This window comes from Parabacteroides sp. AF19-14 (assembly GCF_003635485.1).
Taxonomy (GTDB): Bacteria; Bacteroidota; Bacteroidia; order Bacteroidales; family Tannerellaceae; genus Parabacteroides; species Parabacteroides distasonis.
The window spans coordinates 57,672-115,342 of the sequence record NZ_QTMJ01000016.1 but is presented as its reverse complement, the minus strand read 5'-3'; the positions used below and the strand labels follow the sequence as shown (position 1 = coordinate 115,342).

General features: G+C 44.6%; 42 protein-coding genes and 1 pseudogene (2 of these 43 cut by a window edge). 16 read left to right on the top strand and 27 right to left on the bottom strand.

What is annotated here, in order from left to right:
* The 4 genes from topB to DWX33_RS15890 all read right to left on the bottom strand — a co-directional run.
* Nucleotides 1-244, bottom strand: partial view of a type IA DNA topoisomerase gene (gene topB, locus DWX33_RS15905; RefSeq protein ID WP_002561001.1) — the beginning only. Its footprint begins 1,844 nt before the window's first position; only the first 244 of its 2,088 coding nucleotides appear in the window; its start codon is at nt 242-244; the stop codon falls past the left edge of the window.
* Nucleotides 245-305: 61 nt separating this feature from the next.
* Nucleotides 306-1,874, bottom strand: coding sequence for a DUF3945 domain-containing protein (locus DWX33_RS15900; protein WP_002561002.1), 1,569 nt, complete (start codon nt 1,872-1,874; stop codon nt 306-308).
* Between the two features lie 20 nt (nt 1,875-1,894).
* Nucleotides 1,895-2,245 carry a helix-turn-helix domain-containing protein gene (locus DWX33_RS15895; RefSeq protein WP_004291454.1) on the bottom strand — a complete coding sequence of 117 codons (351 nt, stop codon included), beginning with the start codon at nt 2,243-2,245 and terminating at the stop codon, nt 1,895-1,897.
* Between the two features lie 3 nt (nt 2,246-2,248).
* Nucleotides 2,249-2,605: a helix-turn-helix domain-containing protein gene (locus DWX33_RS15890; protein WP_002561004.1), complete on the bottom strand. Its 357-nt coding sequence runs from the start codon at nt 2,603-2,605 to the stop codon at nt 2,249-2,251.
* Between the two features lie 280 nt (nt 2,606-2,885).
* Here DWX33_RS15890 and DWX33_RS15880 point away from each other — a divergent pair, with 280 nt between their 5' ends.
* The 5 genes from DWX33_RS15880 to DWX33_RS15860 all read left to right on the top strand — a co-directional run bounded on the left by DWX33_RS15880 (nt 2,886) and on the right by DWX33_RS15860 (nt 7,017).
* The gene (locus DWX33_RS15880) at nt 2,886-3,185 is read left to right on the top strand and encodes a helix-turn-helix domain-containing protein (RefSeq protein WP_019131010.1); all 300 of its coding nucleotides are present in this window, start codon (nt 2,886-2,888) and stop codon (nt 3,183-3,185) included.
* 31 nt (nt 3,186-3,216) lie between these two features.
* Complete coding sequence (locus DWX33_RS15875) at nt 3,217-3,522, top strand: helix-turn-helix domain-containing protein (RefSeq protein ID WP_002561005.1); 306 nt, start codon at nt 3,217-3,219, stop codon at nt 3,520-3,522.
* A gap of 190 nt (nt 3,523-3,712) precedes the next feature.
* A complete protein-coding gene (locus tag DWX33_RS15870; protein WP_002561006.1) occupies nt 3,713-3,916 on the top strand; it encodes a helix-turn-helix transcriptional regulator in 204 nt (67 codons plus the stop codon).
* Nucleotides 3,917-3,968: 52 nt separating this feature from the next.
* Complete coding sequence (locus DWX33_RS15865; protein ID WP_002561007.1) at nt 3,969-4,910, top strand: DUF1837 domain-containing protein; 942 nt, start codon at nt 3,969-3,971, stop codon at nt 4,908-4,910.
* A complete protein-coding gene (locus DWX33_RS15860; RefSeq protein ID WP_004355287.1) occupies nt 4,894-7,017 on the top strand; it encodes a DEAD/DEAH box helicase in 2,124 nt (707 codons plus the stop codon). Before DWX33_RS15865 ends, DWX33_RS15860 begins: the two co-directional genes overlap by 17 nt.
* Before the next feature lie 102 nt (nt 7,018-7,119).
* Here DWX33_RS15860 and DWX33_RS15855 read toward each other — a convergent pair whose 3' ends face one another.
* A complete protein-coding gene (locus DWX33_RS15855; RefSeq protein WP_002561010.1) occupies nt 7,120-7,482 on the bottom strand; it encodes a hypothetical protein in 363 nt (120 codons plus the stop codon).
* A gap of 12 nt (nt 7,483-7,494) precedes the next feature.
* On the bottom strand, nt 7,495-8,730 hold the full coding sequence (locus tag DWX33_RS15850) for a site-specific integrase (RefSeq protein ID WP_002561011.1): 1,236 nt from the start codon (nt 8,728-8,730) through the stop codon (nt 7,495-7,497).
* A 357-nt stretch (nt 8,731-9,087) separates the two neighbouring features.
* Between DWX33_RS15850 and DWX33_RS15845 the strand changes: the two genes are divergently transcribed.
* The gene (locus DWX33_RS15845) at nt 9,088-11,280 is read left to right on the top strand and encodes a glutamine synthetase III (RefSeq protein WP_048928163.1); all 2,193 of its coding nucleotides are present in this window, start codon (nt 9,088-9,090) and stop codon (nt 11,278-11,280) included.
* Nucleotides 11,281-11,387: 107 nt separating this feature from the next.
* Here DWX33_RS15845 and DWX33_RS15840 read toward each other — a convergent pair whose 3' ends face one another.
* Nucleotides 11,388-12,275 (bottom strand): TIM barrel protein, encoded by an 888-nt coding sequence (locus DWX33_RS15840; RefSeq protein ID WP_233570193.1) that lies wholly within the window; start codon nt 12,273-12,275, stop codon nt 11,388-11,390.
* Nucleotides 12,276-12,349: 74 nt separating this feature from the next.
* On the opposite strand from DWX33_RS15840, the gene DWX33_RS15835 reads away from it, so the two are divergent.
* The gene (locus tag DWX33_RS15835) at nt 12,350-13,678 is read left to right on the top strand and encodes an MATE family efflux transporter (protein WP_005868477.1); all 1,329 of its coding nucleotides are present in this window, start codon (nt 12,350-12,352) and stop codon (nt 13,676-13,678) included.
* A gap of 69 nt (nt 13,679-13,747) precedes the next feature.
* Nucleotides 13,748-15,028, top strand: a complete 1,281-nt coding sequence (locus tag DWX33_RS15830; RefSeq protein WP_008779363.1) for an O-acetylhomoserine aminocarboxypropyltransferase/cysteine synthase family protein — start codon at nt 13,748-13,750, stop codon at nt 15,026-15,028.
* A 103-nt stretch (nt 15,029-15,131) separates the two neighbouring features.
* On the opposite strand, the gene DWX33_RS15825 is transcribed toward DWX33_RS15830, so the two are convergent.
* The 15 genes and pseudogenes from DWX33_RS15825 to DWX33_RS15755 all read right to left on the bottom strand — a co-directional run bounded on the left by DWX33_RS15825 (nt 15,132) and on the right by DWX33_RS15755 (nt 39,630).
* Entirely contained in the window at nt 15,132-16,286 is a 1,155-nt protein-coding gene (locus DWX33_RS15825; RefSeq protein ID WP_005868473.1) for a glycosyltransferase family protein, read from the bottom strand.
* Nucleotides 16,283-17,053: a UDP-2,3-diacylglucosamine diphosphatase gene (locus tag DWX33_RS15820; RefSeq protein ID WP_005868472.1), complete on the bottom strand. Its 771-nt coding sequence runs from the start codon at nt 17,051-17,053 to the stop codon at nt 16,283-16,285. Before DWX33_RS15820 ends, DWX33_RS15825 begins: the two co-directional genes overlap by 4 nt.
* 159 nt (nt 17,054-17,212) lie before the next feature.
* On the bottom strand, nt 17,213-19,369 hold the full coding sequence (locus tag DWX33_RS15815) for a translation factor GTPase family protein (RefSeq protein WP_005868471.1): 2,157 nt from the start codon (nt 19,367-19,369) through the stop codon (nt 17,213-17,215).
* A 143-nt stretch (nt 19,370-19,512) separates the two neighbouring features.
* Nucleotides 19,513-21,882, bottom strand: a complete 2,370-nt coding sequence (locus tag DWX33_RS15810; RefSeq protein ID WP_122380659.1) for a GH92 family glycosyl hydrolase — start codon at nt 21,880-21,882, stop codon at nt 19,513-19,515.
* A gap of 5 nt (nt 21,883-21,887) precedes the next feature.
* Nucleotides 21,888-24,569 carry a glycosyl hydrolase-related protein gene (locus DWX33_RS15805; RefSeq protein WP_233570192.1) on the bottom strand — a complete coding sequence of 894 codons (2,682 nt, stop codon included), beginning with the start codon at nt 24,567-24,569 and terminating at the stop codon, nt 21,888-21,890.
* A gap of 75 nt (nt 24,570-24,644) precedes the next feature.
* Entirely contained in the window at nt 24,645-26,207 is a 1,563-nt protein-coding gene (locus tag DWX33_RS15800) for a RagB/SusD family nutrient uptake outer membrane protein (protein ID WP_122143994.1), read from the bottom strand.
* Nucleotides 26,208-26,234: 27 nt separating this feature from the next.
* Nucleotides 26,235-29,345: a TonB-dependent receptor gene (locus DWX33_RS15795; protein ID WP_122143995.1), complete on the bottom strand. Its 3,111-nt coding sequence runs from the start codon at nt 29,343-29,345 to the stop codon at nt 26,235-26,237.
* A 63-nt stretch (nt 29,346-29,408) separates the two neighbouring features.
* A complete protein-coding gene (locus tag DWX33_RS15790) occupies nt 29,409-31,007 on the bottom strand; it encodes a GTP-binding protein (protein ID WP_233570191.1) in 1,599 nt (532 codons plus the stop codon).
* Nucleotides 31,008-31,023: 16 nt separating this feature from the next.
* Entirely contained in the window at nt 31,024-31,431 is a 408-nt protein-coding gene (locus DWX33_RS15785) for a hypothetical protein (protein ID WP_122143996.1), read from the bottom strand.
* Nucleotides 31,428-32,438: a uroporphyrinogen decarboxylase family protein gene (locus tag DWX33_RS15780; protein ID WP_122380657.1), complete on the bottom strand. Its 1,011-nt coding sequence runs from the start codon at nt 32,436-32,438 to the stop codon at nt 31,428-31,430. Before DWX33_RS15780 ends, DWX33_RS15785 begins: the two co-directional genes overlap by 4 nt.
* A 12-nt stretch (nt 32,439-32,450) precedes the next feature.
* Nucleotides 32,451-33,080, bottom strand: a pseudogene (locus DWX33_RS15775) (corrinoid protein); the annotation flags it as partial.
* A 17-nt stretch (nt 33,081-33,097) separates the two neighbouring features.
* Entirely contained in the window at nt 33,098-34,168 is a 1,071-nt protein-coding gene (locus DWX33_RS15770; protein WP_122143998.1) for a uroporphyrinogen decarboxylase family protein, read from the bottom strand.
* A gap of 22 nt (nt 34,169-34,190) precedes the next feature.
* Complete coding sequence (locus DWX33_RS15765; protein ID WP_122143999.1) at nt 34,191-35,339, bottom strand: sugar MFS transporter; 1,149 nt, start codon at nt 35,337-35,339, stop codon at nt 34,191-34,193.
* Between the two features lie 12 nt (nt 35,340-35,351).
* On the bottom strand, nt 35,352-38,207 hold the full coding sequence (locus tag DWX33_RS15760; RefSeq protein ID WP_122144000.1) for a glycosyl hydrolase-related protein: 2,856 nt from the start codon (nt 38,205-38,207) through the stop codon (nt 35,352-35,354).
* 424 nt (nt 38,208-38,631) lie between these two features.
* Nucleotides 38,632-39,630 (bottom strand): LacI family DNA-binding transcriptional regulator, encoded by a 999-nt coding sequence (locus tag DWX33_RS15755; protein ID WP_122380656.1) that lies wholly within the window; start codon nt 39,628-39,630, stop codon nt 38,632-38,634.
* Nucleotides 39,631-39,839: 209 nt separating this feature from the next.
* Between DWX33_RS15755 and hemW the strand changes: the two genes are divergently transcribed.
* The 3 genes from hemW to DWX33_RS22610 all read left to right on the top strand — a co-directional run bounded on the left by hemW (nt 39,840) and on the right by DWX33_RS22610 (nt 41,844).
* Nucleotides 39,840-40,967, top strand: a complete 1,128-nt coding sequence (hemW, locus tag DWX33_RS15750; RefSeq protein ID WP_122380655.1) for a radical SAM family heme chaperone HemW — start codon at nt 39,840-39,842, stop codon at nt 40,965-40,967.
* A 117-nt stretch (nt 40,968-41,084) separates the two neighbouring features.
* A complete protein-coding gene (locus DWX33_RS15745; protein ID WP_005858862.1) occupies nt 41,085-41,684 on the top strand; it encodes a zeta toxin family protein in 600 nt (199 codons plus the stop codon).
* Nucleotides 41,677-41,844: a hypothetical protein gene (locus tag DWX33_RS22610; RefSeq protein WP_005858864.1), complete on the top strand. Its 168-nt coding sequence runs from the start codon at nt 41,677-41,679 to the stop codon at nt 41,842-41,844. Before DWX33_RS15745 ends, DWX33_RS22610 begins: the two co-directional genes overlap by 8 nt.
* A gap of 139 nt (nt 41,845-41,983) precedes the next feature.
* On the opposite strand, the gene DWX33_RS15740 is transcribed toward DWX33_RS22610, so the two are convergent.
* From DWX33_RS15740 to DWX33_RS15730, 3 genes are read right to left on the bottom strand one after another with little or no spacing between them, the layout of a single operon-like run.
* Nucleotides 41,984-44,143: a S46 family peptidase gene (locus DWX33_RS15740; RefSeq protein WP_122380654.1), complete on the bottom strand. Its 2,160-nt coding sequence runs from the start codon at nt 44,141-44,143 to the stop codon at nt 41,984-41,986.
* On the bottom strand, nt 44,140-44,613 hold the full coding sequence (locus tag DWX33_RS15735) for a CYTH domain-containing protein (RefSeq protein ID WP_005858868.1): 474 nt from the start codon (nt 44,611-44,613) through the stop codon (nt 44,140-44,142). The genes DWX33_RS15740 and DWX33_RS15735 overlap by 4 nt, the downstream gene beginning before the upstream one ends.
* Nucleotides 44,603-45,685 (bottom strand): DUF2027 domain-containing protein, encoded by a 1,083-nt coding sequence (locus DWX33_RS15730; RefSeq protein WP_044545983.1) that lies wholly within the window; start codon nt 45,683-45,685, stop codon nt 44,603-44,605. The genes DWX33_RS15735 and DWX33_RS15730 overlap by 11 nt, the downstream gene beginning before the upstream one ends.
* Nucleotides 45,686-45,809: 124 nt before the next feature.
* Between DWX33_RS15730 and DWX33_RS15725 the strand changes: the two genes are divergently transcribed.
* Nucleotides 45,810-47,024 carry an S-adenosylmethionine:tRNA ribosyltransferase-isomerase gene (locus tag DWX33_RS15725; RefSeq protein ID WP_044545984.1) on the top strand — a complete coding sequence of 405 codons (1,215 nt, stop codon included), beginning with the start codon at nt 45,810-45,812 and terminating at the stop codon, nt 47,022-47,024.
* 60 nt (nt 47,025-47,084) lie between these two features.
* Nucleotides 47,085-49,061, top strand: a complete 1,977-nt coding sequence (locus DWX33_RS15720; RefSeq protein ID WP_005868464.1) for an OmpA family protein — start codon at nt 47,085-47,087, stop codon at nt 49,059-49,061.
* On the opposite strand, the gene DWX33_RS15715 is transcribed toward DWX33_RS15720, so the two are convergent.
* Nucleotides 49,053-49,421 carry a hypothetical protein gene (locus tag DWX33_RS15715; RefSeq protein WP_036618242.1) on the bottom strand — a complete coding sequence of 123 codons (369 nt, stop codon included), beginning with the start codon at nt 49,419-49,421 and terminating at the stop codon, nt 49,053-49,055. The two genes, DWX33_RS15720 and DWX33_RS15715, sit on opposite strands and share 9 nt — an antisense overlap.
* Nucleotides 49,422-49,959: 538 nt before the next feature.
* Nucleotides 49,960-51,108, bottom strand: a complete 1,149-nt coding sequence (locus tag DWX33_RS15710) for an aldose epimerase family protein (protein ID WP_122380653.1) — start codon at nt 51,106-51,108, stop codon at nt 49,960-49,962.
* Between the two features lie 393 nt (nt 51,109-51,501).
* On the opposite strand from DWX33_RS15710, the gene DWX33_RS15705 reads away from it, so the two are divergent.
* From DWX33_RS15705 to DWX33_RS15695, 3 genes are all read left to right on the top strand, one after another.
* Nucleotides 51,502-52,296, top strand: a complete 795-nt coding sequence (locus DWX33_RS15705) for a thymidylate synthase (protein WP_005858887.1) — start codon at nt 51,502-51,504, stop codon at nt 52,294-52,296.
* 75 nt (nt 52,297-52,371) lie between these two features.
* On the top strand, nt 52,372-52,869 hold the full coding sequence (locus DWX33_RS15700; protein WP_057326591.1) for a dihydrofolate reductase: 498 nt from the start codon (nt 52,372-52,374) through the stop codon (nt 52,867-52,869).
* A gap of 87 nt (nt 52,870-52,956) precedes the next feature.
* Nucleotides 52,957-57,671: the 5' portion of an alpha-2-macroglobulin gene (locus tag DWX33_RS15695; protein WP_122380652.1), read on the top strand. It continues 967 nt past the right edge of the window; the window shows 4,715 of its 5,682 coding nt (coding positions 1-4,715); the start codon lies at nt 52,957-52,959; the stop codon falls past the right edge of the window.

Here is a 57,671-nt window from a genome sequence, read left to right as displayed (position 1 = left end):
AACCTTTCTCCGTCCTGACCTGACGGGGGACGAGCGTGAATGTGTCGGGAATAATCGGGAGGTTGTCACGGACAAATCCGCGCACGCCGTAGCCGTCGGGCATGGCAAGCTGAACGAGGTGTCCGAATGCCCATGTCACGGCATAGCCGCCTCCTTCGAAATATCCTTCCTCTCTCTTTGTCGCGCCCACGATGCGGGCGATTTCACGTGCCACGGAGGGCTTTTCTGCAATGATTGTCTTCATGTTTTCTTGCTTTTTTGTTGATACTTTGGATTTTATTTTGGATTCAGTGGCGGACACGGGATTACATTTTCATGCCTTTGTTGTTCTTCTTTTTCGGCTTCTCCTGCTGCTGTTGCTGGCGGTCGTCCTTTGGGGCGGTCTGACCTTTCTGCAAAGGCTCTTTCAGGTTCTTTGTCGCCTCGTTGGTTTTGCCCTCGTTGTTCACCGCCACCTGTGTGCGGCTCTCGTTGGACGGGGCGACCTGCTGGGCGTTGTCGGGGTTCGTTTCGTAGCGGTACGGGCGGCCCTTCTCCGGGTTGAACTTGATATACATCGTGGCATGGAAGCCCTGCTTGTCGGTCACGTTCTCCAGTTTCACGGCTTTACCCGCCACGTAGTCGGCTTTCTGCTTGTCGGTGAAGTTCACGCCGCTCCATTTGCTGATGGGGCGGATGCTGCCGTCCTCGTTCATCCACGTGTTGCGGCGTTGCTCCTTCTTGGTCTGTGCGGCATTTTCCCCGCCTTGCGCCTGACTTTTCGAGGTGTCACCTTTGGCTTCCTGCGTCTGTGCGGTACGGGGCGACCTTCCGGTTCCCGGCACGAACTCCACGCCGCGCTGCTCCACGTTCACTTGAAGGGTGGTGACGAACTTCCTGCCGTCGTTGCGCTCGATGAGCTTGTCGCGCACGGGCAGTCCGGCGCGGAGCATGTCCTGCTCCTGTTTGGTGATTTCCGTCTTGCCGATGCGCTCCGGGATGCGCACCTTGTTTGCCGGAATGTCCGTGATTTCATTCGTCTTGCGGTCGATGCTGATGTAGGAGGGGATGATTTCGCCCGTTTCCCTGTCCACAATGTCCACGACCCTGCCGAGGTTGCCCGTTTCGCGCAGGTTCTTCCGGTCATCGTCGGAGAATTTGTGTTCCTTGTACTCATCTAACTTCTGCTCCTTGCGGATGAAGTGCGGCACGAGGCTGACATTTCCCTCGCCGTCCTTCTTGAAGGAGAGGCGGGCGTCCAGCTCGAATGATTCGCCGCCGAAGGTGGGCTTGACCTTTACCAAGTCGGACTTGCCGTAGTGGAGCATCTTCGTAAGGTCTCCGGACTTTTCAAGGTCGTCACGCTTCACGCCCCATCTGTCCTCCAGCTCCTGCCAGTTGATTTTGCTCTCGTTGATGGGTTGGTAGCCCTGTCTGCCCTGCGTCTGTTGCGGGCTTTCCTGCTGTTCTTTCTGTTGTTCCATGTTTTCCTGTTTTTGAGGTTCTTGTTTCTCTGTCTTTTGTGCCGCCATCTCTTCCTGCACCTGCTGTTGATAAGGGAAGGTGTCGATTTTGTGCGGTGCAAGGATTTGTTTGTTCTGGTACGGATGCTGAAGCAGGTCTTTCATCACGCCAAGCATGGAATCCACTTGGTCTGCCGCGATGCGGTAGAAACCGAAGCGGCTGGGTTCCTTGCACTGCCGGAAGAAGTTCTTGAAGAAGTTGTCCAGCACGTCGCCGTGTCGGTCGAATTGCAGGAAACTCTGCGCGTTCTCAGCTTTCGCAGGGGTACGCTTGGGTGTGTCGTCTGCATTCAGCCCGGCTACCACGCTGATCTCGCCCGTCTTCTCGTCACGGACTACCAGCACGTCCTTTTCGTCTTTTTTCTTTGCCATTTGAAAAATGTTTTAATGGGTTATTTATGAAAGAAATTATGGATACGAGCCTTGTAGAAGGCTATATCTTCTTTTTTGAAGTCCTTGATATGGTTGGAAAGGAATGTCAGCACATCCTCCTCGCTGTAATAGGTTTTCTTGCCCAGTGTCTTGTAGGGCAATGCGCCGACACTGCGGTAGCGTTGCAGTGTGCGCTTGCTTATCTGGAGCAGCATGCACAAATCCTGATTGTCGAAAAGGCGGATGCTTTCCGTGATAGTAGGCTGTTTCCCCTCAGCCTTCATCGCCAGCAGCAGTTCGTCCTGACGGTCGAGCCGTTCCATCAGCTTCTGCATCCAGCCCTCGAAGTTGTTTCGTGTGAGCAGTTCCATGACCTATGTCCTCCTTCCTTTTGGTTTGCCGCCAGTGCGCAGCGTGTGGTTGCGTTTCAATTCCTGCGGTGTCGCCGCGTCCTCGTTGACGGCACACGCTTCAAGCAGGCGGTCTATTTCCGACTGCCGGTAGCGGCATTTACCGCGAAGCACGACATAACCGATGCGTTGCTCGCTGCGCATACGCTGGAGGGTGCGGGTACTCACGTTAAGCAGGTGCGCCGCCTCGCGTGTGGTGAGCAACCTGTCGGGCGATGCCGCTTTCTTGTCGCCGGAGGCGGCACGGACGTGTGCCGCAATCTCCGCTATCTGTTCCGTCAATGACCGGAAGGCAGAACTTTCCATCGTTATCACTTTCATATTCAGTCCTTTATTTTTGTTTATTTTCATGAACATAGGCTGCGCCTCGGCATACCGTTCAAGCAAGTTTGACGCTCTACACTCGGCTTGCTCTATGTTTCTGCGACAAAATTCGGCAATAAACAAAAGGGGCTTTAACAACTCACTACGTGACTCACGTAAGATTTTTACGGAAGATGGCTCCGTAACCCGGTCAAACGGTGCAACAGGCAGCCTTTCAGCGGAAAACGGTACGTGTTAAGGGCTGCATCGTTACCTTTGCGGGCAAACCGATAATTGCATGAATATGGAAATAGTATCTATCGAGAAAAAGACTTTCGAGATGATGGTGGCGGCATTCGGCGCACTCTCGGAGAAGGTCGCCGCCCTAAGGCGCAAAAGCGACACGGGGCGCATGGAAAGATGGCTCACGGGCGAGGAGGTCTGCGGGCAGTTGAGAATAAGCCCGCGCACGTTGCAGACGCTGCGCGACAGGCGGCTTATCGGCTACTCGCAGATAAACCGCAGGTTCTATTACAAGCCGGAGGAGGTTAAGAGGTTGATACCGCTTATCGGCACGCTCTATTCGCACGGCAGATGATTTGATTTATTCACCCACTGAATCCGAAGTTATGATGAACGAGACCAACGATGTTTTTACGATGGAAGACGAGCCGATAGCCTCTGTGATGCAGGATATGCGCAAAGGCTCGAAATGGCTGTCTGTATTTCTGGAAAGTTACCGCCCTCCGCTGGACGGGGAACGTTACCTGACTGACGGTGAGGTGGCGGAACTGCTCCGTGTCAGCCGACGCACCTTGCAGGAATACCGCAACAACCGCGTGTTGTCCTTCATACTTTTGGGAGGGAAGGTGCTTTACCCGGAAACGGGGCTGCGCGAGGTGCTGGAAGCGAACTACCGCAAGCCGCTGGAGTGAGGCGGCCAACATGAAAAAGGAAACGGGCGACATTTTGTGGTGCTGCCCGTTTACTTTTTATATACTTGGGTGTTTTAATGACCTTAAAACCAGTTTTTTGATTGATCCAACCAATTTCTATCGTTAGAAATTCATATAGTTAATAAAAAGTTGTAACTTTGCATTTAACGCAATCTAAAAATTAATTGTAATGGCAATTTTAAACAACATTAAAAATGTACTATCAGAAAAAGGAGTTATGAGCAAATGGTTGGCAAAACAATTACAGAAAGATCCTGCAACAGTATCTAAATGGTGTAATAATCATTCTCAACCTGATTTGTACACATTTGTTCGTATTGCAAATTTGCTTGATGTTGATGTTCATGAACTTATTTGTCATACAAAAAAATAGTATCTAAAGGAATATAGATGTTTCACCATTTTTAAGCATGTAAATAAAGTGTATGAGCAATAAAATTTGGAATTTTGATATATTAGTTGATGATTGTTTTGTTAATTTTAATACAAAAAAGCAAGAAATAAATCCAGATCATAATGACAGGTTATTATCAGTTGCTAATGGCTTTGAAGATGGCAGTTGGAGATATCGTCAATTCAAAGAATTTGTTTTCAGTAATATTGCAGAAACAGCTTTGTCTGCACAAGAACGAGAGAAATTAATAGATAATGATTACGGTAGGCTTATTGAGGCTGCCAAACATTTACGACTTGTTGACAAAGAGCAGAATGGAAAGGGAAGTGAAATAGCGGAAATTATTCTATATGGCATAATGAAGAACCATTATAAAGCCTTATCTGCAATACCTAAAATTTTTTATAAACAGAATGATAATGATAATGCAAAGGGCTCTGATTCTGTACACATTGTAATTGACCCAAATGGAGGCTTTCAACTTTGGTTAGGAGAAGCTAAATTTTATAATTCTCTTGAGGATGCGCGATTATACGAACCAATAAATTCTGTTGAACAAATGTTGCGCAAACCTATTATGAAAAAGGAATGCGGAATAATGACCAATCTCAATGAACTTGATAAACAAATTGAAAACCAAACATTACTTAAAAAGATAAAAGAATGTTTCGATGAGAATACTTCCATTGACGAAATAAAACCCAAACTACATATACCTATTCTTTTATTACATGAATGCCAGATAACAGCAAGTACTACTGAAATGAGTGATGAGTATAAAAATAGTATTATTTCTTTTCATAGAGATCGTGCTCATTCGTTTTTTAAGAAGCAGATCAACAAGCTTAGTTCTGTTCATAAGTATTCGGAAATAAACTTTCATTTGATTCTTTTTCCTGTTCCTGATAAAACAAAAATAGTAAACTGGTTTATTTCACAAGCAAAAAATCTCAAAAATGATGCAGACGAATGATATATATAATACATGTTTAGATATAAGTAATGTTCTAAATGCTGGTGATATAAGTAATGCAAGATCCAAAGTAATTACATTACTTCATGAGATTAATGGTACTAACAATAATTCATATATGGAATTAGTCAACCATCTTATTCGTGAAGTGGGGCTTTTACCGTATATTGATACATATACTGCATCTTGGGAAGATCGGTTTGTATGTGAAGTTTTTAAAGTTAATATTGGAGAAAGAAAACCTTGTGTCTTACATACTGCTCAATCACAGGTATTAAAGAAGTTATTAGAAGGGAAAAGCGTTGCGGTGAGTGCTCCTACAAGTTTTGGTAAAAGTTTTGTTATTGATGCATTTATTGCGATTAAACAACCAATTAATGTTGTAATATTAGTACCTACGGTTGCTCTTGCAGATGAAACAAGAAGACGAATTTGCCGAAAATTCTCTCATCAATATAAAATAATTACAACAACAGATGTAGAACTTGCGGAGAAAAACATATTGGTATTTCCGCAAGAAAGAGCTTTTGCCTATATAGATAAACTTCCTTCAATTGATATTCTAATCGTTGATGAGTTTTATAAGGCAAGTACAAATTTTGATCTTGAAAGAAGCTCCACTTTACTCAGTTCAATGGTAGAACTCGGAAAGAAAGCTAAACAAAGATATTATCTTGCCCCAAATATCCATGAAATAGAAGAAAATGTATTCACTGAAGGGATGACATTTCTGCGTATGGATTTTAAGACCGTTGTAACGCATGCATGGCGGTTATATAAAAGCAGACCAAAGAATGAAGATAAACAGAGTTTTAAGACACGTAAACTTATTGAATTAATAAATACAGGTATAGGTAAAGCTTTGATATATACCGGCACATATAAGGGAATTGAAGAAGTAACAACAATTCTTAACAGAAATTTATATAATAAAGACTCTGAACTGCTTGCTAATTTTTCTGATTGGCTGGAATGCAATTATGGAGAAAAGTATATTCTTAAAGATTTAGTCAAACATGGTATTGGTATTCATAATGGTCAGCTACATCGTTCTCTTAGTCAAATTCAAATAAAACTATTTGAAGAACAGAATGGGTTAGATTATTTGGTATCGACCTCGTCTATAATTGAAGGAGTAAATACTCAAGCAGAGAGTGTCGTTTTATGGTCAAATAAGAACGGGGCTCATAAGATTGATTATTTTACCTTTCGCAACATCATTGGACGCGCAGGCAGAATGTTTCGTTATTTTGTAGGTCGTGTCTATATGCTTGAAGAGCCACCAAGTCAAGAAAATACTAAATTGAGATTAGAGTTTCCTGATGATGTAGTAAAAAAACTTGATGGAAATGACCCCGGTATAAAATTGAATAATGAACAATATGTAAAAATTCAACGATATCAAGATGAAATGATAGAACTTCTTGGAACGGATATTTGGCATAGAATTGAAAGAATACCACAAATCAGAAGTTGTAAACCATCAATGTTAAAGATAATTGCGGAAAAATTGAAAACTGATTCCAATTGGCCAACAAATTGCGATGCTTTACAAAACAATAATACATGGGAATGGAGGGATGCTTTAGGAGATATCATAGAAATTTTGGAATATCATCGAAAAGGACATTTACGGTATTATGCATGTGCATGTAGTAATGGATGGAAAATGACTATAAAAGAGCTATATAACACAGTAAAAGATTATGGTATTACATATGAGGATATATTTACATTTGAAAGATATGTATCCTTTAATCTCTCATCTATTATTGCGGTAATTAATATTATACGTCAAGAACTTTATCCTAATTCCTCAAATATCGCCAATTTTGTATATAAAGCATCAAATGCCTTTTTACCTAAAATTGTATTTCAACTTGAAGAATACGGATTACCGAGGATGATTAGTAAAAAGATACAAAATGCAGGTCTTATAAATCTTGAAGACGATTCTAAAGAGATTACAATCGTTATACAGGAATTTAACACGATAGGAATTGAATACCTTGAACAAAAAATACCTAATCTCCATTCATTTGACAAATATATATTAAAACATTTTATGAACGGAATTCGTTGCATAACGACAAATCAAAAGAATTAAATAATAGCCATATTATTACCTCTATATTTTTTGAGATATGATATGGCTATTTAGATAAGGATCCATATAGAAATTCTTTCGTATAATTTTCATTTGATATCTTCAACAGTACGCAGTTTTTCCGTTCTGTATAAACATCACGTATGTTTGCCGCTTCTCTTGTGAGAGAACCTTTCCTACCAGCCACATGCGGAACAGGTAGGTGTTGTAGGTGTTCAGCCGAAAAGCAATCAGAATAATGATTTCAGGCGCGTACACGTCCGCGTACAGCCCGTTTTCAAGCTGCATGTAGCGGCACACCTTGTAGTCGTTCAGCACGTCAGACTTGCGGACGGCTTTGATGACGGCGTTCACTGCCGGGACGGTCGTATGGAACAGTCCGGCTATTTCGGTGGCGGTCATCCACACATCGTTACCGGTTACGCTGACCGCCTTGTCCTCTATGATGATTATGTCACGTTTCATGGCTCCTCTTTTTTAGATGGTGCAACCTGCAAATTCCTCGACGTTGTTTAACCTTGCGGCAAGGTTTTCCATATCCTGATTGAGTTTTTCTTTGGTTATCTTCGCGTAAATCTGCGTCGTCTTTATGCTCTTGTGTCCAAGCATGGAGCTGACCGTTTCGATGGGTACGCCGTTGGAAAGGAAAACTGTCGTGGCTGCCGTGTGGCGGCTTTGATGCCACGTGATATGCTTGGTGATGCCGCAACGCTTGGCGACGGCACGGATACCGGCAAGGCACGTGTTATAATGCGGAACGGGGAATATCCTGCCGTTCTCGCATAGCCCACGGTATTTGCCGATTATGCGGTTGGCGATGTCAAGCAGGCGGATGTTGGACACCACGCCCGTTTTCTTGCGGTTGATGTTTATCCACTCGTGTTCGTCGAAATAGGTACGGATATTCTCTTCCGTGAGGTTGCGCATATCCGCGAACGACAATCCGGTGAACGCACAGAACAGGTAGAGGTCGCGGTACAGTTCCTGTTTGGCGTTTTTCAGTTTCCCCTCCATCAGCAGGCGTATTTCGTCTTTGGTCAGGAAACTGCGTGTCGTTTCCTCCTTCTTGATTTCATACTCGCGGAACGGGTCGCGTGTCAGCCACTCGTTGTTGATGGCTATGAACACCATTGTCCGTAGCGGGCAGACGTACAGCCACACGGTATTGGTGCAGCAGTGCTTGTCCGTGCGCAGGAACATCTCGAAGTCGGAGATGAAAGCGGGAGTAAGCTCTTTTAGGGCGATGTCCTTCACATGGTAGCGGATGTCGAGGAACTCTTGCAGGTGCTTGTAAACGACACGGTACTTTTCCAGTGTACCTTTTGCTTTCATGCCTGCTTCCACCTGTTTCTCATAGTTCTCGTTGTGCCGACGGAACACCTGCATCAGCGTGTGGTAGCGGTGTTCCAGTCCGAGAAAGGCGTTCTTTACCTTCTCCGCCGTGACGAAGTTGTCACGCTCCATGATTTCCTGATAGTGTCTGTTGATGCGCACCCGCATCTTGTCAAGCATACGGTTCGTTTCGAGTGCCGCCGCGCTTCTGCCCGTGACACGTCCCCCTTTGGTGTCCCACAGCTTCGGATCGACACTCAACTTGCAACTGAACTGCGTCTGGCTGCCGTCCACCGTGATGCGTCCCATGACGGGAACCGTCCCGTCCTTTTTCACTACCTGACGCTTGAGGTAGTAGATTACTGAAAATGTACTCTTCATCGTTCTTAATTTTTGGATTTCAAAATTAGTTGGTGAAGAGTCCGGTGTCGGTACGCAAAACGGGGAGGAACGGCGCAATCTTTTTTCCGTAACCGTATTTGTTACGTGAGTTGTGGGTAACTCACTATAACATAGTGTCTTGTTTCGCCATTCGTACCCGTTTGTCGCATTTTCGGACATGGTTACGAACAAGTAACGTTGCGGCGTCAAGATTTGGCTTCGGCAAGGATTGTAATGGCTTCACGAATTATCGCCACTTTAACTAAAACCCTTGTAACTCAATTCTATCACTATATCTTTCCGCATTTCACTTTTTTGTAGTAACTTTGCACCTGAAAAACATAAAACAATTCAACAATGTCAATCTCACGCTTTAATGCTGTGGAGAAGGCATCCAACCGAAAGGCCGTGGAAGCCGTTACTCCCGAACACAAAGTATCTGAGTACTATGGCGAGAATGTCTTCAACCGGAAGGCGATGCAAAAATATCTCTCCAAGGAAACGTACAAAGCCTTGACCCACGCCATTGACAATGGCACACCTATCGACCGGGAAATCGCCAATCATGTGGCAGCCGGCATGCGTATGTGGGCACTGGAAAAAGGAGTCACTCATTACACCCACTGGTTTCAACCGCTTACCGATGGCACCGCCGAGAAGCACGACGCTTTTGTAGAACACGATGGCAACGGCGGCATGATCGAGGAGTTCAGCGGCAAGTTGCTCGTCCAGCAAGAACCGGACGCTTCCAGTTTCCCGAACGGTGGACTTCGCAATACCTTCGAGGCCCGCGGCTACTCCGCTTGGGACCCTTCCTCTCCCGCTTTTATCGTAGATGACACACTTTGTATCCCAACCGTATTTATCGCTTATACCGGTGAAGCGCTGGATTATAAGACCCCGCTGATCCGCTCTATCGAAGTATTGGGAGAAGCCGCCAAAGACGTATATCAGTATTTCGATGAGGATGTCAATAAGATAATTACTTACCTTGGTTGGGAACAGGAATATTTCCTTGTTGACGAGGACTTGTATTCCGCCCGTCCGGACCTCTCACTGACCGAGCGTACCTTGCTCGGACATGAGAGCGCGAAGAACCAACAATTAGACGACCATTATTTTGGCGCTATCCCCTCTCGTGTACAAGAATTCATGAAAGACTTGGAAACCGAATGCTATAAACTAGGTATCCCGGTAAAGACCCGCCATAACGAGGTAGCCCCCAATCAGTTCGAGCTAGCTCCTATTTACGAGGAATGCAACCTTGCCAACGACCATAACCAATTATTGATGTCGGTCATGAAACGTGTCTCCCGCCGTCATAATTTCCGTGTATTATTGCACGAGAAGCCATTTAACGGGGTAAACGGTTCCGGTAAACACTGTAACTGGTCTATGGGAACAGACAAGGGGGTAAACTTATTCTCTCCGGGTAAAGACCGTGAGGACAACCTGCGCTTCATCACCTTCGTGGTGAACACCATCATGGCCGTTTATAAATACAACGCTTTATTAAAAGCGAGTATCGCTTCCGCCACGAACGCACACCGCCTAGGCGCGAACGAGGCACCTCCCGCTATCATCTCCACTTTCCTCGGAACGCAAATCAGTGATATCTTGGATAAGTTCGAGAATAGCTCTATCGAGGACGCTATCGAGGTAGACGATAAAAAGGGCTTGCATCTTGGCTTCGGGCAGATCCCCGAACTGCTGTTGGACAATACGGATCGTAACCGTACCTCTCCTTTCGCCTTCACCGGAAACCGTTTTGAGTTCCGCGCCCCGGGCTCTTCCGTGAACTGCGGATCGGCCATGTTAGCGTTGAACTCCGCCGTAGCCTATCAATTGCAACAATTCAAGAAGGACGTAGAGGCTTTGCAAGCGGAAGGAAAAAGCAAGGAAGTAGCGATATTCAAGGTGCTGAAAGCCTATATCAAGGAATCTAAGCCGATCCGCTTCGATGGAAACGGTTATTCGGACGAATGGAAAGAGGAAGCCGCCAAGCGAGGTCTGGATTGCCAAAATAGTGTTCCATTGCAATATGACGCTTATCTTAAACCGGAGTCGATCGAGATGTTCACGTCTACCGGCGTACTTACCCAGAAAGAATTGGAAGCGCGTAATGAGGTAAAATGGGAAGTCTATATCAAAAAGGTACAGATCGAGGCTCGGGTATTAGGGGATTTATCCTTGAACCATATCATCCCGGTAGCCGTTCGCTACCAGAGCGTATTGCTGGATAATATAGCGAAGTTGAAAGAGACATTCGGCGATGACCCGGAATTCCGCGATATGTCGGAAGAACCCCGTCGCTTGGTTCGTAAGATAGCCGGGCATATCTGTGCCGTGACCAAGAAAGTGGATGAGATGGTAGAGGCCCGCAAGAAAGCGAACCGCTTGACCGATATGCGGGAAAAGGCGATCGCTTACCACGACTCGGTAGCCCCTTATTTGGATGAGATCCGTGACCATATCGACGATCTGGAGCTGATGGTGGACAACCAGATGTGGCCGTTGCCAAAGTATAGGGAACTCCTGTTTATCCGATAAAAAACACCAGTACTGGCGTTGCCTTGCGCCAGTATCGGCATAGCCTCACACTGATATAGGCGCAGCCTTATACCGATACTGGCATAAGGCTACGCCTATACTCCCGTTTACCACTTCACATAAGAAGCATTCATCAAGAAGTCATAATCATGTTTCATCGCTTGCAGCGGTGTCATATTATAACGCTCTTGCTCAATGAAGTAATCCTCTAATCCGGCTTTCTCCGCCACAGCGAATAAGGATTTGAAGTCTACGATTCCGGCGCCCATCTCCGTGCTGCCCTTTCCATCCGCGTTCGCGTCTTTCAAGTGCCAGTTGGCGAAACGACCGGGATAACGGTTCACGTAATCATGACATTTAAAACCGCCATACACTAATTGAGCCGTATCGATCTGGTAAGTAACCAGCCCTTTGTCCGTATTCTCGATCATCACGTCGAACGGGATCTTCCCTTCCAGCTCATGGAATTCATCCACATGGTTATGGAAAGCGAAACGCAACCCATTCGCCTTCGCGATCTCACCACATTTATTAAATTGATCCGCTAAACGCTTCACGTCCGAAAGGCTCTTGATATCTTTGGAGGGATAACCCGCCTGAACAATCCATTTACAGCCTACCTCTGCCGTATCGGCGGCATTCTTTTTCCAGAAGTCCCATCCCTTGGTATCACCCTCCGCCAGCAAACCGCTTCCGGTATGGGAACCTACCATACGGGCACCCAGATCCGCCAGATATTTCTTCATCTCGGCCGGGGATTTCCCATAGAATTTGCCATCCCGGTAACCGGCGGCTTCCATCCGTTTATAACCGATATCCACCAAAGCCTTCATCGTACCGTCAAAATCCGTCTTCAAGTCGTCCCGGACACTATACAACTGTACACCTATCGCTTTCTCTTTCTTAGCCAAGATAGAGGCAAAGCCATTCGGTACTACACTCAGCGCAGCCACAGCGGCACCCGCTTTCAAAAAATTCCGTCTCGTTATCATCATACTATTCTTTAAGATTAACGTCGCTAAAGGTAGCAAAATTATTTCTACTTTCGCGCACATTTAAACAAACGATCATGCAAGGAACAAAGAATCTGACCGAAGGGGTCATCTCCCGGCAACTATTCAATCTGGCGATGCCGATCATGGGTACCTCATTTATCCAAATGGCCTATAGCATCACCGACATGGCTTGGGTAGGCCGGTTGGGAAGCGAGGCCGTAGCCGCTATCGGCGCCGTTGGTATCCTTACTTGGATGACGAACTCGATCTCTTACTTGAATAAAGTAGGCTCGGAGGTGAGTGTCGGGCAAAGTATCGGGGCGCAAAACGTGGAAGATGCCCGAGGATTCGCTTCCCATAACCTAACGATCGCCTTGATCCTCTCGCTTTGTTGGGGATTCTTGCTATTCGTCCTCGCTCATCCGATTATCGGTTTCTACAAACTGGAGGAACCGATCGCGTTGAACGCCGTGGAATATTTGAGAATCGTCGCTTCCGCATTCCCATTTATCTTCCTCTCGGCGGCGTTTACCGGGATTCATAATGCGGCAGGATTGAGTAAGATTCCATTTTATATCAGCGGAACAGGTCTTTTACTGAATATGGTGCTAGATCCTTTATTTATACTCGGCTTCCATTTGGGCACGGCGGGCGCGGCTTGGGCTACGTGGATCTCCCAAGCGGTGGTTTGCGGACTATTCGTCTATCAGCTGAAATGCCGCAATAAATTGTTCGGGGGATTCCCTTTCTTTGTCCGTTTAAAGGAACGCTACACCAAGCGGATCTTCCAATTGGGCCTGCCGGTAGCGTTATTAAATACGTTCTTCGCGATCATCAATCTTTTTATGGCCCGTACAGCTTCCACCTACGGAGGGCATATCGGTTTGATGACGCTTACGGCAGGCGGACAAATGGAGGCGATCGCATGGAACACCTCACAAGGCTTCAGTACGGCCCTCTCCGCTTTCACCGCACAGAACTACGCCGCACGCAAGAAAGAACGTATCTTGACCGCTTATCATACGACGCTTAAAATGACTTCGATCATCGGCGTACTCTGCACGTTGTTATTCGTCTTTTACGGTAGCGAGGTCTTCTCGCTGATCGTGCCGGAGCAAGCCGCTTATGAGGCCGGTGGTATATTTCTCCGGATCGACGGATATTCGATGATCTTCATGATGCTGGAGATTACCACGCAAGGCATGTTCTACGGTACCGGCCGAACGGTTCCGCCGGCGATCATCAGCATCTCGTGTAACACCTTACGCATACCTTTGGCCATCGGGCTAGCGGCAGCGGGACTGGGTATTACGGGTGTTTGGTGGGCGATCAGCCTTTCCAGCATGCTAAAAGGTGTCGTCGCTTTCATTTGGTTCAGTATCTTACAGAAGAAGATCTTGTAAGCGGAACAATTCTTACCGATTTTCCGTACATTTGCAATTAAAATGACATTCAATTAAAAAACAACCTATATGGATAACAAATTCAAACCGGAAACCCTGTGCGTACAGGCCGGTTGGCAACCCAAGAAAGGAGAACCCCGTGTCCTCCCGATCTATCAAAGCACGACATTCAAGTATGAGACGAGCGAGCAGATGGCTAAATTGTTCGATTTGGAGGAAAGCGGCTATTTCTATACCCGCCTTCAAAACCCGACAAACGAGGCTGTAGCCGCCAAGATCGCGGCGTTGGAAGGTGGCGTGGCCGCCATGCTGACCTCATCCGGACAGGCCGCTAGCTTTTTCGCTTTCTTCAATATTTGCGAGGCTGGCGATCATATCGTAAGCGCTACCAGCATTTATGGAGGTACTTATAATCTACTGGCCGTTACCTTGAAGAAGCTGGGAATCGAATGCACGTTCGTAGATCAAGACGCGAGCGAGGAAGAGATCTCCAAGGCTTTCCGCCCGAATACGAAGGCGATGTTCGGCGAGATGATCTCCAATCCGGGCGTTATGGTATTGGATGTGGAGAAGTTTGCCCGCATCGCCCATAATCATGGCGTACCCTTGATCGTCGATAATACGTTCGCCACGCCGATCAATTGCCGTCCGTTCGAATGGGGAGCGGATATCGTTACGCACTCCACGACTAAATATATGGATGGCCATGCCACGAGCGTGGGTGGTTGTATCGTGGACAGCGGCAATTTCGATTGGGAAGCGCATGCCGAGAAGTTCCCGGGACTTTGCCAACCGGACCCTTCTTACCACGGATTGACCTATACCAAGGCATTCGGGAAATTAGCGTTCATCACGAAAGCGACTAGCCAACTGATGCGTGACCTCGGAGCGATCCAATCCCCGCAAAACGCATTCCTATTGAATCTGGGATTGGAGACCTTGCATCTTCGTGTACCGCAGCATTGCAAAAACGCCTTGGCGGTAGCGCAGTGGCTACAGAAATGTGATAAGGTAGCTTGGGTGCATTATCCGGAATTAGAAGGCAACCCGTACCATGAGCTCGCCAAGAAGTATCTACCGAATGGCTCTTGCGGTGTATTATCCTTCGGATTGAAAGGTGGACGTGAGGTGGCGATCAAGTTTATGGATAGCTTGAAACTCGCCGCTATCGTAACTCACGTAGCGGATGCCCGTACTTGCGTGCTTCACCCGGCCAGTCATACGCACCGCCAATTGAGCGACGAGCAATTGATAGAGGCTGGCGTGGCTCCGGACTTGATCCGCTTCTCTGTAGGTATCGAGAACGCCGATGATATCATCGCCGATATTGAGCAAGCGCTCAATAAATAAGACATCTGTGCCATGCTGATGAAACGCTTGTGCCATCAGTGTGGCACGCCTGTGCCATCAGCATGGCACACCTGCATCTACAGCACGGTACTGCTATAAGTTCCTAGATAGGCAGGAATCTCCCCAGACGCGCCACCCAATTTGTCGTAATCCTCCCTAGGCTCGTTACCGGATGTTCCTCACGCAACAAATCCTCACGGAACTCACGAAGAATAAGCCAATCCGCCTGTTTCACCCAATGCCGGAAGACCGGATTCTCCACATGACTTTCCGAAATGGATAATAACACGTCCAGATCAAAACAATCAGCGACAACGCCTGCGCCAGACAAAGAGGCATCGTAAGCATTGCAAGCTTGCTCAATATGTGTAGGAACCATCAATACAGGTTTATTCAGATACATCGCCTCACATACGGATTCGAACCCGGCGGTCGTAGCATAAGCCTTCGCCCCCGACATATAACGTAGAAACAACGTATCATCCAGCTGATGGAAAGAAAGGCAATCGTCTATTTTCACCTCGGCTCGCTGATCTTTCTTATCCCAAAAGAAATGCATCGGAACCGAAGGATGACGGGAATGCCAAGAACGGATCTCCTCACTAAACCCGCTATTCAACAAATAACCATGCAAATAACTGCCGTTCGAGGGAACCGCATCCAAGACTTCTTGCCTTAATAAAGGAGGAACCACGACTATTCCTCCCAACGGCGCCTCGCGCATCTTCCGGAAAGACAAGGCTAATTTTTTGACGGAGCCTATCGCCGTTAATCTCGTAAAAAATCGTAGCGATGCCAACGACAATGTGCTCTGCTTCGGGAAAACGAAGTCCGGATGCAAGAATAGATATTGATGGGCGATACATACCATCGTTGCTTTCGGACGGAGAATCAAGTAAGTCAGCCCCGTCAATAGCTCGTAGAAGTTCACGACAACATCCGCATCCGTCTGCCGAATCATCCGGTCGATATAACGGATACTTCCCATGTATTTATGCAGACGCAATACATTATATAATACGCTACGCATCAAACTCACTTGTTTATTCTTAGCCGTCGGTAAAAAATTCGGACTCTCAAACGGATATACCGGCGATTGTATCTTATTCAAGAAGAAATCCGGCAAACGGCGGGCCGGGCTTTTTCCTACCAACACACCAACGATCTCATGTCCTTCGGCCATCAATTTCTGGCGTAAGGATAACGCTTGGGTCAAGTGCCCACGTCCCTCACCTTGTATGATAAACAGGATTTTCATACGGCATCCGCATATAGTTGTACATTATTATATGTAACAATATCCCACTCTCCTTGTTCATCCTCCACGAGAGCGGTCATGCTTTCCACCCAATCGCCGGAATTTAGATAATGCACATTACCATACCATACGCTCGCCGCTTGATGAATATGGCCGCAAATAATCCCATCCAAATGCTTGGCCTCCGCTAAACGTACCAGCTCTTTCTCAAACTCCGAGATATAAGAGACCGCACTTTTCACCCGGTGTTTCACCTCTTGGGATAAAGAGAAATAAGGTTTTCCTTGCCGCTCTCTACGATGATTGTAAACCTTATTCAACCACAATAAAAAAGTATATCCCACATCCCCGAGCATGGCAAGCCAACGCATATGGGTCGTAACCGTATCGAAAATATCGCCATGTGTCACGAAATAGCGTTTTCCTTGTCTCGTCTTCAGTAAATAATCCTTTACGATCGATATATTGGAGAACTTAAAAGGAGCCAAGCTATCGAGAAAATCATCATGGTTCCCCACTACATAGATAATCTCCGTACCCCTTTTCTCCATCATCTTCATCAATACCTTAAAGAAATCGGTATGCTTTTGTTTCCAGCGTTTACCGGATTTCTTCAATTGCCAGCCATCGATGATATCACCATTCAAAATCAATCGATCGCAATCTACGTGCTTGAGAAAACGGGTGACCTCCTCCGTCCGGGAATGTTCCGATCCCAAATGGATGTCTGAGAGGACAATAGTCGGATAGTACTTTCTTAATATCATCTTTTCCTTGTTTAAGATGATACAAAAGAACACTTTCGGTATTACAAGCTCACGACAGCCTAATGAAAAAGACATAACAAAAAGGCCAGCTCTTCACAAAGCCGGCCTTTTCTCGTTTAACTTTAAATATTAAAAAATTATGATGACATTTTACTTTACCTATTCTTCTGATTGAGTAGCCTCGTAAGCCTTTAACAACTTCTCTTGTACATCGGCAGGAACTAACTCGTAACTAGCGAACTTCATCGTAAAGGAAGCACGCCCGCCCGTAATGGAGCTTAGTGAAGTAGAATAGTTAGACATCTCTTTCAAAGGAACTTTCGCCAATAGTTTCTCAAATCCCTTCTCGCTATTCATACCCATAATCAAGGCGCGGCGTCCTTGCAAGTCACTCATCACATCTCCCAGATAATCGGCAGGAACGGAAACCTCGACATCGTAAACAGGCTCCAAGATCTTAGGGCCAGCCTCCTTGAAAGCGGTACTGAACGCATTGCGTCCGGCAAGCATGAAAGAGATTTCATTACTGTCTACCGGGTGCATCTTACCATCGTATACGCAAATACGCACATCGCGAGCATACGAACCCGTCAACGGCCCTTGCTCCATACGAGCCATGATACCTTTTAGGATAGCCGGCAAGAAACGAGCGTCGATAGCACCACCAACGATACAGTTTACGAACACGACTTTACCACCCCAATCCAAATCGATTATCTGAGTATCACGAACATTCATCTTATACTCCTGTCCGCCGAAACGGTAGGTATCCGGAGCAGGCATACCTTCATAATAAGGCTCGATAATCAAGTGAACTTCACCGAACTGGCCTGCGCCACCAGATTGTTTCTTATGGCGGTAATCCGCACGGGCCGCTTTCGTAATCGTCTCACGATACGGGATCTTCGGCTCCAGATATTCGATCGGCAATTTATCATTATTCTCGATTCTCCATTTCAATGTACGAAGATGGAACTCACCTTGACCGGAAACGATTGTCTGCTTCAATTCCTTGGACTGCTCGATTACCCATGTCGGGTCTTCCTCACGCATACGTATCAAGATTTCCATCATCTTCTCGGCGTCAGCCTCATTCACCGGCTTGATAGCACGACGATATTTCGGATCCGGATATTTAATGAAGTCGAAACGATAATCACAACCCTTTCCGTTCAATGTATTACCACGGCGAACATCCTTTAACTTAACGGTCGCTCCAATATCACCCGCCACCATTTCCGTAACCGGGGTACGAGTTTGTCCGGCTACCGCAAATAACTGTGCGATACGCTCCTTGGAACCACGATCGGCATTCATCAAATCGTCACCTTCTTTTACTTTTCCTGATATCACTTTAAAATAGGAAACCTGACCAATATGAGGTTCCACGGTAGTCTTGAAGAAGAACAAGCTAGTAGGACCATTCGAGTCCGGAGTCACCTCTACGCCTTCCGTAGTAATCAGACGAGGCATCTTGTCGGTACAAGGAACCACGTTACCCAAGAACTCCAACGTACGACGAACACACATATCACGACCGGCACATACGCAGAATACCGGGAACATACCGCGAGTAACCAAGCCCGCACGGATACCGGCACGCATATCATCCTCGCTCAAGGCACCTTCCTCAAAGAATTTCTCCATCAAAGTATCATCGTTCTCAGCGGCGGCTTCCACCAAGGCTTGATGCAACTCCATCGCCTTATCCATTTCCTCGGCGGGGATTTCCAATACATCAGGAACTCCACCTTCCGGTTTCCAACGATACATCTTCATTTTTAATACATCCACCACGGCATTGAAAGAAGAGCCGCAGCTAATCGGATATTGGATCGGAACGATCTTACTGCCCCAACGGTCTTTCAACTGGGCGATAGTTCCCTCATAGTCGGCTTTATCATTATCAAGCTGATTGACAACGAAAATCACCGGTTTATGAAATTGTTCAGTATACCGGAACTGGTTAATGGTTCCAACCTCAACACCGTACTGGGCATTCAATACCATCAGTGCCGTATCCGTGACATTCAGAGCGGAAACAGCTCCTCCCACGAAATCATCCGAACCCGGACAATCGATGAAATTCAGCTTCCGATCCTGCCACTCAACACTGAAAACGGTTGAGAAAACTGAGTATCCATACTCTTTCTCAACCGGGAAATAATCGGACACCGTATTTCCTGCCTCAACGGAGCCGCGGCGTTTTATAACTCCACCCTCGTAAAGCATAGCTTCAGCGAGAGTGGTTTTCCCAGAGCCCGAACTTCCCAAGATAGAGATGTTCTTAATTTCATTTGTTTGGTATACTTTCATGATATCAGGATTTATTTGAGTTTAACAATACGTTTATTTGGCGTGAATCACTTTCACGAGGGCGCAAATTAGAGATTGTAAAGGAAAAAAGCAATTATCGCCCGGTGTTTGAGAACTATGTTGTGCAGCAGGGCTGCCAAAGATCAATATTGATCTTTGGCAGTCTCAGCCATATCTAACTCTAATACACCACCTTCTACGACATTCTTAAAAGGGATAAAAGGTTCCTGTAAAGACTCGCCATTTAAGCGATATTCCTGTACATAGACATTTGTCTTATTATTATTCTTGGTTTTAATCACAAATGTATCTCCCGGATAATACCGCTTATTCAATTTGATCGTCACTTTATCAAATAGAGGACTTCCTAACGCTAAAGTCGGGTTTTCACTTGCCAAGCCAACTATATCAAACAATCCTATCGAGGATATCACATACCAAGCACCAAGTTGACCTTGATCCTCATCCTGCCCATAGCCATAACCGTGAATACCTTCTGTCCCATAAAACTCATCCAGAATCGCACGTACCCACTTTTGGCTTAACGAAGGTTTGCCCGCTTGATTAAACAACCAAGAAATATGTAAGCAAGGTTGATTCCCTTGATTATAATAAGTTTGTAAACCAGCGAAAGCATCAATAGTCGTTCCACCGCTAAATGTCTTGTCCTGTGAAAGAATAAATATACTATCCAGACGTTGTGTAAATTCCCTAGCTCCCATTTTAGCGATCAGCGATTTTGCGTCATGAGGTACATAAAATGTATATTGGTATGCATTCCCTTCTTGGAATCCACGCCATACTTGCATGGGATCAAAATTACTGATAAACCGTCCATCCGCATATTTGGGCTGAATCAAGTTCGATTCCGCATTATAAATACGTTCCCAACCTTTTGACAAATCCATCAATACATTATAATCATCCGTTTTGCCCAAGGCTTTCGCCATCTGCCCTACGGCATAAGCTCCAAACGAATATTCCAAGGTATGAGAGGCCGAAAACATCCATGCCTCATCAGCGCCTTCACCTTTGTCCATATGAGGAACATAACCATATTCCACAAACTTATCCGTATCCAGCTTACCCGCTCCCATCGGCCGGTTCTCTCCCTCTAACTCATTCTTTCGTGCCGCCGCATAAGCATTCTCTACGTCAAAATCACGGATGCCGCATAGATAAGCCGCAGCAATCACATTACCTAACTGATTCGTTCCAACACCGGAGACAAACCGGCTACAAGCTATACCATCTCCTAACCATCCGGTATCTTTATAAACTTGTACATGCGTACTTACATAATCCGATAAATACTCCGGATAAGCCAATGCCCATACTTGAATCAAGTTCCATTGCCCTCCCCAAATACCATCCGTATTATAAAAAGAGAAAGCCGGTTTTCCGTCTTTTAAGGGCAACTGTCCAATAGTCCCATCATTTTTAGGATATGCGCCGTTCACATCGCTAGCCAAACCTCTGCCCAATAGGGCATGATAAAGTCCGGTATAGAATTTGATTTTATCTTCTTTCACCGGGGTTTCCACACGTATACGTCCTAAATACTCTTCCCATGTAGATCTCGAGATTTCGCGAGCCTCATCAAAGTCCATTTGATCTTGGCGAGTCTCTGTCTCTCTATTTAATCGAGCATTATCTACAGAGGTATAAGAAAGACCTACTTTTGCTGTTATCAATTCGTTGTCTTGAGTATTATAGGTCAAATAGGCACCAGCCCCAATCCCCTCAATCTCTCGGTTATTCTTCTGTACAGTCTCTTTCACAAAGGTTCCGAAAGAATCCGCAGGCTTATCCAAACGAGCCGAGAAATACATGGTTATCGTAGCTCCCGACTGATACTTATTACTATAAGTAGGTAAAGTCGTAACCCAACCTTCTACTAAATCATTTTCTTTTATCCGGACGAAAGCATCCACAGCTGGTCCACTTTCGCCTTGACGATTTCCTATATCAAATAAAATATGACTCGCATCGCTCTTGTGAAAAGTGAATCGTTGAAAAGCAACTCGAGGAGTTGCGGTCAACTCCGCTTTCACATTATAATCTTTAAGCATGACCGAATAATACCCGGCCGTAGCGATTTCATCCTTATGATCAAAAGAGGAGCGATATCCCTGCCCGATAGAATTTAAAGGTCCCGGAATTGTTTTCAAATCTCCCTCTGTAGGCATCAAAACAATACCTCCAACCTGAAACTCATGTAGACAAGGGAATCCCTCTATAGAAGTATCCCGATAATCATATCCCGTAGCTTCCCATCCTGATTTATTCCCTAGGCTAGCATTGGTAGCTGCTGCTGGTTTCGCTAATCCAAATGGCATCGCACCCGGAGCAAAATGAAACCAACGGCAATGAGCGGTACCAATGAGAGGTTCCACGTATTGGGTTAATGACTCCATTGTTTCTTCCGTATTCTTCGGAGTCGTTGTACAAGCCATCCCTACCAGCGCCAAGGACAAGATGAGTGATACTTTTTTCAATGAATTAATTCTCACCATATTCAGAACTTGATTTTATATGTTTCTATAGCATATTTACCCAAAATAATCTCTTGAACAGAAGAAAGTTCTTCCTCTATCAAGTTTGTGTGAATAATCTCTTTTGGCTCTACAAACATCCGCAGATGTACTGTTTCTTCCTTATTTGAGCAATTATACATTCTTACAATCAAACTATTATCATCTTCGCATTTCTTTATCGCCGTCACCTTAACATTGGGGTTATCTACAGACACAAACGACACCTCTTCCGGCAAAAAAGCCTTTCCATATTGAATCGGATTATACACCGCAACCAACGGCTCATTGGAAGATGTACCGAACTCCTCCCTAAGCGGGCTATTAACCTCATGAGAAGTCAAAGAGAAATGATAGGAATGATCTCCGGGTTGAATAAAATCATTACCTAACGGATGACAACTTTTACGAGACGCTAATAAAATAGGTTGTAAAATCGTATAATCTACCGGTTGGTCTGTCGGATCAATATAATCAGCAACCGCAACAGAAGAAGACAAGGTTACGGCACATTTTTCTCCGGCCGCACTTAACCAGTTCCCGATACCGCGAGGACGCTGCTTACTATTTTCAACATAATAACGCTCACCCGCCGCTCCCGGCATCTCATCTTTTCCAACCGTCAATGCCCCGAAAGGAACCTCATAAGATACTGATGAACGCTGGAACGCAAGAGGCCACATTAAACGATACTCACGATAAAGTACGGCATCCCAATTCAATAAGTCAACATCCATATCTATTTTTTTAACCTGATGATATACACGTAAAGTCTGTTCTATAACTGCGTTTCGGATAGGTGTACGCATCTTATAGGATGTATATACAGGCCCATCTTCTTCTACTTTCCAAGGGACCGCATGATTCGAGGTTTTATCAAAACCTTCCATATCCGGCTGTTGCACCGCATCAAACTCGCCAGCCCCATTCCCCACAGAGCGCATAGAGATGACTTCTCCTCCTAAAAATTTTTCAGTATTCAACAATGGACAGCCCATTGATTTATCATATATTTGTTTGATACCACCATTTACCAGTTCGATCCTATAGTGGCTATTCTCTATCAAATCAACGGCCGGCCCAGATTTATCCTCTTGCTTTTGAGTTGGATTTAGATAATAAGTTTTTAGTCCCATAGCAGGCATATTATCTGCCGTAAAATGTAGATTAGCCTTTTCTATAGACCCATCTTGATAATAAACAATTTCAGATAACTGGGAATTAACCGCTTTTCCTTGATAATCTTTAATTTGTAAATCGTAGGCATACCCTTGCTCAAAAGCCACTTCTACAACAGCAGGAACAGTTCTTGAAAAAGACAAATTATTAAATAGTATAATCGAACGTCCTTTTTGCCCGGAGGTCTTAATCGAAGACGCTAAAAATCCAGCTTGCCGATCAACGATTTGTCTTGCTTTTGATAACGCAAACTCATATTTCCGGCGAAATGCATTATCCGTCATGATACCACCATTGCCCCCCCATCCGTGGTCTGGATAGATTTTAGCTTCCCACGCCTCATTCAAATCATCAGTAGGATACATCTCAAACGATTGGCGAACCATGGCACTAAAAGAAGATATTTTCTCCGCTGCAGGTAACCAAACATCTCCCTCACGACTGGCAGTAAGAGCCTTCTCATGCGAAGGACCATGAATATACAGCCACACATTCGGACGTTCTCCATGTGTTATAGGTAGTGCTGAAGTAGAATGATCTAATTTCTCAAAAAAGTCATCGGCAGTCGCAAATTTAAACTGGGGTAACGACACTTTTACTCTCTCACCTGTCTTCCCATTCATTATATAACGAACATTATTCCATTTTTCAATAAATACAGGACAATTTCGAACCGGCTTCATATCCCACGACAACTCATAATTAAGCATCGCAGGCATTACAGTCTTAGATTTCTTGACATCATTGTATTTTGTATACCATAAAATAGCCTCTTTAGCCATCTCTTTGACCGCTGTCGTATCATCCTTTCCTAATACATTATAAAAATAGATATAATGTCCCGGAGTATAAGTACGAACTTTTGAACCATCCGGAGATTCCCAATAGAACAGCCCTCTTTCGTGACGACTGATAACCAAGTTCTCAATTCCCGCCTTACTCATGATTTGAGGCATTTGTAAAGTACGTCCCGGCACGTCTACATTAAAATAAGAGGAGGTTTGGTAACCATTAAAGTTTTTCTTCAACCATCTAGTTCCCAAATAAAATTGGCGAGCTAATGATTCTCCTGAATACATCTCCTCGTACGGCTGTATAAAAGTTCCTCCCACACAAATACGTCCTTCTTTCATATATTTAACAAACAATGGATACGTATCCGGATGACGATGGATGTATTCCTTCAATATAGAAGTTTGTTCAATATCCATCTTGAATGTTGGATCTTCACCCAAACGTTTCAAGAATGGTGTCAACCAAAGTGTATCCCGGTCGGCGATACAAGCATCGATATGATTCAGCCACGCTAAATCTTGATGAGTTGTAGTAAACACATAAATATCCCCATCTTTCAAAGAGGAATTTGATAAATCTTTCAAAAGATGGAAAGACTCTTGATCACAGATATATGTATTTCCTGCAAATTGGGCTTTTAATATAAAGTTCGGAAATACACATAAGATCATTAAAATGAATATTTTCTTCATATGACTTTTTGTTTGAGAGGATGCACCAAGATAGCACATCCCCCTTATATAAATAAAATTGTAAATATCTTCCCGTTAGTTATAACCCGGATTTTGAGTCAAATTAGGATTACGTTGCATCTCATTTACAGATATCGGCCATAGTAAATCTGATTCTTTAAAAGTTGCGCCTGCCGCATTTTGAGCACCCAATAAAGTCACATAACGAACCTTTCCCTTATCCGTCTCCGATATTACAGGGAACATCCCTGTCCGAGTACAATCATCCCATATTTTATACTCTAAAGGGAATTCACGTAAACGTTCAGTCCAACATGCCTCAATAAATGCTTGTTTCGATAACTTCATCAACTCTGAAGAAATCTCTTCTACGCTTTTACCATCCATATTTGAACGAGCTTGCACTTGGGCTAAATAACCTGCAGCCTCTGAAGTCACACCCTCACTTTGGGCAATAGATTCAGCACCAGCCAATAAAGCTTCCGCATAGCGATAGATATTCCAGTCTTTTGTACCCTTTCCCGTATTTAACAGAGCCTCCTCATCAAAATAATACCAACATCCTGCTGTACTTGAAGACCATTTTTTTCCTGTATTAGGATTTGTATATTCCCAGTGGAAAAACTGATTCGGTTGAATACGCAAGTCATTTGGGGAATATACATTTAAAAATCGATCTGTCGGTCCATAAACACGTTCCATAATGGAATACGTACCAAATACAGTCGTCGCATTTGAACTACAAGAATAACTAGGAAGCCAATCACTCGTATTGATGCTATTATCATATTCTTGCGCATAAATTACCTCGTCTAAATCATCAATCGAACGCAATTTATTGAAAGCACTATTCATCGCTAAATCTTCATTCATAACTAATTTATGAGGAGAATTAATCACTATTCGTGCATATTTAGTGGCTTCCGCATATTTACCCTGTTGCATATAAACATTTGTCAACAACATAGCTGCTGCGTATTTTGTAATACGATGAGCATTTGCCGCAAACTTACTTGCAGGAAGAATCTCTACCGCATCTTTTAAATCAGACTCTATTTGAGCATAGACCACCTCTACACCAGTACGCTCTAATTCCATATCTACGGCAACTTCATAGGGTTCGGTATAGAATGGGATAGCACCAAATGTTTTCACCAAATAAAAATAATTGAACGCCCTAAAAAACTTAGCCTCTGCTACATATTTAGAAATAGAAGAATCTTCCATTGGAATACTAGGAATGTACTTAATCGCCGAATTAGCGACATTTATCGCATTATAACACGCATCCCACACTCCATCCACAGTTCCTGATATTTGCATCGTATATTTCTGGCGGCTTAATTCCCTAGAATATTTACAAACAACCTCTTGTCCTTCATAACTATTTGAGAAATAGCCAGTCAGCATACCTGTTACAGTAGCGAAACTACCTAAATAAGCACTGGGAGCTGAAGCTATTTGGCGTATTGCACCTGTGCGATATAAATAATTCACATTAGCCACAGCTTGAGCTTCCGTTGTATAATATCCAACATTCGTTAGTTGTGACTTAGGTTCTTCTTTTAAGAAATCGTCACATGCGCTAAAGCTCATCATATTAGCACAAACGATAATTATTATCAATAGCTTTTTCATATTCGATTATTTGCTTTATTAAGTTGACTAAAATGTTACGTTAACCCCTAATGTAAATGTCCGAGCTCTGGGATAAGAGAAAAAAGTCATATTTTGTCCAAATTTACCACTTGTCTCGGAAGAAGATTCTGGATCATATCCTAAGAAGTCCTTTGAAACGATTTGAAATAGATTATTTCCACTAGCATATAATCTTAAACCCGACAATCCTATTTTTTTTATCAATTGCGAGTTAAATGTATATCCTAGCTGTACCATATTACAACGTAGATAAGAACCATTTGCAACCCATCCGGAGTCGCTCGTTATATCTTGGCCAGCATGTTCTTCTCCAAAATGAGCACCGCTAGCTAAATATATCATTGGCTGCATTGTTTCTGGATTTGTTCCATCATAAGCATCATATAAAACCCCTTTCAAACCATTTGTAATGCCAAAGCGATCATTCGTTGTACACATAAAACGTTGTAAAGTCTCGACCCCCCAAACAAATTGCAAGTCAACTGTCAAATCAAAATTCTTATAAGAGAAATTATTAATCCAACTACCAGTCCAGTCAGGTAATCCTTTACCTATTATAGTTTTCTCATCAGAACGTTTCGCCCGACCAATCTGAGTCTTCTCGCAAGCCCCAGCCTTATAATCTTCAAGCGTATAAACACCCTTACGCTCTAATCCCCAGAAACTACCCATACTTTCACCAACACGAAGGACACTACCTCCACCAACCCAATCATACAAATAGACATCTGCATTCGTATCACTTAATGCTAAGATTTCGTTCTTATTATAATTTAGGTTTAGTGTGGAAGACCAAGTAAAATCATCACCTTGAATAGGGGCCCCATTCACCATAATATCTACACCCTGATTACGAACAGAGCCTATATTCTTAAAAATAGAAGTAAAACCCGTAGAATGGGGTACAGGACAATCTAACAATAAATCAGTTGTCTTTTTATTATAATAAGCAATATCAAAATTTAGGCGATTATTGAATAGCCCTAAATTAAAACCAACATCAAATTGCCCGGTCTTCTCCCATTTCAAATCTGGGTTAGACATTGTCTTGATATAAGAATAAGCTGAACGTTTCGCATCAATATAATAAGTGCCCGCATCTACTTTCCCTAAAGAGTTATAAGGATCGATCTCTGAATTTCCAGTTAAGCCATAACTTGTATGTAATTTTAAATTACTTATTAATGCGTTATCTTTCAAAAAATCTTCTTGAGAAATATTCCAAGCCAAACCAGCAGAAGGGAAAAATGCGTACTTATTATTCTTTCCAAACTTTGAAGACCCATCGACACGCCCTGTCACAGTCGCAGAATAACGATCTTTATAGGTATAAGCAAAACGCAAAAAATAAGAGTTCATGGCCCATCGAGTCCAACTTGATTCAGGTGCGTTTGGAAGAGTTCCCACCGACATATTATTATTTTCATAAAAATCGTCGGAGAAACCCTGAGTATAAGATTTATCCCAACGTTGCGTACGTTCTTGCCAAGATAGACCTGCCATAGCATTCAACCTGTGATCACCAAAAACCTTATTATAGGTTAGATAAGTCTCTTCTTGCCAATAAAATGTATTCCAATTCTGGTATTCCGCCCAGCCATTCGGCATAGAAATGTTATTCAACTCAATCGAAGAATACCCTCTATAAGTCGTATTATGGCTATCAACACCAAATTGTGTTTTTAAATCTAAGCCATCTGCCAAATGAAATGTTAGCGCCGCATTTCCAAAAATTTGTGTATTATAACGCATTCGCTTCTGCAGATCTAAGATCATTACAGGATTTGACATTCCTTCTAGACCAAAATAACTGTTCTCACTTTGGGAAGTAAGATTTGTCGTATATTTACCATATTTATCTCTTACAGGCAACCATGGGACCATTTCGATCATCGTACGGCGAGCCTCTTGCCCACCTCCATCTTCCGGTGTATAACGTCCCCATGTATGATTAACCAGTACATTGACAGCGGTAGATAACCATTTAGTAGGATGAGCGTCATAAGCGATCTTTGCGTTCAATCGTTTATTATATGTATTCATCACGATACCTTGTTGATCCGTAAAATTCAAAAATGCTCCCATTGATGACTTTTGACCAGCTTGTTGGATATTTAGCTGATGGTTGTGAGATACAGCAGTACGTGTGGCCTCATCTTGCCAATTCGTATCATATATTGGATTTCCGTTCGCATCAAAATAGTCGCGGTCATGGAACCAATAAGTCCGATCCAAAGACCAATTCTTATCATAATATGTATTCTCGTTCTCTAGGCCTTTCATAAAAGCATCGCACCATTCTTGAGCGTTCATCGTATCCATTTTACGAGCTATGCTACTAATACTTACCGAACCCTGATAAGATACTTGTACCCCCTCACGTCCTTTCAGACCTCGTTTTGTTGTTACCATGATAACGCCATTCGCACCACGAGCGCCATAAATAGCCGCCGCAGAGGCATCCTTTAAAACCTCCATCGATTCAATATCATTAGGATTTACCAACGAGAAGTCTTCCATGGCAACCCCATCAACAATATACAAAGGTTCCGATGAAGAATTTATAGTAGCCATACCACGTATCACGACACGATTCGCATACGCTCCGGGCTGACTTGAATTAGAAAAAATATTTACGCCCGAAACTTTACCTCGTAAATTCTCTAAAGCACTAAAATTCTGATTCTTCGTCAAGTCCTCTCCTTTAGCGACTCCAATCGAGCCAGTCACATCCGATTTACGCATTGTACCATAACCAACCACCACCACTTCTTCCAAAGCTTGAGAGTCTTCTTCTAAAACCACTCTCACATTTTCTCGTACAGGAATTTCTACTGTCTTATAACCAATATACGAAATAACCAACATCGACTGTGAAGACACATTTAAATTGAATTTTCCATCCAAATCGGTAATCGTACCTTCCGTGGTACCTTTAACGCTAACATTTACACCGATCAAAGGTAGCCCGGCAGCATCAACTACAACTCCTGTTACTAATTTTTTAATCTGTTGAGAAATATTGACCGTATTAGGACTTTCCGCTCTCAAGTCCGTTGACAACGGCAAAAAAGAAATTAAAGCGATGGGCAATACCATCATTTTTGTAAACTCCATAATATACTATATTTAGGTTGAATAATTAATAAATACTATAAACACCATTAAAATTACCCACTATTATACCAACTGCCTCACCTCCTTTCTCTTAAAGCAATCCTTCTTCCTACAGATCGCACAGCCATAAGGCTTTTTCTCGACATTTTTACCTATTCCAACCAAAGCACTGACCGATTTTATAGGAAGCATCAAGCATGAATCGGTGAGTGAAATACCACAAAACTTATCCGGTAAAAGCGAAAAAAACAACCGTTGTTCCGCAACATCCCAACCGCAATATCCCGGACTGTATGAGTTACTAATCTTAAATTCCAGTTTTCCCATCTTAGCTGCCAATCGAGAAAGTCCCCAAGAGACAATAGCTTCTACGATAGTCGACCCCAAGGCGTCAGCGACAAAAGCCTCCATCACATCGCCTCCGGATCTTTTTTCGGTTATCCATTTATCAAGCTCCGCTCCTACCGAGGCTACGATAGTCGCAAAGAAATCGCTGTCCCGCAAATAACGGACAATGATTCCATCCGGGGTAAATGTCTGTCCGGATAATACAACAGACCTTTTATCTTTGGCCTCACCGGGAAGTAAGCGATATCCAAATCGAGGAACACAAATGGATAAGGCTTCTTGCTTCAAACGCTGTATGAAGTCTAGCAGATACGCATCCGGTCTTGAAATATCAAAACCTAAGTAACGATATAATTCAGTATCGTCAATATCCAAATCCTCTATCGAACAAGTTTCTTCTGTCGCATTAACAAAGGTGGCCAGCCAATCTGCCACGTATGCTTGCGATTTATCATACCAAACCGATAGGAATGATTTATCACTCCCTTCTTCCGATAATACAAATTCCTCCCATGTGGCTTTTCCATTCACATAATCCAGTTTTTGCCACTTGCCGGAATCCGGAATTACCCCCTTGGCTCTTATGATCGCTTTCGGGATTAAGTTATTTATCCGGTTAAATAACTGTTCAAAAAAACAAGAGTCAAATGGAGATGTAACCGAAATCGTTTGAACCCCGTATGAAATCTCGGACACTTTCGCATACATTACACCACCAGCATCCCATCTATTATGACAACTATACGCCCAAAGCTCATCCCAGTCGTTCTTGCATAAGGATCTGTAGTCCGAAACGATTTTCGATTGATTTTGAATGCCTAAAAGAGCTTCCCGTACGGCCTCCACCTCATCCGCTTCTACCCGTTCCGTCTTTGTCAACACGATAACAGGCGACAAGGCAAATTGCCGTTGATAAAAAGTCGGATTCAGCCGCCTTAAAAGCGGATACATACCCACATCAACCAACGATATGAATCCGTTTATCGCCAACTCCGGCATCCGTATCAAATCTTCCAAGGAAGCTAAACCGGAAGGCTCCACCAATACAAGATCTGGATGAACAGATTCTTTGATCTCTTTGATAACACGAGGAAGCTCATGGCGAAGCGTACAGCATACGCAACCGGAGGTAATATCCCATACATGATAATCCTTGCTACGTAGCAATAAACTATCCACGGAAGTCGTTCCAGATTCATTCTCAATGATAACCACCCTTTTATCCACCCAATAAGTAGATAATAAATGATTAATCAACGTAGTTTTGCCACTACCCAAAAATCCCCATATTATGTAAACTCTCATTTCCTCCATTTCCATAATCTTTATCTTACAGCAACGACTTGTTTATCATCGCATATAAATCGTTTCGCTCTTGTTGGCTCAGCTTTAAGTATTCACAATCGTTTTTATGCGTATCAGACTTCTCTACAATGATGATCTCCACATCCAGATCCATCGCTATATCATGCCATGTACCTGCCGGAATATTATAAGTAACCCCTTTTCGCATTTTTTCACAATGAAACGTGGTATTGTCTCCATTTACGACAGCCTCAACCAATACCGCATTTCCCTTGAACAAAATAAAGACCTCATCCGTGGACTTATGAACCTCGATCCGCTCAATATCATCAAGACCATGACCGGAAACATGATTCAATTGCGCCACCTGCCATCCTTCTCGTATCAAGAACGGATTATATCCCTCACCTTTATGAAAATAGCTTTCTATCATTTTCCAATCTTATTAAAATCGCCAATAGCCTTATAAAACATCTCTATATTCTCAAACGGAATCTCCGGAGGCGTATCACATCCCGTAGACAACACGAAATTCGGATATTTGGCAGTCTTAGTCAACAGCTCCATCGTTGTCTCGTACAACTCTTTTCCGGAAGCCATCTTAAACACGGATACAGGATCTATATTTCCCATGACCAATACATCCTTCGGGCATTGCTCAAGTGCCAAGAGCATATCGATGCCATTTCCGAAATGATAGCCCATAGCTCCAGTGCGCACCATCGCATCCGTACACTGTCCGGTATTTCCGCAATTATGCAAGAAAACGGCGAATGAGTCGTCTTGGACTTCCTGAATAATATCACGAATGTAGGTTGAGGAGAACTCATAACAAGCCTCGTTCGAGAGCAAGCCCGCTGCCGGTTCTGCCATCAAGACCCCATTGGCTCCGGATTCTTTCAATGCCAAGCAATAACGTTTGATAAATTCCGAACACTTAGACAGCAATAGCTTAATACAATCCGGCTCGATATACATAGCCATCATAATCTCAGACATATCATACAAACGACCTGCCAACGAATAAGGACTTATACAACCGGATATTACCGGTTTTGAAGCTTCCCGTGACATCTTTCGATTCGCTTTTAGATATTCAGGCAGCCTTCCCTTATTCAAAGAAGGTACTTCCAGTTTCTCCACTTCTTCCTGATTTGATACCAAACGCCCGATAACGCTAGGAACCTCATTGGGTGAAAAATGAATCTCAGCCCCAAAAGCTTCCGCTTCTACGGTCAGATCCATGATCACGGTAGAGGCTGCGGAAGGATATTTATCCGCCAGCAATTTCACCGCTTGATAATGAATATCCCCATTCGTTACCGCATCATATACGGTGTGTCCCAGTAACTCAATTCCCGAATGGGTCATAACCGGAATAGCCACTCGCTCTTTTGATGATAATAGGGATGTGATCCATTCTTTCATATTAACCTTCATAACCGAGCTTATTTATGCGATACATAATAATTCTTTGGCCTTGATAACCGCCGCATTGGCATTACCACTATATCCATCCGCTCCTATCTGGTTAGCGAACAACTCATTGACCGGAGCCCCGCCTACCATGACCTTTACTTGATCGCGAAGTCCCTCTTTCTCCAATGCCCCAATGATAACTTTCATATAATTCATCGTAGTTGTTAGTAGGGCGGATAGGCAAAGAATATCCGGTTTTTCTCTTTTAACCGTTTCAATAAATTTATCCGAAGAAACATTTACTCCCATATTAACAACCTCAAAACCACATCCCTCAAACATGGAAGCGACTAGATTTTTCCCGATATCATGCAAATCACCGAATACGGTGCCAATCACGATCTTTCCGATTGTCTCCGTTTTATCCCCTTTCAAATGAGGTTTCAACAGATCCAGCGATCCTTTCATCGCACGTGCAGCCATCAATAGTTCAGGCACATAAGCTTGTTGTTTCTCAAAGCGACCTCCAATCTCCTCCATCGCCTTAATCATATAATTATTGATAACGGACTGTATATCCAACTTTTCCTCTATAACCTGATGGGTAACCTCTACCGCCGGTTCGAGCTTCCCGGCAACAATTGAATCGAATAACTTATTTAAATCTGCCATATATTCCATTATTTTATATTTTGTAATTCTAAAATATTCTCATAGGAACCATACTTACGAGCCGCAGCGATAAATGCCTTAAAATTCTCCGGAGGCGTATTCCTTCCCATCGCACAACCGGAACTGATAATATGTCTCCTGCCACCCGTAGCCTCGATCACATTTTTCACGGCAGCCTCTACATCCGAGGAGGTACCGATAACCAACGGGAAGCTAGGGTCTATGTTTCCCATCAAAACCGTATCTTCCGGAACTAGCTTACGTGCCTCTTTGATGTCCAACATCCAATCAATTTCCAATATACGCGCGCCAGTCATACCCATATCTTGTATGATACCATTCGTATTACCACATATATGAATAGAAAAAGGAATGCCATAATCTTGTACCTCTTGAGTCAATTTCTTCTCCGGCTCCAAAGCGAATTGGCGATACAAGTCCGGAGAGATCAAGTTAGGCCCCGCAAATGCATCTCCTATGGAAGTCGCATGCGCACCGGCATCCTTCTGGGCCTTAGCAAAAACAGCGCTGATCGTACGGCAATACTCCAAAACATCTTCTATTAACTTTTGATCCTCCGTCAGCAAATCCATCATAAACTGTGTAGTACCCCGTAACAAACAAGCGATACTGAAAGGCCCTTGATCCGCACGCCCCATAACAAACACATGGTCGCCAATCGCATCCACCAAAGTACGTGTAGCCTCCAGCCACTCGCATAAACGCCCGCTACTCAAAGGATCGGGAATAGGCATATCATACACGTCTCTCAAATCCTTTAATACCGGACAAGACTCATCTACCGTAGCCGGCTCATCCTCACGGAATATCACCTTAGCACCCACGGCTTCGGCTATCGTAGCGTCATCAAAATCGATAACACATCCGTCATAGCCATATTTTTCTTGCGATATTATATGGGCTTGAGCCATTTTTTTTCCATTCTTATTTACATCTCCAATTTTCATTCCTGCTGTTTCCACCGCAAACATGAAACTTTGTGGAATCACCGGAAGCATATCCGGAATCTCTCCGTTCAAGATCGCCAGACAACGCTGTAAAGAAGTCATATCTTTCATATAATTGTTTTTTAATGATGAATTATCGCATTTTTACCGACACGCCCAATATATACACCAACGCCAACAAAGGCACAAAGAGGCTGACAAACTGATTGCTGACATCCGCTATACCTCCCATAAAAACAGGCAAGATAGCTCCACCAGCGACACCCATGATCATCAATGCCGAAATCTCATCCGCTTTAGAAGGCTCAGATTGGATGGCCGAAGAAAATATGATCGGGAAAACATTCGCGCAAAACAGCCCCACCAAGAACAACCCTGCCAAGACAATTGTCGAATTTGACGAGACCATGAACAATCCGAATGCCAGCAAAGCCAATACCATATTTATGATCAGAAAACGACTGGAAGAATAACGTGACAAAATAATCGATCCGATAAATGTACCCAAAGTACGAGCCGCAAAGTAAAGGCTACATCCCAACCCCCCTTGCTCTATCGGAATTTGGCAACGCTCCAGCAAATACTTAGGGACGGCTGTCATCAATCCGATCTCAAAGCCGACAATCAGCAATATAACAGAGAATGCCACCATCAACTTCCTGTTCTTGAACAATTTCCAAATAGATCCACCGACATAAGCCACCTCTTCCCGTTTCTCTTGGATAGGAGTGCAAACCAGCCATATCCATGAAAGTGACGTACAAACCGCATACACCCAAAAGACTAAATGCCAGTCTCCCCAGACTCCCATGGCAACACTCAAGATAACCGGGCCCAAGGTAGAGGATATAGCCTTGATGAAATACCCAAAGGTAAGCAAACTCGTCACCTTCTCTTTCGCCACCACATCCATCAAAAGAGGATTCAAGGAAACCTGCAACACCGTATTACCTATACCCAGCAACGCAAAGGCCAAAAGTACGGAGAAAAACGAATAGTAAACCAACGGCAAGACCATAGCCACGATCGTTATCAATGAACTTAGCAAGACCGTATTCTTCCTCCCTATACGTTTCATCAGCAAACCTGTAGGCAAAGAACAAACCGCAAACCACAAGAATACCAACATCGGCAATAAGTTGGCCAACGTATCATTCAGCCCGAAATCACTTTTTACGTAACTTGTAGAAACGCCTACCACATCCACAAATCCCATCACAAAAAAGGCGAATAAGACCGGTGGTAGTTTCCAAAATGTGTTTTTTTTCACTTGTATTTCCATGGTAACTCCTCTCTATATCACAAGTTTAAATGTCTCAATCGCATGGTGTCCCAATCTCAAGGTGATCGTACTGCCCGATACCGGAATAACCTCCTGCTCGTCCTCGATCAAATTCGTCCGGATTACCTTTTTAGCCTCCACAGGCAAAGTCACCCGTACCTCTTTATCCCTGCCCTCCATCTCTGTCAGGCGGATAATCAAGCTATTATCATTATCGGCCTTCTTTATAAGAGACATTGCTACGAATGGATCGGATACCGACAAAAAGCTCTTCACCGCAGGCAATACGCCTCCTTTGTTTTCTTTCTTTCTCGCATAAAAAGGACGATTCGCCTCAACTCCAAACCGATACCCCTCAGTCCATCCCTCCTTATGAGATGACAAAGAGAAATTAAAATGGTGCGTACCCGTTTGATGATACCAATTACCCTCACCATGGCAACTTTTATGAGAAGACAACAAGATACCCTGCAAGACCGGATATACCGCTTGCTCCCTAGAGGGATCCACCCAATCGCCTACCGCCACACAAGAAGACATCGTTAGTCCGAATCCATTACCATGAGCCGAGATAAAATTCTGTATCTCACGCGGATGGGTATCCTCCGGATGATGTACATACGTTCCTCCCCAAGCCCAACCACCCGGTTGCTGCTTCATCTCATCCCTGCCCACTTGGGCAACTCCCATAGGAACCTCGTAATTGATGGTACGATCTCCCATTATGTTTACCGGGAAGGCGATCCGATACTGCCGATTGTGCTCGCCATCAAAATCACGTAAGGTCACATCAAAATCGATCTGTTTCTTAACGTGAGAGAATGTAATGGTCTGGACGATCGTTGTATGCTTGGTAGGCTGGATATTCTCAAAACGAGTATAAAGTGGCCCGGACTCCGTTACTCTCCAATGAGCGTCAAATAAGCTAAGCGGAGTAATATCCCCCGGGGTCACGTCGGTAACACGCGTGAACTCACCCGCTCCATTGCCGTTATAACCCAACTCTACGATATCGCCACACGCAAATTTCGAAGTATGGATGATCTCTCGTCCCAACTCCTTGTCATACAAAGAGACAATGCCTCCATTCCCTAACAAGGCCTTATAGTAGACGTTTTCCAGGCTATTATCCGAAACCACGAACTGTTTTTCTTCCTTCGGAGCGTTTTTCCCCTCCTCTATCTTATACGAACGAAATCCCATCGATGGAACTTTTTGAGCCATGAACACGACGTAATTCTGCTCTCCTACCGTCTTGATTTGCGAAGGAACCACATTCCCCGCCTCGTCTCTCACAACTGCTTTATGCTTAGAGATGGCAATCTCGACCAAACGATCACGCTCCCACGTAAGATCATTAAAAACCACCCATTGCCCCGTCCGCACATCTACCTCTTCAACAATCCGCTCCAAGGCAGACCCCAGTAAGGATTCTCCCAGATCTCTCGCACACTTCAAGCTATCCTTGAAAATAGCGTCCGTTATCTCCCCGTTCTTTCCTCCCAATCCATGGTCCGGATAGATCGAAGCCATCCAAGCCCTATCAAAAGCATCGTGCGGATACTTATCCAAATCATTATCAATCAAGCCAGAGAACGTGGTAAACGACTCGGCTGCTGGCAATAATACAGCCGCATCACGTTTATATTTAGTATCTTCATAATGCGCAGGACCATGGATATAAAGCCATAAGTCCGGCCGCTCACCTTCAACTTTCTCAAAGCGGGTATTCTTTCCACGAACCCGATCAAAATAAGCCTCAGCGGTAGAAACCGTTAAACGAGGAAGCGCCACCGACGCTTGAGAAGCGATCGAGTTCCACTCGTCAACCACCTTCTGATAATCCACAGGTTTCGTTGCGTCGCAACTTATCAAAATCGCATAATGCGGAGGAATATTACGCTCTTTGAAGTAATCGCTCCATATTAAGGAACGGTGATGCAACTTGTGGAAAGCCGTCACCCCGTCCTTATCAAAAAATTTCCAGATCATAGAAGCCCATCCATAATTACCGGGGGTGAATGTCAAGACTTTTGATCCGTCCGGGCTATACCAGTCATACAGTCCCTCCTTCATTCGGCTGATAAACAAGTTTGGAATCCCGCTCTTGGCCAATATCTGAGGCATCTGCCAAGTCCGTCCCGGCACATCCATATTATTAGCTACCCGGTCATCGCACCCAGGCAGATTTTCCCGTATCCATTTTCGGCCGTAATAAGCCTGACGAACCAATTGCTCACCACTAGACAACCCCTCATAGGGCTGATTATAGGTAGCTCCCCAGTTAAATCTTCCTTCCTTATATAAGTCGATTAACTCTCCCTTTTTTTCCGGATATTTCTCCAAGAACTCCATCAAGTTAAGTGTTTGCTCCATCTCAAACTTGAAATCCTTATTCTCTTTCATCAAGCTCAACGCTGGCATGATAATACCCTCTATACGATCTTCCCGACAATAATCAGGCGTATCCATCCAAGCGATGTCCTGATGCGAAGATTGTATCAAATGGATCGTTCCATTCTGGAAATAGCCCCAATCCGAAGGAATGACAGGGCGATACATCTGGTCAACCACGCACTTTTTCCCGGAAAAAACTTTCAAGCGAACCTCTTCACCAATCATAGGCAACCAAACCAATAAGCTATCCGGATTGTCCGTACGAAGCAGATCTTGCTTCACTCCACCAACCTCAGCACTTAGACCGGACTCTCCCAGATGACTTTGCTTGATATAAGATAAAATCTTAAAATTCCCGTTTTCATTTTCATACCGCACAGGTTCTACGGGGTTAACAACAGCGCTCTCACGTTGCGCTACGGCCTCCAAAGACATGCAAATTGTACATAATAAGACTGTTTTTCGTATCATAGGTATTACAATTATAAAGGCACAACAAATTAATATATTTAAACTAAAACAACATATACACATATAAATATTATTCGTATATTATTATTTAACCGTTTAAATATGCGCAAATATAATGATTCAATTCAATACAGCAACAATTTAAGCATATATTTAAGCCATATTAACATATAATACAGGATATATTTCACATGGATTAACGATTGATGAAAATTAACTACAACAAGCCTAAACATAATCAGCAAAACGCAACTATCTAATATCAAACATATTACAAAACCCAATCGTTCCCTTATAAAAACACGCACGTGTTTTTGAAAAAAGACGTACGTGTTTTGCGGAAAACATGTACGTCTTTTTTCAAAAATATTATCAAGTAAAAAAACACCCCCTCAGAAATTACAATAAGGGAATACACTTCACATCATCTCAAGATCAATTGGTTATTTACGACAACACCTTTATGTAAGAAATTCTTATCGTTTACATTTTCCAATAATATTTTTATCGCTTGGATACCTATTTCTTCAATTGGCATCCGTGAGATACTCATTTCCGGACACAGAATATCCAACGCAACAGTCTCATGAAAACACCCCATGTTAAAACGAGTATGATAATCTATTTTATGGCTAATAAAATAACGTATAGACTCCAACGCCAAATAGTGAGTGGAAAAAAAGAAACCATCCACATCGGGAACTTCTTCAAATAAGCAATCGAACTTATCGACAAGATCTGCTTTGTAGTTTTGCCGTTCAACAAAGATTTCCAACTCAAAATCGTTGCTTACTCCCAGATCTCTCAGCGCTTTCCGGTATCCATCTATACGTTGCTTCATAACAAACAGATGAACATCCGTTGTTATTAACGCTATTTTACGAGATCCTTTCTTCAGCAAATGATAAGTCAAATCATAGCTGCACTGACTGTTATTCACAATCACGTAGTTCGTATCCACGTTTGGGAAATAGCGGTCTACCAATACAAAAGGCAAAGAATCCTTCAATAAAAGATTTACCCCCTTTCTCGAAATTTTGGTCGGCGCTATAACAATTCCATCCACTTGTTTAGAGCGAAGCATCTTAACCAACTCGTATTCCTTATCCCCATCACCTTCCGAACTACACACGATCAACACGTATTTATTCCGTGCGGCCTCCGATTCTATAGCTTGAACTAATTGCGCATAAAACGTATCACCAATGAAGGGAATGATTAAGCCAATCGTATTCGTTGTTCCTAAAGACAAACTTCGGGCCAGCAGATTCGGACGATAGTTAACCGATTCAGCATACTCCTTCACCCGTTTGATCGTGGCGTCGCTAAACCCTTTCGCCGGGCCTTGACCGGATAAAATCCAAGACACCGTAGCCTTAGACAGACTTAAAGCTTGAGCTATATCTTTTATAGATACCTTCATTGATTCTTAGAATATATGGAATAATCAAAGATACCCTCTTTTTTGTTATAAAAAGGAGTCCCACTTAACAAACAACTTTTTTTAACTATTCATACGATCATCCTACTTTACTAACGAAGTATATATCCTACGACACTTAAAGTATATCTTCTATTACATTTGAAGTATATCTTCTAATTACGTATCTTTGCGTCAAGAACATATTCAATATGGCAGGTTTATACATCCACGTTCCTTTTTGCGCCAAGCGGTGTTTATACTGTGACTTTTTTTCCAATACGGAGATGAAGTATAAAGAGCCGTATATAAACGCACTTATAAAAGAGATGGAATTGCGGAAGGGATATATAGGAAACGAAGCATTAGAAACCATTTACTTCGGGGGAGGCACCCCCTCTCAATTAGACGAGAAGGATTTTGGCAAGATATTCGAGGCCATCTATCGTCATTTTGATGTAACCGAGCAAATGGAGATTACCTTAGAGGCGAATCCGGATGACATGAAACGAGAATATGTATCGCTTCTCCGTAATTATCCTTTTAACCGGGTCAGTATGGGTGTACAGAGTTTTCATCCGGAAGATTTGCGTTTTCTGAATCGTCGCCATGACCGGGAACAAGCGATTAAAGCAGTAGAACTATGCAAGGAATATGGGATTACAAATATCAGTATCGATTTGATCTACGGACTCCCCAACCAAACGCAGCAAGCATGGGAAGAGAATTTGCGACAAGCGATCCGGTTGGATGTTCCCCATCTTTCCGCCTACCACCTCATTTACGAGGAAGGTACCGCACTTTACAAATTGCTGGAAGCGGGAAAAGTGACCCCCATAAACGAGGAGTTAAGCGTCTCGTTCTTTTCCACATTAATAGATCGGTTGGCAAAAGCAGGCTATTTGCATTACGAGATATCTAATTTCGCCCGTCCCGGGTTCTTCTCCAAGCACAATAGCTCCTACTGGACCGGAAAGAAATATCTAGGCCTCGGTCCTTCCGCCCATTCTTATAACGGGATAGACCGGGAATGGAATCCATCTTCTCTACCTATATATATAGAAGGTATAGAAAATGGGCATCCGACAATAGAATCCGAGGATTTAGACCTATGCACCCGGTACAATGACTTCATCATCACCGGCCTTCGAACCATGTGGGGAGTCTCTTTCGCTGATATCCAGACAAAATTTGGCAGGAAGCTCCTTTCTTATTGTCAAAAGCAAGCTCAACCCCATATCAACCAAGGTCTCTTATTACAAACCGGTGACAAATTGATTTTATCCAAGTCAGGAATCTTCGTTTCCGACGGAATCATGAGTGATCTACTTTGGGTATAAAAATTAACAAAACCACCACTTTCGCCAACAAACCTGTTAGTTAAAAGTACATTTCCTGCACATTTTCACGATTTTTGAGAAATAAAACGACGCATATTAAAAAACTATTACATATATTTGCAGCATCAAAAACAGCAAACAGTGCCATATTTGTATATAATATCAGGTTGCAACGGAGCAGGAAAAACAACAGCTTCCTTCACGATTTTACCAGAAATGCTAAAATGTAGGGAGTTTGTTAACTCAGACGAGATAGCCAAGGGACTTTCCCCTTTTAATGCAGACAGTATAGCCGTCGCCGTTGAAGCTAGTCGTATTATGTATAAGCGGATAAAGGAACTCATCGGTGCTGGTGAGACTTTCGCAATGGAAACTACGCTGGCCACCCGTTCAGTCGCAAACCTGATACGGGAAGCACAAAGGGAAGGTTATTATGTTACATTGCTTTACTTCTGGCTGAATACGCCGGATCTAGCCGTGGAACGTGTGAAAATGAGGGTAGCCGCCGGAGGTCACAATATTCCGGAAGCAACGATACGGCGTCGGTATGAGGCCGGTATCCACAATTTATTTGAGCTATACCTTCCTATTAGTGACTATTGGATGATAACAGATAATTCGATGTCTCCCATGGAAGTGATCGCCAAGGGATTCAAGAATGATAAAAGGGAAGTGTATAATCTAGATATTTTTACAAAACTTGAACATCATGAATGAGCAAGAAGTTAGAGAATTCGAAGAGAATATAGTAAAAGGTGCAAATATAGCTTTTCAGCGTTTGGTGAATCAGAAGAAGAAGGAAGACGGAGAGTTGGTATTCTCTCGTAACGGTCATATCTTCAGAGTCAAAGCTGTTGATCTTGACAAGATTTATTAAGTTATAGATATACATATACAAAAAGAGGAGACGTATCTTTCAGGGATATGTCTCCTCTTTTTGGCTTTATAGAAAAAGGAACTTAGGTTCATGGGCGAAGTATGTTAACATACTTCGCCCACGAAGTTAACTTACTTCTCTATCTTGAGAATTCCATCTCGTTCAATAAATAACCGGCTCCGGCATATTTATCGATTACGAATAGGACATAACGGATATCTACGATAATACTGCGTTGATAATCGGGCAGATATTGGATATCCCCTCCTACTCCTTCCCAGTTACGGTCGAAATTGATACCGATTAACTCTCCTTGTCCATTCAATACCGGACTACCGGAGTTCCCTCCCGTTGTATGGGTCGTAGCACAGAAGGCAACCGGCATTTTACCGTTAGGCATCTTATAAGGGCCAAAGTCTCCTGCTTGATATAATTCCTTCAAACGAGCAGAAACCACAAATTCCCAATTCGTAGAATCCTCCTTCTCCATGACGCCGTCTAAAGTGGTTTGATGACCATAATAATCGCAATCACGAGGACTGTAACCTTTCACCTGCCCATAAGTCAGACGAAGCGTAGAGTTCGCATCCGGAAAACTAGCCAAGTCTCCATACATCGCTAAAAGTCCTTTCACATACGCACGATGGGCGATCGCATATCCGGCATCAAAATCAGCCAAGGCCTTATCTAACGCCTTTTTCTCATCCTTTACGGATTGCGCAAACAGAATCATCGGATCTTCTCTCAAAGTTTTGACAGACGGGTGCTCCTTGAACGCATTAAAGTTCTTCTCGCTACCATAGATCGATTTATCAAACAGATAATCAACGAATTTATCCACATCCCCCTTAAACTTGCTATCGATTACGGATAAATAAGCCGGCTGCGACTTCTGAGCGACCAAACGCCTATATTCCTTTAACATGACTTTCGCTATCTTCTTATCAACCATCGGCGCATAATCCTTATCAGCGAAACGGTGGAAAGCCCTCTCCAATTGAGTGACCTGTTTTTGCTGCTCGGAACGATCTTTCCCCTCCAAAGCCTCACAAACAGTCTCGATATCGGTCGGAACTTTGGAGAACTCGATGCCACGGCTCAATGCCTCATCCAACATCCAACTACGGAAACGCAAATCCTTACGATCATTAACGATCTGCTCCAATGTCAGAAGCGCTTCCGGATAAGCAGGCTCACACATCTTCTTCGACCAAGCGATCAAACGATCCTGCTCATCGTTTTTCACCTGCTCAAAATTACGTTTGTTGATCGCCCAGTTACTACCGATCGCATTCTTATAAGCGTTCGTAGAACCCGCATACTTACTAGCGTATTGAATCCGGACTTGCGGATCTTTCAACATTTCTTCCAGCATCGCCTCTTGACGGAGATTACGGATATTAATACGTACCGCATTATCTATATCCCGACGTTCAGCTACCTCCCATGAGGTATAGTATTTATTGGTACGGCCGGGGAACCCCATGATCATGGCATAATCGTTCTCCTCCACACCTTTTAAAGAAAGCTTTAGCCAACGTTTCGGACGAAGCGGGACATTGGTTTCCGAATAAGGTGCCGGATTTCCGTTCGCGTCGGTATACACACGGAAAAGAGAGAAGTCTCCGGTATGGCGAGGCCACATCCAGTTATCCGTATCCGCCCCGAACTTACCGATAGAGGAAGGGGGAGCACCGACTAAACGGACATCCGAATAGACCTTCTTGGTAAACATATAGTACTTATTACCTCCATAAAAAGCCTTGATCTCGACTTCCGTACCGGGGTTATCCTGTAAGAACTTCTCACCTACTTTCGCTTTAGCGAGGCCATTCAAGTACTTAGCGGACAAGAATTCCATGCTGTTCGGATCCGTGATCTTTTTCAGTTCCGTCCTCACATAATCCGTCACGTCGTCGATCTTATCGATAAAGGTAACCGTTAATCCCGGATTCGGAAGCTCCTTATCACGAGACATCGCCCAAAAGCCGTCCGTCAGATAATCATGTTCCAAGGTACTATGCCGTTGGATGCTACTATAACCACAATGATGATTCGTCAGCACCAACCCGTCCGGAGAGATCATCTCGCCCGTACAACCACCGCCAAAACGAACCACGGCGTCTTTCAAGGAAGGAGCCTCGGCGCTATACACTTCCTGATCGCTTAATCGCAGACCAAGGGCCTGCATCTCCGCAAACTTTTGTTGCTTCAATAAAGGGAGCAGCCACATGCCCTCATCGGCCAAGACCGGAAACGCCAATATAGCGGCCGCTACAGATAAAAAGAGTTTCTTCATGTATTTGAACTATTAAAAGGATGTTTTGTCAACATTGAATTATAATAACGGCGATCTCCACTTACCTCCTTACCCAGCCAAGCCGGTTTCTCAAAAGGCTCGTCCTCAGACGATAACTCGATCTCCGCAAGGATCAACCCTTCATTCGCTCCGTGGAAAACATCGACTTCCCACGTATGGCTGCCTCTGGGAACCAGATAACGAACCTTGTCGATCGCACCCGGCTCGCAAAGCTCCAACAACCGCTCGGCATCCACCAGAGGAATCTTTTGCTCAAACTCATAACGGCTCAAGCCTTTCTCATCCGAAGCGCCTTTGATCGTTAGGAATCCCTCCTCTCCCCGGATACGAATACGAACCGTACGTCCGGGCTGTGAGCAAATATATCCCTGCACGATACGGGTGGAGCTAACAGCCTCCGGTAAGAAATCACCGGAGACCAAGAATTTCCGTTCTATCTCAATGGCCATGTTGCGAGGTATCAGCCTTAATCGTTACCATCGTCGCACCAAAACCATATTCGCGGAAAGAAGCGTCTTGAAAATAATGTTGCTTATAACGGGTCTTCAAATCCTTCTCGATCGCCTTACGCAGCACGCCATCGCCTTTTCCATGGATAAAGACAATCTTCTGTCCGTTATTAAGAGCATACTGATCCATCACCTCACGGAATTTTCCCAACTGGTACGTCAGCATATCCGCATTGCTCAATCCATTCGTATTATCCAACAATTCGGTTATATGCAAATCGATCTCAAGGATAGCGCTATTCGTCGGCTTCTTTTTCACGATTTGCCGGGGAACCCTACGTTCCTCACGAACCTTTTGCTGCATAGCTTCCTTCAACTCTGCCGCAGAGACCAATAGTTCTCTCTCGGGCAAGTCATTGCGGATAATCGGATAAATCAAGGCATCCTCCTCAAAGAAATCATTCTCCATAAAGCAGTGAAGCTTGTAGAACTTAACCGTATCCAAGCGCAACTCTACAGATACGGCGTTTTTCAACGAATAGGGTTTATCTTTCTTGAAAGCGATCAGTTGCACGCAGATCCTTTCCAGATCATTCAACTCCGGCTTACCGAACTCCTCTAGGAATATTTTCGTATTCGGCTCGATAATCCCGTTATAACGGCTTGTCCAGCTATTATTCGTCCGGTTCATATAATTGAAGAACAAATAGTAATTGCTATCATTCACGAAATACGTCTCATAGCCGCATTGCTGAAACGCCTTCGGATCGACCGGGAGATAAGCCAGATACACATTCAGACGCTCTCCCTCCGGTGTCTCCTCGACCTTTTCCTCTTTGGGTTCAGGCTTCATTGGGGAAGGAGTCTCTACCGGAGCCTGTACTTTCGGACGGTTCGAACTATGCACTTGCATATCATTACCCCCAACCACGACACATTCCTTGATCAAGGCAGGAACCTCAAACCCATCCTCATCCTCAACCAACACTTGGTCCTTTCCACGGAATCCACGTACGACTCCACCTCCCACACTATTCAGGAAGCGAACTTTATCACCTATTTGAATACTCATATTCTATACCTTATTATATTATGCGCACAAAATTAGGGAATAATCCGCGAATCCGAAACCTATTTACTACTTTTGCACCCGGAATCCGTACAAACGGATGTTTTTTAACAGGACAGAAGAAGTAATGAAGACGCAAGAAATACGTATTGAAGATTATAACTATTCGTTACCGGACGAACGAATCGCGAAGTTCCCATTGCCTAAAAGGGACGAGTCCAAACTTTTACTCTACCGTAACGGGGAAATAAGCGAAAGTATCTTTAAGCATATCACGGATTATCTTCCCCAGAACACCTTGATGGTATTCAATAATACCCGGGTCATACAAGCCCGCCTACTTTTCCAGAAAGAGACCGGCGCACGCATCGAGATTTTCTGTTTGGAGCCCATCGAGCCTCATGATTACGCTTTGATTTTTCAAGAGACCCGACGCTGTAGCTGGACTTGCTTGGTTGGCAACCTTAAGAAATGGAAAGAAGGCACTTTATCCAAAACGATCTTCATTAAGGATGAACCGGTCGTGCTGACAGCGGATAAGAAAAAGTCTCATGGTGACACACATTTGATCGAATTCACTTGGGATAATGAAGCTTATACGTTCGCCGATATTTTGGATGCCGCCGGGGTCTTGCCGATTCCTCCTTATTTGCACAGGGAAACAGAGAAGAGCGACCTACAGACCTATCAAACGGTTTATTCTAAGATAAAAGGCTCCGTCGCCGCACCGACCGCCGGACTTCATTTCACTCCGGAAGTACTTGCCGATATAGATGCTCGGGGCATCGGGCGGGAAGAAGTCACCTTGCATGTCGGAGCGGGTACCTTTAAACCGGTAAAAAGCGACACGATCGAAGGTCACGAGATGCACACGGAATTTATCTCCGTCCGACGCAGTTCCATCGAACGTATCAAAAGCAACCTTGGAAATATCATCGCCGTAGGAACGACTTCCGTACGGACCTTGGAAAGTCTCTATTACATGGGCGTGATCCTAGATAATAACCCCGAAGCGACTTCCGAAGATCTCGTCGTAAAACAATGGATGCCTTACGAGATGAATAACAACCGGCTGACAGCGGAGCGTTCCCTTCAAAACATCCTCGATTATCTGGATAAGCATGATGCGGATACGCTGGTAACGGCTACGCAAATCATCATCGCCCCGGGCTATGAGTTCAAGATCGTAAAAGGAATCGTCACCAACTTCCACCAGCCCAAAAGCACCTTGCTCTTGCTGATCTCCGCTTTCGTAAAAGGAAACTGGAAATCCATCTATGAGTATGCCTTAGAGCACGATTTCAGGTTCCTGAGTTATGGGGATAGTTCCTTGTTATTGTAACAGACATACAATAAGATCCCATACAATTCGTTATATTTGCACGAATATATTCCAGATTGAATGAAAGCGCATTTTACTATATATATTTTATTTTTGCTTATCGTATCTTCCTTGTATTCCTGCAAATCGGCGAAGTTGAGCGATGCCGAGGAGAAGCAGCGTATCGGGGAATACTATGAGGCAGCCGCCATTTATCGTAAGGTTTACACGAAAACATCCCCGAAGAAAAGGGATTTGCGCGGCTATATCGCTTACCGTATGGCCGAATGTAACCGGTTGATCAATAATACGGCGAAAGCGACTAGCGCCTATATGAACGCCATCCGCTATGATTACCCCGATAGTACCGTCTACCTACGCATGGGACAGATGCTGCAGAAGACCGGACGTTATCCGGAGGCGATCAAGAACTACGATATCTACATGGAGAACGATCCTAGCAATTTATTAGCCATCAACGGCATACAAGGATGCGAGTTAGCTCCCGGATGGAAAAAGAACCCTACCCGCTACGAGGTAAGACGCATGGATAAATTCAATTCCCGCCGGGGAGAATTCAGTCCGATGCTGGCCGGAGATAAATACGACCAACTATACTTCGCTTCTTCCCGCTCGAAAGACAAAGACGCGAAAGTCAGCGCCATCACCGGGCAAAATAACAATAACCTCTTCCTTGTCAAGCAAGACGAGAAAGGGGCTTGGCTAGCTCCCGTAGAGCTCGAAGACGAGGTGAATACGGAATACGACGAAGGAACCCCCTCTTTCTCCCCCGATGGAAACACGATGTATTATACCTATTGCGCCCAAGATCCGGAAGGCCCTCGTACCGCCGAGATTTACATATCTACCCGAAGCAGCGCCAAATGGGGAAAAGGAACCCGTGCGACGATCGTAAAAGACTCGGTTACCGCCCTCGGTCATCCTTCCATCTCGCCGGATGGCAAATACTTGTATTTCGTATCCGACGCCGTGGGCGGTTTCGGTGGCAAGGATATTTTCCGTGCCCGGGTAGCGGGAAACGATTTCGGCCCGATGGAGAACCTAGGAGAAGAGATCAACACCCCGGGAGACGAGATGTTCCCGTATGTCCGGGATTCCGTCACCCTTTATTTCGCGTCCAACGGACATCCGGGAATGGGCGGCCTCGATCTGTTCAAGGCCACGCAAGACAGTACAGGGAAGTGGAAGGTCGAAAACCTAGGCGCTCCCATCAACTCTATGGCAGACGATTTCGGTATCACCTTCGCCGGAAAAGAGGAACGGGGCTTCTTCTGCTCCAACCGCAACGACGCACGGGGCTATGACCATATATATTCCTTTGAACGGCCTACGATCACCATCTTCATCGAAGGAATCGTAAACGATGTCGATGAATATCCGATCGAGGACGCTACCGTACGCATCGTCGGAAAAGACGGACTGAACGTGAAAGTCCCGGTCAAGAAAGACGGTACCTATCGTGTCGAGTTGGAACGGGACATCCGTTATGTCATGATGGCCAGCGCCCGTGGTTACCTCAACCAGAATTACGAGTTGCATACCGGCCCCGAGGAGAAAAACGAGACGTATATCGTGGATTTCTTTCTCTCTCCGATCAGCAAGCCGGTTGTTATCGATAACATTTTCTACGATTTCGATAAAGCGACCCTTCGTCCGGAATCCAAGAAAGCTTTGGACGAGATGATCAAGATGCTGAACGATAACCCGAACGTAACGATCGAACTGGGTGCCCACACGGACCGGAAAGGTACGGACCAGTATAACGAGCGTTTGGCTCAACGCCGTGCGCAATCGGTCGTGGATTACCTAATAGCGGGAGGTATCGAGGCGGCTCGTCTGGAAGCGAAAGGATATGGAGAAAGCGTTCCCAAGACGATCAATAAGAAGATGGCTAAACAATTCGATTTCTTGAAAGAAGGCGATGTGCTTACCGAGGAATTCATCCTTGCCCTGCCGCCGGAACAGCAAGAGATCGCCGACCAGATCAACCGCAGAACGGAATTCAAGGTCTTACGTACAAACTATAACTTATTTTGAGGGAGCAAAGAGCGTGATCTCCTTAAAAGAGACCGGCCAATCGATCGCACTCATCAGCACATCGAAGGACAGGCGTTGCTGATAAGAGACCGAGGACTCCCTTGAATACAAGTCATGAGCTACCAAACCGATCATCATCTTAACCTTATAATGCAATTCCTTGGATAGTACCAAGCAGGCAAGTACACTCAAATCTCTCGCTTCTTCCCAATCCCGATCCGCAAAACACATCTCCTTTTGAAGTGCCGGATAATGACGAGTCCGCATGATCAGATCCGGATCACGGACCTCACACGCACCTTCCACTACATCCAATAATATACGACAGACAGCCAAACGTTGCTTTTTAATTACCTCCATATACGTTTCCCTCAAACCGGACCGTTCACCTTGTTCGGTATTTCTATATGCTACAAAAAAGAAGCGTGGGAACTGTTAATCTACTATTCGAAACTGAGGCATCGCCAAACACCCATCGGACAAATAATAAACAACAGCCCACGCCTTATTACGTATACTATTAGGCAGTATATATAACAAGCGTGAGCGTTTAGTTGCCTATTATCTCTGTCCGACTTGAAACTTGGCGATTTTCAGTTCCAAAGATAATATCTTAAACGCTTATCGTAATCACACTTTGATTCATAAACCCTTGAATTTCCACAAGAGTTTACTTTATCGATACAAATATAACGCTTTTTCTCATACATCATATGGATTTATTTTTCTCTTTTAAAATCTATTGGGAAAAGATAGCGTATACTCTCTAGCGATAAATTCTTCCACTATAAACAAGATGCTTCCGTGAGTAAAAAAGAGAGGCGCATATACATCCTATTTATGTATATACGCCTCACCATTATGTGGATATTTCCAAATCCGGAACTTTCTTCCTTATTTACTCTACCGAGAACTTATAAATACACTCACTCGTATATTTCTCGCCCGGACGAAGCACTACGCTCGGGAATGCCGGCTGGTTCGGGCTATCCGGGTAATGTTGAGTCTCCAGACATAGGGCGCCACGATGCGGGTAAACCACACCTAACTTGCCTTTATCACCAGCTTTCGTCATTGAGTTACCGGCATAGAATTGAAGACCCGGCTCGTTGGTGTAAACTTCCATAACGATACCGCTTACCGGAGATACAACTTTAGCGGCTACCTTATTGATATCGCCGGCGGCGTTCAAGATCCAGTTATGATCGTAACCACCACCGTAAACCAATTGCGTAAACGGATTGTCGATATCAGCGCCTACCACTACCGGTTTGCGAAGATCCATCGGCGTGCCTTCCACGGGTTCGATACCGGTCGGGATCAAAGTCTCGTCCACCGGATTATATGTATCCGCGTCGATCATGATCGTATGATCCATGATTTGCGAGCCGGGAACACCGGAAAGATTAAAATAACTATGGTTCGTCAAATTCACGACAGTAGGTTTATCCGTCGTCGCCTCGTACTTAATATCAACGGCGTTATCATCCGTCAACTTATAGATCACCTTGATATCCAGATTACCGGGGAAACCTGCCTCACCGTCTTTCGATAGATAAGTCAACTCCAAGGTTTGGTCATCGATCTGTTTCGCGTCCCAAACTACCGCATGATATCCTTTCGGACCTCCATGCAAGCAATGCCCGTTATTATTCTGCGGAAGTTGATACTCCGTTCCGTCCAACGTAAACTTACCATTTGCGATACGGTTGCCATAACGTCCGATCAAACCACCATAGTTATTATCCGGAAAAGCTACATACTGAGCGATATTATCATACCCAAGCACAACATCCGTCATCTTACCGTTCTTATCAGGCACCATCACGGAAACCAAGCGTCCGCCCCAATTCGTTACGCAAGCCTCAGCCCCTTTCTTATTCTTCAACACATACAAAGCAGTCGGCTTTCCATCTACCTCAGATACAAAATCCGACTTCATCAAACCAGAAAGAGTGGCCTCTTCCGTAGCCGCCCCCTTCTCATTCTTACCTCCGCATGACAATAACATACACATTGCCATGACCGCAAAACAAAGTTTTTTCATCTCTTTCCTTTAAAATTAATAAATGTTATTCTTCGGGCAAAGATACGCATTCTATCCACATGAGGTCCAATATCCTTACGCATTTTCTCGGGAATCCTTACCGATTTCTACTCGAAGTACTACACCCTTCCTCCTGACATCTTTATCATCTACCAATTGGTAGATGATCATGCAACAGCCGTTGGAAGATCATGCAACAGCTGTTAGATGATCATCCAACAGCTGATAAATAAGCTAGACCTTCATACAAATCCCCTAATACCTCCCGAAGAAACAGCCAAGGATACATGAAGAAACCGTTTGAATCCTCAACCGATTTCATATTTTGACCCGTTATTCTAGTATAATACGATTCACTTTTGTACATTTGCACACTATTGTAATAAGTGAGTAATGAAACAATATTTAGAGCTGCTCAATAGAGTGCTTACCGAGGGAGTTAGAAAAGAAGACCGGACGGGTACGGGAACGATCAGCGTATTCGGTCATCAGATGCGGTTCAATCTGGAAGAGGGATTCCCGCTACTCACTACCAAGAAGCTGCATCTGAAGTCTATCATCTACGAATTGTTATGGTTCCTGAATGGAGATACCAACGTAAAATATCTGCAAGATCATGGCGTACGCATCTGGAACGAGTGGGCCGACGCGGATGGTAGCCTTGGGCATATATACGGTTACCAATGGCGGTCATGGCCGGATTATAAAGGAGGATCTATCGACCAGATCACCGAGGCCGTGGAGACGATCAAGCATAACCCGGATTCACGACGAATCATTGTAAGCGCATGGAACGTGGCGGACTTAGACAACATGAACCTGCCTCCTTGCCACGCTTTCTTCCAGTTTTACGTGGCGAACGGACGGTTGAGCCTACAATTGTATCAACGTAGCGCGGATATTTTCCTTGGCGTTCCGTTCAACATTGCCTCCTATGCCTTGTTATTACAAATGATGGCACAAGCTACCGGCCTTAAAGCGGGAGATTTTGTTCATACGTTGGGAGACGCCCATATCTACAGCAACCATTTGGAGCAAGTTAAGTTACAATTGACACGTGAGCCACGTGCGTTGCCACGTATGGAGATCAACCCAGACGTAAAGAGCATCTTCGATTTTAAGTTCGAGGATTTCAATTTGACCGGATACGACCCGCATCCCCACATCAAGGGAGAAGTGGCCGTCTGAGAATTGGCAGTTGACGATGGACAGTTGACAGTTAATTCATAAATCATAAATTACAAATCATAAATCAATAAGTCTATGAGTACAATTTCTATCATCGCAGCAATCGCAGATAAAAGCGCGATCGGAAAGAATCAGCAATTATTATGTCACATGCCTTCAGACATGAAGCGTTTCAAGGAATTAACCACGGGACATGCGGTAATCATGGGACGTAAGACATTCGAGTCTCTCCCTGTAGCGCCACTGCCCAATCGGAAGAATGTCGTATTGACGACTATGCCCGAGGCTGGTTTCGTGAATTGTTTCGCTTGCGAGTCTATGGGGGCCGCTCTGGATTTATGTGAGAAAGAGGACGAGATATTCATTATCGGCGGCGCGTTGGTATACAGACAGGCTTTGAGAATAGCCGACAAGATGTATATTACCCGCATCCATCATGAGTTTCCCGACGCGACCTCGTTCTTTCCCGTCGTAAACTGGGACCTTTGGGAAGAGACTGAACGTGAGGAACATCCCGCAGACGAGAAGAATCCTTACCCCTACACCTACATCACTTATGTGCGTAAAAAGTAAACATTAACGTACGTTTTACAACTTTTTGCTCTTTCTTTGTATCTATATAGGAAAGGTTTATTGTTAAACTTATAAAACCCAAAAGATATGAAGATAAGAGCAATTATTTTATCTGCCCTGATACTTTGCGGCATCTCGGCGGTTATTATGTATAGCCGGGCCGCCCAGCCTCAACAAACAAGTTCTGTTATCACGCAAGCGATAAACGACAAGAATACCCCTATGGTGATCAAGAATCTTATCCTTAAAATGAAAGAACAGATGGAGGTAAACGATGATCAGTTCCCGGAACTGATCAAGGAGGTGGAGAATTACACCAACAGCCTAGCCGACTCGGCTTCCGTGGCGGTATTACATTCCATGCTGGCGGAGATGTATCAGAGCTACTACCAACGGAACCAGTGGACAATCAACCAACGTACTCAATTAAGCGGTTATATCCCGGAGGATATCCGGGTATGGACTTCCAACTTATTCACGAATAAGATCAAGGAAGAGATCGATTTATCATTGCGACCTACGGCCTTATTGCAAAATACGCCTGTCAGCAAGTTCAAGGATATTCTGGAGATCGGAAAGGACTCGCAAACCCTGCGTCCGACCCTCTATGAGTTCCTTGCCTTCCGGGCACTGGACATCCAACCGACCGTACAGATCTATAAAGACTTGATCGCCTTTCAAAATAAGGAGCCGAATATGAAATCGGTCCTCCTTACGGAATTGGATTACCTACGATTCCTTTACGGGGATAAAAGGGATAAAGAGTCTTTCGTGGCTTACATGAACGCATTGGATGAGCTTTACAGGAACTTAGCTTCTCAAAACTATGCCGCCGAGATCTTAATCGCCAAATTGGATTTGGTTAGCGGCGGTATGTTTCGTTACGTCTCTACCCAATGGGATTCTATCAAAGCGGAAGAGGTGAAACTATGCGAGGAGGGTATCAAGCGGTATTCCGGTTACCCTCGCACGGCTATCTTAAAGAATCGCTTGGCGCAATTGGAACAACCTACTTTATCCGCATCTACAAACAATACGGTTTATCCGGGACAGCAACTGGGGATCAAGCTGGAATATAAGAATGTACAGAAAGTCATCGTACAAATCTATCGAAGCTCGAAAACACCTTTACAAGCGGCAGCCCATACATCCGCAAAAAAATCAAGTAGCAGCACCTTGGGACAACTCGTAAATGAGAAGACATTCTCTTTGCTACTGCCCAACAGCTATTCGCAGCAAGATACGACCTTACATATATCTATGGATCAACCGGGATTGTATGAATGTGTCGTAACCGTACCCGGACAACAGCTAAAGACGATCAATACGGTTAGCGTAACCCGATTGGCCGCGATCTATCGTAATCTTTCCGGTAATAAACAAGAGGTCATGGTTACCGACTATCTTAGCGGGAAGCCTGTTGATGGGGCTATCGTTACTTATTACGGAGGTCAGCGTCGTAGCTTGCAAGAACTGGGTACCGTCAAGACAGACCGGGAAGGCTTGGCCACGCTTCCGGCGAACAGTCAAGTATTGGCGTTCCAAGCCAGCAGACCAGGAGATACCAACGCTATGTTGACAAATATCTATCCGATGGGTTCCGGCCACAAACCGGAAAAGAACCCGGTAGAAGTCTCAATCTTTACGGACCGTGGGCTTTACCGTCCGGGACAAACCATTTTCTTCAAAGGCCTCGCCTATGTAAAAGACGCGAACGACCCGCATGCCGTGGCCGGACAGCCTTTTACGGTGACTTTATACGACGCTAACGGGAAAGAGATAGCCCAGAAGAAAGTCACGACCAATGAGTTCGGTTCCTTTAACGGAGAGTTCTCCCTCCCCAAACAGACCCTAAGCGGTGTCTTCCGGTTAAGTACCGGACAGATGAGCGTATATATTCATGTAGAGGAATACAAACGTCCGACTTTCCAAGCGTACTTCCTCCCGATCAAGGGCGATATCGCTTTCGGCGATTCCGTAACCATACAAGGCAAGGCGGCTACATTCTCCGGCGTGTCGCTGCCCAGCGGAGATGTCACTTGGCGTATTACACGCAGGCCCTTCCTGTTGTGGAGGTATTTCCGTCCGAGCGCTCCGACACAAGTTGCGGAAGGGAGTACCACCCTTTCCGGCGATGGGACATTTAGCGTATCTTTCCGTCCCCAAAAAGAGGAGGATACGAATCCATACGCTTCCGCATACCAGACCTACGAGGTATCGGCTACCGTAACCGATAGCAAGGGAGAGACCCAAGAGGCGAATTACACCTTCTCGGTAGGAGAATCCAGTATCGTCTTATTCACGAACCTACCGCCACAAATCGAGAAAGACTCGGTAAAAGCCGTAGTCGAAGCCCGGACAATCAATGGGGAGATGGTTTCCACCTCCGGTACTTTCAAGATCGTAGAACTGATCGCGAACCGATCCGATAAGAATAGCGGAGAGAGCTATCAAGAAGGCAAGCAAGTAGCTTCCGGTAGCTTTACCAGTGGCAAGGAGATCAGTCCGGCTATTTTCAACCCATTGCCCTCCGGACGTTATCGCATTTTAGTAGAAGCCAAAGATAGCCAAGGACGACCCAGTAAAAACCAGTCCGATTTCATCCTATACGGAAAGAACGACAAGCGTCCTCCCGTATTAACCCATACTTGGCTGCTGAAAGAGAAGACAACTTGTTTACCCGGGGAGGAAGCGGAGATCGTATTCGGCACCTCCGACAAGGACGCCTACGTACTCTATGAATGGTTTGCCGGAAATAACCGCATCCATCACGAGTTGATAAAGCTAAGCGACGCGAACCATCGGTTTAAGATCCCGTTCAAGCCGGAATATGGAGAGGGAATCATCGTATCCTTTACGTTCGTAAAAGAGGGTGAACTTTATATTACCCAAGTACCCGTAGAGCTTCAGCTACCCAACCGGCAGTTGACCATCAAGCCGATAACTTTCCGGGATCGTTTACTTCCGGGAAGTAAAGAGAGCTGGAAATTCCGTATCACCGACGCGGACTCCACGATCGTATCCGCCGAGGTACTGGCCAGCATGTACGATGCCTCACTAGATAAAATCATACCGTTCAATTGGTATTTCTCCCCGCAGCGAACGATCCTGCTACAAGCTCCCCGTTTCTCAACCGGAGCCGGATTCCAGCGTAGTTATCAATATGACCAGACAGAGGCCAAGTATATAAAAGTACCTCAATATCAGTATGACCGTTTAAATTGGTTCGGTCTATTCAATGAGATTGTCATACGAGGATACGGCTCCAGCAACCGGGCTTTCGCCACGGGAGGTATCATGTTGAAATCCGCGGCAGCCCCAGTAGTGGCGGAATCCATGAACATCATGGAAGACAGCGCCGTGTTAGAAGAGCCTAGTGTGGAATCTACGGAAGGGGAACCCGTGTTCAGCCTATCCGATCCTTTCGCCAAAGAGAGCAGCCAGCCGGTAAGTCCGGAGCAAATCCGGCAGAACTTCGCGGAAACCGCCTTCTTCTACCCGACCTTACAAACGAACGAGGAAGGAGACATATTCGTAAATTTCACCCTGCCGGAAAGTAATACGACTTGGAAACTACAGCTATTGGCCAACACCCAAGACCTGAAATACGGTCTGTTAACGAAAGAGGTCATCAGCAGCAAGCCTTTGATGGTTTTACCGAATCTGCCTCGTTTCGTCCGCCAAGGGGATGAGGTCAGCATCAGCACGCAAGTCATCAACAATTCCAAGGAAGCGGTATCCGGCCGTGTACGCATCGAACTATTCGATCCCGCTACAGACCAACCGATTATCTGCTTGAGCAAGTCACAACGTCCGTTTGAGTTGCAACCGGATAGCATCGCTACTGTAAGCTGGATAATCCCGGTCCCCAAACAGATCAGCCTGCTGGGCGTACGTATCCTAGCCGACTCTGAAAAGGGAAGCGACGGGGAGCAGCAGATCGTACCGGTTCTTTCCAATCAATTGCTTATCACGGAAAGTACCCCGTTCTATTTGCTCAAGGAAGGAGAGAAACAAATCCGTATCTCCGGGAACTCGGAGGGAGCGACACCATTCCGTCTCACGCTGGAGATGACCGGGAATCCGATTTGGTACGCGGTACAGGCATTACCGACGATCACACAGCCGAACAATGATAATATCTTATCTTGGTTTGCCGCTTATTACAGCAATACGTTGGCTTCCTATATCGCCCAAGCCCATCCCCGCATCCGGAAAGTGATCAGCCAATGGACCGCCCAAGGAGGGAATGCCTCTACCCTCTATTCAAACTTGGAAAAGAACCAAGAGCTGAAGAACATACTCTTGGAAGAGACGCCTTGGGTACTGGCCGCCGATAACGAGACAGAGCAAAAACAACGCTTGTCTTTATTGTTCGACCTAAACCGTGCGGACGGATTACGGGAAGCGGCCTTGCAACAACTGATCCAACAACAGAACGAAGAGGGTGGATGGAGCTGGTTCAAAGGTTTCCCCGCAAGCCGTGCGATCACGCTTTCTATCCTGAAAGGTATGTCACAGCTTGTACAGCTAAACGCAATCCAATATGGGCAAGCGGAGAAAGAGATGCAAATGAAGGCCCTCAAGTTCTTGGACAAAAGTATGCAAACGGATTATGAGAACTTGCTGAAATACGATAAGAAATGGCAAAACGCATGGCCCTCGCCGGAGCAGGTAGAGTTCTTATTCGTCCGCAGCTCCTACCGGGATATCCCGGAACTGGGAGACGCCCGGGAAGCGATCCGTTTCTATACGAACCAAGCGGAGAAGCACTGGAATCAATATTCCTTAATCAGCAAGGG

Excerpts from the sequence above, each read along its gene's own strand:
- DWX33_RS15900 (WP_002561002.1), bottom strand. The coding sequence starts at position 1,874 with ATGGCAAAGAAAAAAGACGAAAAGGACGTGCTGGTAGTCCGTGACGAG.
- DWX33_RS15895 (WP_004291454.1), bottom strand. The coding sequence starts at position 2,245 with ATGGAACTGCTCACACGAAACAACTTCGAGGGCTGGATGCAGAAGCTG.
- DWX33_RS15890 (WP_002561004.1), bottom strand. The coding sequence starts at position 2,605 with ATGAAAGTGATAACGATGGAAAGTTCTGCCTTCCGGTCATTGACGGAA.
- DWX33_RS15880 (WP_019131010.1), top strand. The coding sequence starts at position 2,886 with ATGAATATGGAAATAGTATCTATCGAGAAAAAGACTTTCGAGATGATG.
- DWX33_RS15875 (WP_002561005.1), top strand. The coding sequence starts at position 3,217 with ATGATGAACGAGACCAACGATGTTTTTACGATGGAAGACGAGCCGATA.
- DWX33_RS15870 (WP_002561006.1), top strand. The coding sequence starts at position 3,713 with ATGGCAATTTTAAACAACATTAAAAATGTACTATCAGAAAAAGGAGTT.
- DWX33_RS15865 (WP_002561007.1), top strand. The coding sequence starts at position 3,969 with ATGAGCAATAAAATTTGGAATTTTGATATATTAGTTGATGATTGTTTT.
- DWX33_RS15860 (WP_004355287.1), top strand. The coding sequence starts at position 4,894 with ATGATGCAGACGAATGATATATATAATACATGTTTAGATATAAGTAAT.
- DWX33_RS15855 (WP_002561010.1), bottom strand. The coding sequence starts at position 7,482 with ATGAAACGTGACATAATCATCATAGAGGACAAGGCGGTCAGCGTAACC.
- DWX33_RS15850 (WP_002561011.1), bottom strand. The coding sequence starts at position 8,730 with ATGAAGAGTACATTTTCAGTAATCTACTACCTCAAGCGTCAGGTAGTG.
- DWX33_RS15845 (WP_048928163.1), top strand. The coding sequence starts at position 9,088 with ATGTCAATCTCACGCTTTAATGCTGTGGAGAAGGCATCCAACCGAAAG.
- DWX33_RS15840 (WP_233570193.1), bottom strand. The coding sequence starts at position 12,275 with ATGATGATAACGAGACGGAATTTTTTGAAAGCGGGTGCCGCTGTGGCT.
- DWX33_RS15835 (WP_005868477.1), top strand. The coding sequence starts at position 12,350 with ATGCAAGGAACAAAGAATCTGACCGAAGGGGTCATCTCCCGGCAACTA.
- DWX33_RS15830 (WP_008779363.1), top strand. The coding sequence starts at position 13,748 with ATGGATAACAAATTCAAACCGGAAACCCTGTGCGTACAGGCCGGTTGG.
- DWX33_RS15825 (WP_005868473.1), bottom strand. The coding sequence starts at position 16,286 with ATGAAAATCCTGTTTATCATACAAGGTGAGGGACGTGGGCACTTGACC.
- DWX33_RS15820 (WP_005868472.1), bottom strand. The coding sequence starts at position 17,053 with ATGATATTAAGAAAGTACTATCCGACTATTGTCCTCTCAGACATCCAT.
- DWX33_RS15815 (WP_005868471.1), bottom strand. The coding sequence starts at position 19,369 with ATGAAAGTATACCAAACAAATGAAATTAAGAACATCTCTATCTTGGGA.
- DWX33_RS15805 (WP_233570192.1), bottom strand. The coding sequence starts at position 24,569 with ATGAAGAAAATATTCATTTTAATGATCTTATGTGTATTTCCGAACTTT.
- DWX33_RS15800 (WP_122143994.1), bottom strand. The coding sequence starts at position 26,207 with ATGAAAAAGCTATTGATAATAATTATCGTTTGTGCTAATATGATGAGC.
- DWX33_RS15795 (WP_122143995.1), bottom strand. The coding sequence starts at position 29,345 with ATGGAGTTTACAAAAATGATGGTATTGCCCATCGCTTTAATTTCTTTT.
- DWX33_RS15790 (WP_233570191.1), bottom strand. The coding sequence starts at position 31,007 with ATGGAGGAAATGAGAGTTTACATAATATGGGGATTTTTGGGTAGTGGC.
- DWX33_RS15785 (WP_122143996.1), bottom strand. The coding sequence starts at position 31,431 with ATGATAGAAAGCTATTTTCATAAAGGTGAGGGATATAATCCGTTCTTG.
- DWX33_RS15780 (WP_122380657.1), bottom strand. The coding sequence starts at position 32,438 with ATGAAGGTTAATATGAAAGAATGGATCACATCCCTATTATCATCAAAA.
- DWX33_RS15770 (WP_122143998.1), bottom strand. The coding sequence starts at position 34,168 with ATGAAAGATATGACTTCTTTACAGCGTTGTCTGGCGATCTTGAACGGA.
- DWX33_RS15765 (WP_122143999.1), bottom strand. The coding sequence starts at position 35,339 with ATGGAAATACAAGTGAAAAAAAACACATTTTGGAAACTACCACCGGTC.
- DWX33_RS15760 (WP_122144000.1), bottom strand. The coding sequence starts at position 38,207 with ATGATACGAAAAACAGTCTTATTATGTACAATTTGCATGTCTTTGGAG.
- DWX33_RS15755 (WP_122380656.1), bottom strand. The coding sequence starts at position 39,630 with ATGAAGGTATCTATAAAAGATATAGCTCAAGCTTTAAGTCTGTCTAAG.
- hemW (WP_122380655.1), top strand. The coding sequence starts at position 39,840 with ATGGCAGGTTTATACATCCACGTTCCTTTTTGCGCCAAGCGGTGTTTA.
- DWX33_RS22610 (WP_005858864.1), top strand. The coding sequence starts at position 41,677 with ATGAATGAGCAAGAAGTTAGAGAATTCGAAGAGAATATAGTAAAAGGT.
- DWX33_RS15740 (WP_122380654.1), bottom strand. The coding sequence starts at position 44,143 with ATGAAGAAACTCTTTTTATCTGTAGCGGCCGCTATATTGGCGTTTCCG.
- DWX33_RS15735 (WP_005858868.1), bottom strand. The coding sequence starts at position 44,613 with ATGGCCATTGAGATAGAACGGAAATTCTTGGTCTCCGGTGATTTCTTA.
- DWX33_RS15730 (WP_044545983.1), bottom strand. The coding sequence starts at position 45,685 with ATGAGTATTCAAATAGGTGATAAAGTTCGCTTCCTGAATAGTGTGGGA.
- DWX33_RS15725 (WP_044545984.1), top strand. The coding sequence starts at position 45,810 with ATGAAGACGCAAGAAATACGTATTGAAGATTATAACTATTCGTTACCG.
- DWX33_RS15720 (WP_005868464.1), top strand. The coding sequence starts at position 47,085 with ATGAAAGCGCATTTTACTATATATATTTTATTTTTGCTTATCGTATCT.
- DWX33_RS15715 (WP_036618242.1), bottom strand. The coding sequence starts at position 49,421 with ATGGAGGTAATTAAAAAGCAACGTTTGGCTGTCTGTCGTATATTATTG.
- DWX33_RS15710 (WP_122380653.1), bottom strand. The coding sequence starts at position 51,108 with ATGAAAAAACTTTGTTTTGCGGTCATGGCAATGTGTATGTTATTGTCA.
- DWX33_RS15705 (WP_005858887.1), top strand. The coding sequence starts at position 51,502 with ATGAAACAATATTTAGAGCTGCTCAATAGAGTGCTTACCGAGGGAGTT.
- DWX33_RS15700 (WP_057326591.1), top strand. The coding sequence starts at position 52,372 with ATGAGTACAATTTCTATCATCGCAGCAATCGCAGATAAAAGCGCGATC.